Annotated in this window: 48 protein-coding genes (2 of these 48 cut by a window edge); 30 read left to right on the top strand and 18 right to left on the bottom strand. The window is 65.1% G+C overall.

All coding sequences use genetic code 11. The features are described 5' to 3' along the window. The 20 genes from rpoB to CX676_RS08930 form a co-directional block, all read left to right on the top strand. A protein-coding gene (rpoB, locus tag CX676_RS09025) for a DNA-directed RNA polymerase subunit beta (RefSeq protein ID WP_101752321.1) crosses the window boundary here: on the top strand, positions 1 to 4114 show its 3' portion. It extends 38 nt beyond the left edge of the window; 4114 of the gene's 4152 nt are visible here — the last part of the coding sequence; the start codon falls outside the window, past its left edge; its stop codon occupies positions 4112 to 4114. 110 nt (positions 4115 to 4224) lie between these two features. Further along, positions 4225 to 8451 (top strand): DNA-directed RNA polymerase subunit beta', encoded by a 4227-nt coding sequence (rpoC, locus tag CX676_RS09020; RefSeq protein ID WP_101752320.1) that lies wholly within the window; start codon positions 4225 to 4227, stop codon positions 8449 to 8451. A gap of 126 nt (positions 8452 to 8577) precedes the next feature. Continuing rightward, the gene (locus CX676_RS09015; RefSeq protein WP_232816631.1) at positions 8578 to 9345 is read left to right on the top strand and encodes a methyltransferase family protein; all 768 of its coding nucleotides are present in this window, start codon (positions 8578 to 8580) and stop codon (positions 9343 to 9345) included. An 83-nt stretch (positions 9346 to 9428) separates the two neighbouring features. Further along, positions 9429 to 10382, top strand: a complete 954-nt coding sequence (locus CX676_RS09010; protein WP_101752318.1) for a DMT family transporter — start codon at positions 9429 to 9431, stop codon at positions 10380 to 10382. Then, a complete protein-coding gene (locus tag CX676_RS09005) occupies positions 10379 to 11194 on the top strand; it encodes a glycosyltransferase (RefSeq protein WP_101752317.1) in 816 nt (271 codons plus the stop codon). Before CX676_RS09010 ends, CX676_RS09005 begins: the two co-directional genes overlap by 4 nt. A 274-nt stretch (positions 11195 to 11468) precedes the next feature. Next, complete coding sequence (rpsL, locus tag CX676_RS09000) at positions 11469 to 11840, top strand: 30S ribosomal protein S12 (RefSeq protein ID WP_022705687.1); 372 nt, start codon at positions 11469 to 11471, stop codon at positions 11838 to 11840. A 12-nt stretch (positions 11841 to 11852) separates the two neighbouring features. After that, on the top strand, positions 11853 to 12323 hold the full coding sequence (gene rpsG, locus CX676_RS08995; RefSeq protein ID WP_101752316.1) for a 30S ribosomal protein S7: 471 nt from the start codon (positions 11853 to 11855) through the stop codon (positions 12321 to 12323). A gap of 18 nt (positions 12324 to 12341) precedes the next feature. After that, positions 12342 to 14465: an elongation factor G gene (gene fusA / locus CX676_RS08990; RefSeq protein WP_101752315.1), complete on the top strand. Its 2124-nt coding sequence runs from the start codon at positions 12342 to 12344 to the stop codon at positions 14463 to 14465. Between the two features lie 87 nt (positions 14466 to 14552). Continuing rightward, positions 14553 to 15728, top strand: coding sequence for an elongation factor Tu (gene tuf / locus CX676_RS08985; protein ID WP_101752314.1), 1176 nt, complete (start codon positions 14553 to 14555; stop codon positions 15726 to 15728). A 153-nt stretch (positions 15729 to 15881) separates the two neighbouring features. Then, positions 15882 to 16172, top strand: a complete 291-nt coding sequence (locus CX676_RS08980; protein ID WP_101752313.1) for a ribbon-helix-helix domain-containing protein — start codon at positions 15882 to 15884, stop codon at positions 16170 to 16172. Between the two features lie 92 nt (positions 16173 to 16264). Beyond that, positions 16265 to 16660, top strand: a complete 396-nt coding sequence (locus tag CX676_RS08975; RefSeq protein WP_101752312.1) for a VOC family protein — start codon at positions 16265 to 16267, stop codon at positions 16658 to 16660. Between the two features lie 74 nt (positions 16661 to 16734). Continuing rightward, positions 16735 to 17256: a Twin-arginine translocation pathway signal gene (locus CX676_RS08970; RefSeq protein WP_101752311.1), complete on the top strand. Its 522-nt coding sequence runs from the start codon at positions 16735 to 16737 to the stop codon at positions 17254 to 17256. A gap of 12 nt (positions 17257 to 17268) precedes the next feature. Continuing rightward, positions 17269 to 18843 (top strand): GMC family oxidoreductase, encoded by a 1575-nt coding sequence (locus tag CX676_RS08965; protein WP_101752310.1) that lies wholly within the window; start codon positions 17269 to 17271, stop codon positions 18841 to 18843. 100 nt (positions 18844 to 18943) lie between these two features. Continuing rightward, positions 18944 to 19339: a (R)-mandelonitrile lyase gene (locus CX676_RS08960; RefSeq protein WP_101752309.1), complete on the top strand. Its 396-nt coding sequence runs from the start codon at positions 18944 to 18946 to the stop codon at positions 19337 to 19339. Between the two features lie 206 nt (positions 19340 to 19545). Further along, a complete protein-coding gene (locus tag CX676_RS08955; protein WP_101752308.1) occupies positions 19546 to 20811 on the top strand; it encodes a PQQ-dependent sugar dehydrogenase in 1266 nt (421 codons plus the stop codon). After that, positions 20808 to 21404: a c-type cytochrome gene (locus CX676_RS08950; protein WP_101752307.1), complete on the top strand. Its 597-nt coding sequence runs from the start codon at positions 20808 to 20810 to the stop codon at positions 21402 to 21404. Before CX676_RS08955 ends, CX676_RS08950 begins: the two co-directional genes overlap by 4 nt. Before the next feature lie 73 nt (positions 21405 to 21477). After that, the gene (locus CX676_RS08945) at positions 21478 to 21873 is read left to right on the top strand and encodes a VOC family protein (RefSeq protein ID WP_101752306.1); all 396 of its coding nucleotides are present in this window, start codon (positions 21478 to 21480) and stop codon (positions 21871 to 21873) included. Further along, positions 21870 to 22283 carry a GFA family protein gene (locus tag CX676_RS08940; protein WP_101752305.1) on the top strand — a complete coding sequence of 138 codons (414 nt, stop codon included), beginning with the start codon at positions 21870 to 21872 and terminating at the stop codon, positions 22281 to 22283. The genes CX676_RS08945 and CX676_RS08940 overlap by 4 nt, the downstream gene beginning before the upstream one ends. Positions 22284 to 22410: 127 nt before the next feature. Next, positions 22411 to 23067, top strand: a complete 657-nt coding sequence (locus tag CX676_RS08935) for a CatB-related O-acetyltransferase (protein WP_101752304.1) — start codon at positions 22411 to 22413, stop codon at positions 23065 to 23067. 109 nt (positions 23068 to 23176) lie between these two features. Continuing rightward, positions 23177 to 25042, top strand: coding sequence for an ABC transporter ATP-binding protein (locus CX676_RS08930; protein ID WP_101752303.1), 1866 nt, complete (start codon positions 23177 to 23179; stop codon positions 25040 to 25042). A 76-nt stretch (positions 25043 to 25118) separates the two neighbouring features. On the opposite strand, the gene CX676_RS08925 is transcribed toward CX676_RS08930, so the two are convergent. The 6 genes from CX676_RS08925 to CX676_RS08900 are packed head-to-tail and all read right to left on the bottom strand — an operon-like array spanning position 25119 to position 35371. Continuing rightward, the gene (locus tag CX676_RS08925) at positions 25119 to 25922 is read right to left on the bottom strand and encodes a peptidylprolyl isomerase (RefSeq protein ID WP_101752302.1); all 804 of its coding nucleotides are present in this window, start codon (positions 25920 to 25922) and stop codon (positions 25119 to 25121) included. Between the two features lie 6 nt (positions 25923 to 25928). Next, positions 25929 to 26654: a respiratory nitrate reductase subunit gamma gene (gene narI, locus CX676_RS08920; protein WP_101752301.1), complete on the bottom strand. Its 726-nt coding sequence runs from the start codon at positions 26652 to 26654 to the stop codon at positions 25929 to 25931. 13 nt (positions 26655 to 26667) lie between these two features. Continuing rightward, the gene (gene narJ / locus CX676_RS08915; protein ID WP_101752300.1) at positions 26668 to 27354 is read right to left on the bottom strand and encodes a nitrate reductase molybdenum cofactor assembly chaperone; all 687 of its coding nucleotides are present in this window, start codon (positions 27352 to 27354) and stop codon (positions 26668 to 26670) included. Further along, positions 27351 to 28868, bottom strand: coding sequence for a nitrate reductase subunit beta (narH, locus tag CX676_RS08910; RefSeq protein WP_101752299.1), 1518 nt, complete (start codon positions 28866 to 28868; stop codon positions 27351 to 27353). The genes narJ and narH overlap by 4 nt, the downstream gene beginning before the upstream one ends. Continuing rightward, complete coding sequence (locus tag CX676_RS08905) at positions 28865 to 32632, bottom strand: nitrate reductase subunit alpha (protein ID WP_101752298.1); 3768 nt, start codon at positions 32630 to 32632, stop codon at positions 28865 to 28867. The genes narH and CX676_RS08905 overlap by 4 nt, the downstream gene beginning before the upstream one ends. Positions 32633 to 32653: 21 nt before the next feature. Further along, the gene (locus CX676_RS08900; protein WP_101752297.1) at positions 32654 to 35371 is read right to left on the bottom strand and encodes a nitrate/nitrite transporter; all 2718 of its coding nucleotides are present in this window, start codon (positions 35369 to 35371) and stop codon (positions 32654 to 32656) included. A gap of 281 nt (positions 35372 to 35652) precedes the next feature. Here CX676_RS08900 and CX676_RS08895 point away from each other — a divergent pair, with 281 nt between their 5' ends. From CX676_RS08895 to CX676_RS22755, 3 genes are all read left to right on the top strand, one after another. Then, on the top strand, positions 35653 to 36339 hold the full coding sequence (locus CX676_RS08895; RefSeq protein ID WP_101752296.1) for a helix-turn-helix domain-containing protein: 687 nt from the start codon (positions 35653 to 35655) through the stop codon (positions 36337 to 36339). A 111-nt stretch (positions 36340 to 36450) separates the two neighbouring features. After that, complete coding sequence (locus tag CX676_RS08890; protein WP_101752295.1) at positions 36451 to 37734, top strand: sulfite oxidase; 1284 nt, start codon at positions 36451 to 36453, stop codon at positions 37732 to 37734. 10 nt (positions 37735 to 37744) lie between these two features. Further along, positions 37745 to 38158, top strand: a complete 414-nt coding sequence (locus CX676_RS22755) for a cytochrome C-552 (protein WP_198590308.1) — start codon at positions 37745 to 37747, stop codon at positions 38156 to 38158. Positions 38159 to 38163: 5 nt separating this feature from the next. Here CX676_RS22755 and CX676_RS08880 read toward each other — a convergent pair whose 3' ends face one another. From CX676_RS08880 to CX676_RS08835, 10 genes are all read right to left on the bottom strand, one after another. Next, complete coding sequence (locus CX676_RS08880; RefSeq protein ID WP_101752294.1) at positions 38164 to 39294, bottom strand: ABC transporter ATP-binding protein; 1131 nt, start codon at positions 39292 to 39294, stop codon at positions 38164 to 38166. 70 nt (positions 39295 to 39364) lie between these two features. After that, the gene (locus tag CX676_RS08875) at positions 39365 to 40582 is read right to left on the bottom strand and encodes an extracellular solute-binding protein (protein WP_101752293.1); all 1218 of its coding nucleotides are present in this window, start codon (positions 40580 to 40582) and stop codon (positions 39365 to 39367) included. Between the two features lie 27 nt (positions 40583 to 40609). Beyond that, the gene (locus CX676_RS08870) at positions 40610 to 41482 is read right to left on the bottom strand and encodes a carbohydrate ABC transporter permease (protein ID WP_101752292.1); all 873 of its coding nucleotides are present in this window, start codon (positions 41480 to 41482) and stop codon (positions 40610 to 40612) included. 9 nt (positions 41483 to 41491) lie between these two features. Then, positions 41492 to 42376, bottom strand: coding sequence for a carbohydrate ABC transporter permease (locus CX676_RS08865; protein WP_101752291.1), 885 nt, complete (start codon positions 42374 to 42376; stop codon positions 41492 to 41494). 3 nt (positions 42377 to 42379) lie between these two features. Beyond that, positions 42380 to 43537 carry a Gfo/Idh/MocA family protein gene (locus tag CX676_RS08860; protein WP_101752290.1) on the bottom strand — a complete coding sequence of 386 codons (1158 nt, stop codon included), beginning with the start codon at positions 43535 to 43537 and terminating at the stop codon, positions 42380 to 42382. Between the two features lie 98 nt (positions 43538 to 43635). Next, positions 43636 to 44589: an ROK family protein gene (locus tag CX676_RS08855; protein ID WP_101752289.1), complete on the bottom strand. Its 954-nt coding sequence runs from the start codon at positions 44587 to 44589 to the stop codon at positions 43636 to 43638. Continuing rightward, entirely contained in the window at positions 44586 to 45713 is a 1128-nt protein-coding gene (gene nagA, locus CX676_RS08850) for an N-acetylglucosamine-6-phosphate deacetylase (protein WP_101752288.1), read from the bottom strand. The genes CX676_RS08855 and nagA overlap by 4 nt, the downstream gene beginning before the upstream one ends. An 8-nt stretch (positions 45714 to 45721) precedes the next feature. Beyond that, positions 45722 to 46810: a D-TA family PLP-dependent enzyme gene (locus tag CX676_RS08845; protein ID WP_101752287.1), complete on the bottom strand. Its 1089-nt coding sequence runs from the start codon at positions 46808 to 46810 to the stop codon at positions 45722 to 45724. Continuing rightward, positions 46807 to 48312 carry a M81 family metallopeptidase gene (locus CX676_RS08840; RefSeq protein ID WP_101752286.1) on the bottom strand — a complete coding sequence of 502 codons (1506 nt, stop codon included), beginning with the start codon at positions 48310 to 48312 and terminating at the stop codon, positions 46807 to 46809. The genes CX676_RS08845 and CX676_RS08840 overlap by 4 nt, the downstream gene beginning before the upstream one ends. A gap of 2 nt (positions 48313 to 48314) precedes the next feature. Beyond that, positions 48315 to 48821: a hypothetical protein gene (locus CX676_RS08835; protein ID WP_101752285.1), complete on the bottom strand. Its 507-nt coding sequence runs from the start codon at positions 48819 to 48821 to the stop codon at positions 48315 to 48317. A 129-nt stretch (positions 48822 to 48950) separates the two neighbouring features. Here CX676_RS08835 and CX676_RS08830 point away from each other — a divergent pair, with 129 nt between their 5' ends. From CX676_RS08830 to CX676_RS08805, 6 genes are all read left to right on the top strand, one after another. Continuing rightward, complete coding sequence (locus CX676_RS08830) at positions 48951 to 49865, top strand: MurR/RpiR family transcriptional regulator (RefSeq protein ID WP_232816630.1); 915 nt, start codon at positions 48951 to 48953, stop codon at positions 49863 to 49865. A 69-nt stretch (positions 49866 to 49934) separates the two neighbouring features. Then, positions 49935 to 50705 (top strand): SDR family oxidoreductase, encoded by a 771-nt coding sequence (locus CX676_RS08825; RefSeq protein WP_101752284.1) that lies wholly within the window; start codon positions 49935 to 49937, stop codon positions 50703 to 50705. 21 nt (positions 50706 to 50726) lie between these two features. Next, positions 50727 to 52631, top strand: a complete 1905-nt coding sequence (locus CX676_RS08820) for a beta-N-acetylhexosaminidase (protein WP_101752283.1) — start codon at positions 50727 to 50729, stop codon at positions 52629 to 52631. Positions 52632 to 52643: 12 nt separating this feature from the next. Then, positions 52644 to 54077 (top strand): M81 family metallopeptidase, encoded by a 1434-nt coding sequence (locus CX676_RS08815; RefSeq protein WP_232816629.1) that lies wholly within the window; start codon positions 52644 to 52646, stop codon positions 54075 to 54077. 4 nt (positions 54078 to 54081) lie between these two features. Beyond that, complete coding sequence (locus tag CX676_RS08810; protein ID WP_157935889.1) at positions 54082 to 55362, top strand: MFS transporter; 1281 nt, start codon at positions 54082 to 54084, stop codon at positions 55360 to 55362. Next, entirely contained in the window at positions 55359 to 56105 is a 747-nt protein-coding gene (locus tag CX676_RS08805; protein WP_101752281.1) for a copper homeostasis protein CutC, read from the top strand. The genes CX676_RS08810 and CX676_RS08805 overlap by 4 nt, the downstream gene beginning before the upstream one ends. Here the strand turns inward: CX676_RS08805 and nagB are convergent. Next, positions 56075 to 56854 (bottom strand): glucosamine-6-phosphate deaminase, encoded by a 780-nt coding sequence (gene nagB / locus CX676_RS08800; protein ID WP_101752280.1) that lies wholly within the window; start codon positions 56852 to 56854, stop codon positions 56075 to 56077. The two genes, CX676_RS08805 and nagB, sit on opposite strands and share 31 nt — an antisense overlap. After that, positions 56851 to 57243 (bottom strand): RidA family protein, encoded by a 393-nt coding sequence (locus CX676_RS08795; RefSeq protein WP_101752279.1) that lies wholly within the window; start codon positions 57241 to 57243, stop codon positions 56851 to 56853. Before CX676_RS08795 ends, nagB begins: the two co-directional genes overlap by 4 nt. Positions 57244 to 57456: 213 nt before the next feature. On the opposite strand from CX676_RS08795, the gene CX676_RS08790 reads away from it, so the two are divergent. Further along, positions 57457 to 57671, top strand: the start of a protein-coding gene (locus tag CX676_RS08790) for a LemA family protein (RefSeq protein ID WP_101752278.1). 346 nt of this gene lie beyond the right edge of the window; 215 of the gene's 561 nt are visible here — the first part of the coding sequence; its start codon is at positions 57457 to 57459; its stop codon lies off the right edge, out of view.

Raw genomic sequence — 57671 nt, 5'->3', positions numbered from 1 at the left:
CTACTATGGCAATATCCGTGAAGTTCTCGAAATGCCGAACCTCATCGAGGTTCAGAAGTCCAGCTACGACCTGTTCCTGAATTCGGGCGACGGTGCCCAGCACCAGGACGGCGACGGCATCCAGGGCGTTTTCCAATCGGTCTTTCCGATCAAGGACTTCAACGAGACCGCCACGCTGGAATTCGTGAAGTACGAGCTGGAAAAGCCGAAATACGATGTCGAGGAATGCCAGGCCCGCGACATGACCTATGCCGCGCCGCTGAAAGTGACGCTGCGTCTCATCGTGTTCGATGTCGATGAAAACACCGGCGCAAAGTCGGTCAAGGACATCAAGGAACAGGATGTCTACATGGGCGACATGCCCCTGATGACCCAGAACGGGACGTTCATCGTGAACGGCACCGAGCGCGTCGTCGTGTCGCAGATGCACCGCAGCCCCGGCGTGTTCTTCGACCATGACCGCGGCAAGACCCATTCCTCGGGCAAGCTGCTGTTCGCCTGCCGCATCATTCCCTATCGCGGCTCGTGGCTGGACTTCGAGTTCGACGCCAAGGATCTGGTCTTTGCGCGCATCGACCGCCGCCGCAAACTGCCGGTGACGACGCTGCTCTATGCGCTTGGCATGGATCAGGAAGGCATCATGGATGCCTTCTACGACACCGTCGACTACAACCTGCAGCGTGCCGGCAAGGGCAAGGAGGGCGGCTGGGTCACCCGCTTCTTCCCCGAGCGCGTGCGCGGCACCCGTCCGTCCTATGATCTGGTCAATGCCGATACCGGCGAGGTGATCACCAAAGCCGGCGAGAAGGTCACCCCGCGCCTGGTCAAGAAGCTGCTGGAATCGGGCGAACGGGTGAACCTGCTGGTCCCGTTCGAGCGCATCGTCGGCCGTTTCGTCGCCAAGGACATCATCAACGAGGCGAACGGCCTGATCTATGCCGAAGCCGGCGACGAGATCACTGCGGAATACAACAAGGACGGCGAACTGTCGGGCGGCCTTCTGAAGGTGCTGCTGGACAATGATGTCGACTCGATCCCGGTCCTCGACATCGACCACGTCAACGTTGGTCCCTATATCCGCAACACCATGGCGGCCGACAAGAACATGGGCCGCGATGGCGCGCTGATGGATATCTATCGCGTCATGCGCCCGGGCGAACCGCCCACCGTGGAAGCCGCGAGCGCGCTGTTCAACAGCCTGTTCTTCGACAGCGAGCGTTATGACCTCTCGGCCGTTGGCCGGGTGAAGATGAACATGCGCCTCGATCTGGACGCGCCGGACACGCAGCGCACCCTGCGCCACGAGGATATCGTGGCCTGTGTGCGCGGCCTGGTGGAACTGCGCGACGGCAAGGGCGAGATCGACGATATCGACCATCTGGGTAACCGCCGGGTCCGCTCGGTCGGCGAACTGATGGAGAACCAGTATCGCGTCGGCCTGCTGCGCATGGAGCGTGCCATCCGCGAGCGCATGTCGGGCGTCGAGATCGACACCGTCATGCCGCAGGACCTGATCAACGCCAAGCCGGCGGCGGCTGCCGTCCGCGAATTCTTCGGCAGCTCGCAGCTGTCGCAGTTCATGGACCAGACCAACCCACTGTCCGAAGTGACGCACAAGCGTCGTCTCTCGGCCCTCGGGCCGGGCGGCCTGACGCGCGAGCGTGCGGGCTTCGAGGTTCGCGACGTTCACCCGACCCATTACGGCCGGATGTGCCCGATCGAAACGCCGGAAGGCCAGAACATCGGTCTGATCAACTCGCTGGCCACCTTTGCCCGCGTGAACAAGTATGGCTTCATCGAAACCCCGTACCGCAAGGTGATCGAGGGCAAGGTGACCGACGACGTGGTCTACATGTCCGCGACCGAGGAAATGCGTCATACCGTGGCGCAGGCCAACGCGCAGCTGGATGCCGACGGCAAGTTCGTGAACGAGCTGGTCAGCACCCGTCAGGCGGGCGACTTCATGCTGAACCCGGTGGATGCGGTCGATCTGATCGACGTGTCGCCGAAACAGCTGGTCTCGGTCGCCGCCGCGCTGATCCCGTTCCTTGAAAACGACGACGCCAACCGCGCTCTGATGGGCTCGAACATGCAGCGTCAGGCCGTGCCGCTTCTGCGGGCCGAGGCGCCGTTCGTCGGCACCGGCATGGAAGCCATCGTGGCCCGCGATTCGGGTGCTGCCATCATGGCGCGCCGGGGCGGGGTGATCGACCAGGTCGACGCGCAGCGTATCGTTGTGCGCGCGACCGAGGATCTGGGCGCGGGTGATGCCGGCGTGGACATCTATCGTCTGCGCAAGTTCAAGCGTTCGAACCAGTCCTCGACCATCAACCAGCGTCCGCTGATCAAGGTCGGCGAGCGGGTGCAGAAAGGTCAGGTCATCGCTGACGGTCCGTCGACCGATCAGGGCGAACTGGCCATCGGCCGCAACGTGGTCGTCGCCTTCATGCCCTGGAACGGCTACAACTACGAGGACTCGATCCTGATCTCGGAACGGATCCACCGCGACGACGTGTTCACCTCGATCCATATCGACGAATACGAAGTGGCGGCCCGTGACACCAAGCTCGGGCCCGAGGAGATCACCCGCGACATCCCGAACGTCGGTGAAGAGGCGCTGCGCAACCTCGACGAGGCTGGCATCGTCTATATCGGCGCCGAGGTCGGACCGGGCGACATCCTGGTCGGCAAGATCACTCCGAAGGGTGAAAGCCCGATGACGCCGGAAGAAAAGCTTCTGCGCGCCATCTTCGGCGAAAAGGCGTCCGACGTGCGCGACACCTCGCTGCGTCTGCCGCCGGGTGCTTACGGCACCATCGTCGAGGTGCGGGTGTTCAACCGCCACGGCATCGACAAGGACGAGCGCGCGCTGCAGATCGAGCGCGAGGAAGTCGAGCGTCTGGCGCGTGACCGTGACGACGAACAGGCGATCCTGGACCGCAACATCTATGCGCGTCTGAAATCGCTGATCCTCGGCAAGGTCGCGGTGAAGGGCCCGAAAGGCGTGAAGGCCAATTCGGACATCACCGAGGAACTGCTGGACACGCTGAGCCGTGGCCAGTGGTGGCAGCTTGCCGTGAGCGAGGAAGACATCGCCAAGGAAGTCGAGGCGCTGAACCAGCAATACGACAACCAGAAGAAGGCGCTGGAAGCCCGGTTCGAGGACAAGGTCGAAAAGGTCCGTCAGGGCGACGACCTGCCGCCGGGCGTGATGAAGATGGTCAAGGTGTTCGTGGCGGTGAAGCGCAAGCTTCAGGCCGGGGACAAGATGGCCGGTCGTCACGGCAACAAGGGCGTGGTCTCGAAGGTTGTGCCGATGGAAGACATGCCGTTCCTTGCGGACGGCACCCCGGTCGACCTGGTGCTGAACCCTCTGGGCGTGCCCTCGCGGATGAACGTCGGGCAGATCCTCGAAACCCACATGGGTTGGGCCAGCCGCGGTCTTGGCATCAAGATCGACGAGGCGCTGGAAGATTATCGCCGCAATGGCGACATGAACCCGGTTCGCGAGGCGATGAAGATCGGCTATGGCGATCAGCTTTATGCCGAGACCTTCGAAGGCATGGATGACGACACCCTGGTCGAGCACGCCAATACCGTGCGCGCCGGTGTGCCGATCGCCACGCCCGTCTTCGACGGCGCCAAGGAGGCTGACGTGAACGACGCGCTCAAGCGCGCCGGTTTCGACACCTCGGGCCAGTCCATCGTCTTCGACGGCCGCACCGGCGAGCAGTTCGCCCGCCCGGTCACCGTCGGGATGAAGTATGTCCTGAAGCTGCATCACCTTGTCGATGACAAGATGCACGCCCGCTCGACCGGTCCGTACTCGCTTGTGACCCAGCAGCCGCTGGGTGGTAAGGCGCAGTTCGGTGGTCAGCGTCTGGGTGAGATGGAGGTCTGGGCGCTCGAAGCCTATGGCGCCGCCTATACCCTGCAGGAAATGCTGACGGTCAAGTCGGACGACGTTGCCGGCCGGACGAAGGTTTATGAATCCATCGTCAAGGGCGAAGACAACTTCGAGGCCGGCGTGCCCGAAAGCTTCAACGTGCTGGTCAAGGAGGTCCGGGGTCTGGGCCTCAACATGGAACTCCTGGATGCGGAGGAGGAGGAATAGCCGGCTCTGGTTCCGTGGTGGGGTGAAACCCCACCCTACGCCACCCGGTAGGGTGGGGTTCTACCCCACCTTTCCCTCTCTCCTTCCGCGCCGATTCATAGGATTTGATAATGAACCAGGAACTCGCCACCAACCCGCTGAACCCGCTGGCCCCGCCGCGGCAGTTCGACGAAATCAAGATCTCGCTTGCCTCGCCGGAAGAAATTCTGGCCTGGTCCTTTGGCGAGGTGAAAAAGCCTGAAACCATCAACTACCGCACGTTCAAGCCCGAGCGTGACGGTCTCTTCTGCGCGCGCATCTTTGGCCCGATCAAGGATTACGAATGCCTTTGCGGCAAGTACAAGCGCATGAAGTATCGCGGCCTCGTCTGCGAGAAATGCGGCGTTGAAGTCACGCTGCAGAAGGTCCGCCGCGAGCGCATGGGCCATATCGAACTGGCCGCGCCGGTCGCGCATATCTGGTTCCTGAAGTCGCTGCCGTCGCGCATCGGCCTGATGCTGGATATGACCCTGCGCGATCTCGAGCGGATCCTCTATTTCGAGAACTACGTCGTCATCGAGCCGGGTCTGACCGATCTCAGCTATGGTCAACTGCTGACCGAGGAAGAATTCCTCGATGCGCAGGACCAGTTCGGCGCCGACGCCTTCACCGCCGATATCGGCGCCGAGGCGATCCGCACCATGCTGGCCAACATCGATCTGGAATCGACCGCCGACCAGCTGCGCGAGGAGCTGAAGGAAGCCACCGGCGAGCTGAAGCCGAAGAAGATCATCAAGCGGCTGAAGATCGTCGAGTCGTTCCTCGAGTCTGGCAACCGGCCCGAGTGGATGGTGCTGACCGTTATCCCGGTCATCCCGCCGGAACTGCGTCCGCTGGTTCCGCTGGATGGCGGCCGTTTCGCCACCTCGGACCTGAACGACCTCTATCGCCGGGTGATCAACCGCAACAACCGCCTGAAGCGGCTGATCGAACTGCGTGCGCCCGACATCATCGTCCGCAACGAAAAGCGGATGCTGCAGGAATCGGTCGATGCGCTGTTCGACAACGGCCGTCGTGGCCGGGTCATCACCGGCAACAACCGCCGCCCGCTGAAATCGCTCAGCGACATGCTGAAGGGCAAGCAGGGCCGCTTCCGCCAGAACCTTCTGGGCAAGCGGGTCGACTTCTCGGGTCGTTCGGTCATCGTGACCGGCCCGGAACTGAAGCTGCACCAGTGCGGTCTGCCGAAGAAGATGGCGCTCGAGCTGTTCAAGCCCTTCATCTATTCGCGTCTGGAGGCCAAGGGCCTGTCCTCGACCGTGAAGCAGGCGAAGAAGCTGGTCGAGAAAGAGCGCCCCGAGGTTTGGGACATCCTTGACGAGGTGATCCGCGAGCACCCGGTTCTTCTGAACCGCGCGCCGACGCTGCACCGTCTCGGCATCCAGGCCTTCGAGCCGATCCTGATCGAGGGCAAGGCGATCCAGCTGCACCCGCTGGTCTGCTCGGCCTTCAACGCCGACTTCGACGGCGACCAGATGGCCGTGCACGTTCCGCTGTCGCTGGAAGCGCAGCTGGAAGCGCGCGTCCTGATGATGTCGACGAACAACGTCCTGTCGCCCGCCAACGGCGCGCCGATCATCGTTCCCTCGCAGGACATGATCCTTGGTCTCTATTACGTGTCGATGATGCGTGAGGGGATGAAGGGTGAAGGCATGGTCTTCACCTCGCCCGACGAGGTCGATCACGCCCTTGCCGCCGGCGAGGTGCATCTGCACGCCAAGATCACCGCGCGCCTGAAGCAGATCGATCAGGACGGCAACGAGGTCATGCAGCGTTTTGAAACGACGCCCGGCCGCATCCGGCTTGGCACGCTTCTGCCGCTGAACGCCAAGGCGCCGTTCGAGCTGGTCAACCGCCTGCTGCGCAAGAAGGACGTGCAGCACGTCATCGACACGGTGTATCGTTATTGCGGTCAGAAAGAGGCGGTGATCTTCAGCGACAAGATCATGGGTCTCGGCTTCCGCGAAGCTTTCCGTGCCGGCATCAGCTTTGGCAAGGACGACATGGTTGTTCCCGACAACAAGTGGGACATCGTCGGCGAAGTGCAGGAGCAGGTGAAAGAGTTCGAACAGCAGTATCTGGACGGTCTCATCACCCAGGGCGAGAAGTACAACAAGGTTGTCGACGCCTGGTCGAAGTGCAACGACCGCGTGACCGATGCCATGATGTCGACGATCTCGGCCACCAAGAAGGACGCCGAAGGCGCCGAGCTGGAGCCGAACTCGGTCTACATGATGGCGCATTCCGGTGCGCGGGGTTCGGTCAGCCAGATGAAACAGCTGGGCGGGATGCGCGGGTTGATGGCCAAGCCCTCGGGCGAGATCATCGAGACGCCGATCATCTCGAACTTCAAGGAAGGTCTGACCGTTCTTGAATACTTCAACTCGACCCACGGCGCCCGGAAGGGTCTGTCGGATACCGCGCTGAAGACCGCGAACTCGGGTTACCTGACCCGCCGTCTGGTCGACGTGGCCCAGGACTGCATCGTGCGCGAGCATGATTGCGGAACCGACCGTGCCATCACCGCGACCGCAGCCGTCAATGACGGCGAGGTCATCTCGCCCCTGGGCGAGCGGGTGCTGGGCCGGACTGCGGCTGATGACGTGCTGGTGCCGGGCACTGACGAGATCATCGTCCGCGCCGGTGACCTGATCGACGAGCGCAAGGCTGACGAGATCGAGACCTCGGGCGTGCAGTCGGTGCGGATCCGGTCCGCGCTCACCTGCGAGGCCGAGGACGGCGTCTGCGCCATGTGCTATGGTCGCGACCTGGCCCGTGGCACGCTGGTCAATATCGGCGAGGCGGTCGGCATCATCGCCGCCCAGTCCATCGGCGAACCCGGCACGCAGCTGACGATGCGGACCTTCCACATCGGCGGCATCGCGCAGGGTGGGCAGCAGTCCTTCACCGCGGCGAACCAGGAAGGCACGGTCTCGTTCGTGAACGAGAACCTGCTGGAAAACGCCAATGGCGAGTTGATCGTGATGGCGCGCAACATGCAGCTGCACATCAAGAACGCCCAGGGCGAGTCGGTGGTGAACCACAAGCTGTTCTACGGCTCGAAACTGTTCGTGCGCGAAGGCGACAAGGTCGTCCGCGGCCAGAAGATGTTCGAATGGGACCCCTATACCCTGCCGATCATCGCCGAGAAGGCCGGGACCGCGCGCTTCGTCGACTTGCTCTCGGGCCTTTCGGTCCGCGACGAGACCGACGATGCGACGGGTATGACCCAGAAGATCGTGACCGACTGGCGCTCGGCGCCCAAGGGCAGCGATCTGAAGCCGGAAATCATCATCATGGATGAGAACGGCGAGCCGGTGCGCAACGACCAGGGCAACCCGGTGAGCTATCCGATGTCGGTGGACGCGATCCTCTCGATCGAAGACGGTCAGGAGATCAAGGCCGGTGACGTGGTCGCCCGTATCCCGCGCGAAGGCGCCCGGACCAAGGACATCACCGGGGGTCTTCCCCGCGTGGCGGAACTGTTCGAGGCCCGTCGTCCCAAGGATCACGCGATCATCGCGGAAATCGATGGCTATGTGCGGTTCGGCAAGGACTACAAGAACAAGCGCCGCATCACCATCGAGCCGTCGGAAGAGGGCCGCGAGGCCGTCGAGTACATGGTGCCGAAAGGCAAGCACATCCCGGTGCAGGAAGGCGACTTCGTGCAGAAGGGTGACTACATCATGGACGGCAACCCGGCGCCGCATGACATCCTGCGCATCATGGGGATCGAGGCTCTGGCCGACTATCTCATCGACGAGGTGCAGGACGTCTATCGACTGCAGGGGGTGAAGATCAACGACAAGCACATCGAGGTGATCGTTCGCCAGATGCTGCAGAAGATCGAGATCCTCGACAGCGGCGATACCACGCTGCTGAAGGGCGAGCATGTCGACCGCGACGAGTTCGAGGAAGAGAATGCCAAGATCGAGGCCAAGGGCGGCAAACCCGCCTCGGGCGAGCCGGTGCTTCTGGGGATTACCAAGGCATCGCTGCAGACCCGCAGCTTCATCTCGGCGGCATCGTTCCAGGAAACGACCCGCGTGCTGACCGAGGCCGCCGTTCAGGGCAAGCGCGACAAGCTGGTCGGGCTGAAGGAAAACGTCATCGTCGGCCGGCTGATCCCGGCCGGGACCGGTGGCGCCACCGCCCGCGTGCGCCGCATCGCCTCGGAACGCGACCAGGAGGTGATCGAAGCCCGCCGCGCCGAAGCCGAGGCCGCCGCTGCCCTGGCCGCGCCGGCCCCGGAAGAGGTCATCGACGTGGCCTTCGAGGATGTCTCGAACAAGGAGTGATCCTTGATCGGTTGAAATGAGAGCAGGCCCGGCAGTCAGCCGGGCCTGCTTCGTTTTGGGGGCAGGGGAGATTTTCCAATCTGCACTCCGTAGGAAATTCAGGGTCGTACGCTGGGGATTTCAGCCTTGGCCTCCGTCACCGAGGCGCTCCTCACGCTCGCGCCGTTGACTTTCACGCGATCCGCTCTGCGCGGCACGGGAATTTCGTTGACAGAAGACGCGGCGCGGCAGCTAAAACATCAACGACATCGCAATGCCGCGGGACGCGGCGAACCGGGACAAAGCGACATGGCACAGGCCGTCAACCAGCAGAAGCGCATCAATCTCCTTCGGCTTGCCTTCCTGCTCGTGCTGCCAATCCTGCTGTTCGTCCCGCCACACCTGCCGCTCTATAGCGAGGGGCACGAGGTCATCGAGGCGATCGGCACCCTGATCCTGATCGCGGGTGTGCTCGGGCGGTTCTGGTCCATTCTCTATGTCGGCGGTCACAAGAATGCGCAGGTCATGCAGGATGGCCCCTATTCGATGACCCGGAACCCGCTCTACTTCTTCTCGACGGTTGCAGCCTTCGGGATCGGCTTGATGTTGGGCGCGTTCAGCTTTGCCATTCTGCTGGCCTCGGTCGTGGGGACAATCCTCTACATCACGGCGCGGCGCGAGGCAGCCTTCCTGTCCGGCCATTTCGGTGCCGACTACGCTGCCTATGCAGCGCGGGTGCCGTTCTTCATCCCTGATCCGCGCCTCTACCACACGCGCACACAGGTGATGTTCAATGCCCGGTCGCTGCGATCCAACCTGTTCGACGCGCTCGTCTTTCTCTCCTTCATTCCGCTGGTCGAACTCATCGACGGCTTCAAGGCCGCTATCAGCTTTACCGGCTTCAATCTCTGGTAACGGATCCCGCTGCCAGCCACTCTTTCCTTCGCTCCCGTCCCGTCGTAAGCGGGACTTGTATACCAGCGCGAAGGCCGACCCCCATGCGGACGCCGATCCTGTCTCCGAACCGCAAGGTCGCCCCTGCCGCTCTCCGTGCAGAGCCCGCGAGCCATCGCGACAACATGCGTGGCGCGCTGATCATGTGCGTGTCGATGACCTTCTTCACGCTGAACGACACGGTGATGAAATTCGTCGCCAGCGACCTGCCGCTCTACCAGTCGATCACGCTCCGCGGTCTTGTGGTCATGCTGGGCCTGTTGCTGATCGCGCGGCGTGAGGGCGGGTTGCAGCTACGTCTACCGCGCGAGGCGGTGCGGCCGATGATCCTGCGGCTGATCGGCGAGATCGCCTCGACCGTGCTGTTCCTGCAGGCGCTGATGCACATGGCCATTGCCGACTTGTCCGCAATCATGCAGTCGCTGCCGCTGGTGGTGATGCTGGGCGCGGCGGTGATGTTCCATGAAAAGCTGGGCTGGCGGCGGATGGTGGCGGTGCTGGTCGGGCTGGTAGGCGTGCTGATGATCCTGCGGCCCGGCACCTCGGCCTTCACCATCTGGTCGGTGCTGGGGCTCGCCTCGGTGGCGATGGTGGTGCTGCGCGATCTTGTCACGCGGCTGTTCAGCCGCGAGATCCGCTCGACCACCATCGCCTTCTATGCCGCCACATCGGTCACCCTGTCGGGCCTTCTGCTCAGCATCGGCGAGGGCTGGCAGCGACCCACGGTGGAACAGCTGGGCCTGCTGGTCCTTGGCGGCGGCTTCCTGACCGTGGGCTATCTTTCGGCGGTGGCGACCATGCGCATCGGCGAGATTTCCTTCGTCGCGCCCTTCCGCTATGTCTCGCTGGTGGCTGCGATCATCCTGGGACTGGTGGTCTTTGGCGAATGGCCGGATGTCTGGACCTGGGCCGGGTCTGGCCTGATCGTGACCGCGGGGATCTATTCGATCTGGCGCGAGGGCCAGTTGAGGGGCCAGCCGAGGGAGACGGGGCGATGAAGATCCAGATGCTGGGCCTGATGCGCTGGTCTTATGTCGGGCTGCGCGGCTATCAGAAGGAACACGCCACCATCGCCGAGCGGCGGGAGTTTCTCTATGATCCCGCCCGGCTCGAGCGGCGTTGGTTCTGGTTCGAGCATGTTGCCCTGCCGGCCTGGCGGGCGCAGAGCGATCCCGATTTCACGCTGGTCATCATGACCGGCCGCGACCTGCCCGAGCCCTATCTGTCGCGGCTCCGCGCCCTGACCGAAGAGATCCCGCAATTCCGCCTCGAACTGGTGCCGCCAATGGAGCGGCATCTGGAAGCCTGCCTTGCGGCGATCCGGCCCCATATCGATCGCGGCGCCGATGCGGTCGGGCATTTCCGCCATGACGATGACGACGCGGTGGCGATCGATTACATCGAAAGCGCCCGGCGCGATTTCCTGCCGGTGCGCGACCTGTGGCAGGTCGAGCGCAAGCTGTCGCTGGACCATTCGCGCGGGCTGATGGCCAAGGTCACGCGCAAGGGGCTGCAGATCAGCCCGCGCATCTGTCACAACATGGGGGTCGCGCTGACCGTCTTCCTGTCGCCCGATCGCGACGCCACGGCGGTGCATTTCAACCATGCCAAGATCGGCTTGTGGATGCCCGGTGTCAGCGTCCCGCAGCCGCTGATGTTCCTGCGCCTGATGCACGAGGATGGCGATTCCGCCTCGCTTGGCGCGGGCTATCCCTGGGAGACCGACGAGGCCTCGATCTCCGAGCAGATGCAGAGCCGCTTCCGCCTGGATCATGCCGCGCTGAACGCGGCCGCGCGGCGCTTTTCCTGAGGGCAGGGCAGGGCGCAGCGAAAGCCGTGTGTCGGTTGACACCTCACGGGAATCCTCCTATATGCCCCAGACCCGAGGCGGCCGTCTCGGGGAGCCAGAACCTGTGCGGTCACGATCGGGCCGATTTAGCCTTGATCCTCTGGAAGAGAAAGCGTCCTCCCCATCCTAGGGGTCGGATGCGGTTTGGCATTTTGCGGTATGCGCAAAGTGCCGTCGAGAAGTGGCGCGTCCCGGCCGGGATGCGAGTATTGACACGAGCAAGACGGGGAACCGAATGCCGACGATTCAACAGCTGATCCGCAAACCGCGGCAGCCCAAGGTGCAGCGGAGCAAGTCGCAGCACCTGCAAGGATGCCCGCAAAAGCGCGGCGTCTGCACGCGCGTCTATACCACGACGCCGAAGAAACCGAACTCCGCTATGCGGAAAGTGGCCAAGGTCCGTCTGACCAATGGCTTCGAAGTCATCTCCTACATCCCGGGCGAGAAGCACAACCTGCAGGAACACAGCGTCGTGCTGATCCGTGGCGGTCGTGTGAAAGACCTTCCGGGTGTCCGTTACCACATCCTGCGCGGTGTGCTGGATACCCAGGGCGTCAAGGATCGTCGCCAGCGTCGTTCGAAATACGGCGCGAAGCGTCCGAAGTAAGGAGAGACACAGATGTCCCGTCGTCACGCCGCTGAGAAGCGCGAAGTCCTGCCCGACGCCAAGTATGGCGATCGCGTGCTGACCAAATTCATGAACAACCTGATGGTTGATGGCAAGAAATCGGTTGCCGAACGCATCGTCTACAACGCGCTCGAGCGTGTTGAAGGCCGCCTGAAGCGCGCCCCCGTCGAGGTCTTCCACGAAGCCCTGGACAATGTGAAACCCTCGGTCGAGGTCCGCTCGCGCCGTGTGGGTGGTGCCACCTATCAGGTTCCGGTCGAAGTCCGTCCGATCCGCCGCGAGGCTCTGGCCATTCGCTGGCTGATCGACGCCGCCAAGAAGCGCAACGAAAACACCATGGAAGAGCGTCTGGCAGGTGAACTGTCCGATGCGGTCCAGGGCCGCGGTACCGCCGTCAAGAAGCGGGAAGATACCCACAAGATGGCCGACGCCAACAAAGCGTTCAGCCACTACCGCTGGTAAGGCGAAAGGAAGTCACTCATGGCACGCGAATATCCGCTGCAGCGGTATCGTAACTTCGGCATCATGGCCCACATCGATGCCGGCAAGACGACCACCACCGAGCGTATCCTTTACTACACCGGCAAGTCCCACAAGATCGGCGAAGTCCATGACGGCGCCGCCACGATGGACTGGATGGAACAAGAGGCCGAGCGCGGCATCACCATCACCTCGGCGGCGACGACCACCTTCTGGCAGCGCCAGGAAGATCCGAGCACCGAGGGGACTTCGGACACGAAGTACCGCTTCAACATCATCGACACGCCGGGCCACGTCGACTTCACCATCGAAGTCGAGCGTTCGCTGGCGGTTCTGGACGGCGCAATCTGCCTGCTGGACGCCAATGCCGGCGTCGAGCCGCAGACCGAAACCGTCTGGCGTCAGGCTGACCGTTACAAGGTCCCGCGGATCGTGTTCGTCAACAAGATGGACAAGATCGGCGCCGACTTCTTCAACTGCGTCCGCATGATCAAGGACCGCACCGGCGGCACCCCCTGCCCGATCGCTTTCCCGATCGGCGCCGAGGACAAGCTGGAAGGCATCGTCGACCTGATCAAGATGGAAGAATGGGTGTGGAAGGGTGAAGACCTCGGCGCAAGCTGGGTTCGTCAGCCGATCCGTGCCGAGCTTCAGGATCTGGCCGACGAATGGCGCGGCAAGATGATCGAGTTGGCCGTCGAGCAAGACGACGACGCGATGGAAGCCTATCTCGAGGGCAACGAGCCCGACGAGGCGACCCTGCGCGGCCTGATCCGCAAGGGCACGCTGTCGCTGACCTTCTTCCCGGTCACCGCCGGGTCGGCGTTCAAGAACAAGGGTGTTCAGCCCCTCCTGAACTCGGTCATCGACTTCCTGCCCTCGCCGCTGGATGTGCCGGCCTATATGGGCTTCCTGCCCGATGACGAAACGGAAGAGCGCAACATCGCCCGCCATGCGGACGACAGCGAGCCCTTCTCGGGCCTCGCGTTCAAGATCATGAACGACCCCTTCGTCGGTTCGCTGACCTTCACCCGCATCTATTCGGGCGGGATCAAGAAGGGCGACCAGATGCTGAACTCGACCAAGAACCGCCGCGAGCGGGTTGGCCGGATGATGGTCATGCATGCCATCAACCGCGAGGAGATCGAGGAAGCGCATGCCGGCGACATCATCGCGCTGGCCGGTCTGAAGGATACCACCACGGGGGACACGCTGTGTGATCCGTCGAAGCCGGTGGTTCTGGAAACCATGACCTTCCCCGAGCCGGTGATCGAGATCGCCGTCGAGCCGAAGTCGAAAGCGGACCAGGAAAAGATGGGCCTCGCCCTTCAGCGCCTGTCGGCCGAAGACCCGTCCTTCCGCGTCGAAACCGATCTGGAATCGGGTCAGACGATCATGAAGGGCATGGGCGAACTTCACCTCGACATCCTGGTCGACCGGATGAAGCGCGAGTTCAAGGTCGAGGCGAATATCGGTGCGCCGCAGGTGGCTTACCGTGAAACCATCTCGAGCCAGGCCGAAATCGACTATACGCACAAGAAACAGACCGGTGGTACCGGCCAGTTCGCGCGTATCAAGCTGGTCATCACCCCGACCGAGCCGGGCGAAGGTTATTCGTTCGAAAGCAAGATCGTGGGCGGTGCGGTGCCGAAGGAATACATCCCCGGCGTCGAAAAAGGCATCAAGTCGGTGATGGATTCGGGCCCGCTGGCCGGCTTCCCGGTGATCGACTTCAAGGTCGCGCTGATCGACGGTGCGTTCCACGATGTCGACTCCTCGGTCCTCGCCTTCGAGATCGCCTCGCGCGCCGCGATGCGTGAAGGTCTGCGCAAGGCCGGTGCGAAGCTGCTCGAGCCGATCATGAAGGTCGAGGTTGTGACGCCGGAAGAATATACCGGTTCGATCATCGGCGACCTAACCAGCCGTCGTGGCATGGTGCGTGGCCAGGACAGCCGCGGCAACGCCAACGTCATCGACGCGATGGTGCCGCTGGCCAACATGTTCGGCTACATCAACAACCTGCGCTCGATGTCCTCGGGCCGTGCAGTGTTCACGATGCAGTTCGACCATTACGAGGCCGTGCCGCAGAACATCTCGGACGAGATCCAAAAGAAATACGCGTAATCAAGGCGGTGCGGGGGAAACCTCGCACCCTACCAACCCTGTAGGGTGCGTGTGTCACGCACCGTCTCACGACAAAAGGAGCCAATCATGGCAAAGGCAAAGTTTGAACGCAACAAGCCGCACGTCAACATCGGGACCATTGGTCACGTTGACCACGGCAAGACGACGCTGACGGCTGCGATCACGAAGTATTTCGGCGAGTTCCGGGCCTATGACCAGATCGATGGTGCGCCGGAAGAGAAAGCGCGCGGGATCACCATTTCGACCGCTCACGTCGAATACGAGTCGCCCAACCGTCACTACGCCCATGTCGACTGCCCGGGCCACGCCGACTATGTGAAGAACATGATCACCGGTGCGGCGCAGATGGACGGCGCGATCCTGGTGGTGAACGCGGCTGACGGCCCGATGCCGCAGACCCGCGAGCACATCCTGCTCGGCCGCCAGGTCGGCATCCCCTACATGGTCGTCTACCTGAACAAGGTCGACCAGGTGGATGACGAAGAGCTGCTGGAACTGGTCGAGATGGAAGTCCGCGAGCTGCTGAGCTCGTATGACTACCCGGGCGACGATATTCCGATCATCAAGGGCTCGGCCCTGGCGGCGATGGAAGGCCGTGATCCGGAGATCGGCGAGAACTCGATCCGCGCGCTGATCGCCGCGGTCGACGAATACATCCCGACGCCCGAGCGCGCCGTGGACCAGCCGTTCCTGCTGCCGATCGAAGACGTGTTCTCGATCTCGGGCCGCGGCACGGTTGTGACCGGCCGGATCGAGCGTGGCGCGGTGAACGTCGGCGACGAACTGGAAATCGTGGGCATCCGCGACACCAAGAAAACCACCTGCACCGGCGTGGAAATGTTCCGCAAGCTGCTGGACCGCGGGGAGGCTGGCGACAACGTCGGCGTTCTGCTGCGCGGCATCGACCGTGACGGCGTCGAGCGTGGCCAGGTGCTGGTGAAGCCGAAATCGGTGACCCCGCACACCACCTTCGAAGCCGAAGCCTACATCCTGACCAAGGAAGAGGGTGGCCGTCACACGCCGTTCTTCGCCAACTACCGTCCGCAGTTCTACTTCCGCACGACCGACGTGACCGGGACGGTGAAACTGCCGGAAGGCACCGAGATGGTGATGCCGGGCGACAACCTGAAGTTCGAGGTCGAGCTGATCGCCCCGATCGCGATGGAAGAAAAGCTGCGCTTCGCCATCCGCGAAGGCGGCCGCACCGTCGGCGCCGGCGTGGTGTCGAAGATCATCAAGTGATCTGACGCATCCGCGTGAGAGATGAGAAGGCCGCCCCGCGAGGGGCGGCCTTTTTCGTGGGCGTGTCATACTTTCCGCCGATCCTTGGCTGATTGACCCAAACCCGCTTCTGCCGCAAAATTGCTCAGCCGCCCCAACCCAGCGATCAAGCCCATGTGCCAGATCTTCGCCGGTCAGAACCCGGCCCGATATGAAAGCGAAACTCGTCGGCTGCGGCTGAACGGGCAGTCGACCTCGATCCGGCTGGAACGCGCCTTCTGGGGCATCCTTGATGACATCGCCGCGCGCGAGGGGCTGTCGACCCCGGCCTTCATCTCGAAGCTGCACAGCGAGGTCTTGGTGCTGCATGGAGAGGCACGGAATTTCACCTCGCTTTTGCGCTGCGTCTGCACCATCCACCTGGGCGAGGATCACCTGGCCAGCCAGCCCATCGCCGCCGAATAGCCGGAAAATGCAGCTGTAGTAATCCGATACTACCCGCGCGCGCCCGCGACCCCCTAGCCTTGTCCCTGCAAGAGAAGACAGCAGGGGGCTGCATGGCCAAGTATATCCATTCGATGATCCGCGTGCTCGATGAGGCGCGCTCGGTCGATTTCTATGATCGCGCTTTCGGGCTGAAGGTGGCCGACCGGCTGGATTTCCCGACCTTCACGCTGGTCTACCTGTCCAATGGCGAGGCCGAGGCCGAACTGGAACTGACCATCAACAAGGACCGCACCGAACCCTATGACCTGGGCGACGGCTACGGCCATATCGCCGTCTCGGTCGATGACGTGGACGCGCTGCACGCGCGGCTGGAGGCCGAGGGTCTTGCCCCGCGCAAGCTGGTGGATTTCGCCCCGGCGGGCGAGCTGGTGGCGCGGTTCTTCTTCATCGCCGATCCAGATGGCTACCAGATCGAGGTGCTGCAGCGGGGTGGCCGGTTCAAGTAGCCGCGCATCCGATAACGCGGGCCGGCGGCCGGGAGGGGCCGCCGTGACCCGCGCACAACAAGGGAGGAGAGACCATGACAGAGTTGAGGAAACAGGGCCTGACCCGGCGCGCGCTCTTGTCGCGGGCGGTGGCTGCTGGCGCCCTCGCGGTGGCAGGCGCTGGCTTCATCGCCGCGCCCGATGCGGCCTGGGCGGTCGAGGTGACGGCGATCAGCGAGCACGAGATGGCGACGCTGTTGCAGATGGCACGCGACATCTATCCCCATGACAAGGTCGGCGACCGTTTCTATGCCATTGCCGTCAAGGGCTATGACACCGCCGAACAGAAGGCGGTGGTAACCGAGGGCATCGCCGCCCTCGATGCCGCCGCCAAGGCGGCAGGGTTTGGCGACTACCTGTCGGCGGGATGGGAGGCCGACCGCGTGGCCATCCTGCGCGGGCTTCAGGATACGCCCTTCTTCCAGACGGTGCGGGGCGGGCTGGTGACTGGCCTCTATAACCAGAAGGAGGTCTGGCCGATCTTCGGCTACCAGGGCGAGTCCTATTCCGAAGGCGGTTACATCAACCGCGGCTTCGACGACATCGACTGGCTGTGAGGGGGATGGATCATGGCTGAAGCAGCAAAATTCGATCTGACCGACGACAGTGTGGTCGTCATCATCGGCACGGGCGCGGGCGGCGGGGTGCTGGCCAACGAACTGGCGCAGAAGGGCGTCAAGGTTGTCGCGCTCGAGGCGGGCGGGCGCTATCTGCCCGAGGATTACGTCAATGATGAATGGGAAAGCTTCGGGCAACTGGCCTGGACCGATCCGCGCACGACCAGCGGCGACTGGCGCGTGGCCAAGGATTTTTCCGGCCTGCCGGCCTGGATCGTCAAGGCGGTGGGCGGCACCTCGATCCACTGGGCCGGGGCGTCCCTGCGCTTTCAGGATCACGAATGGAAGGCGCTGACGAACTATGGCGCGGTCGAGGGTGCAAGCCTTCTGGACTGGCCCATCGACGCCGCCGAGATGGCGCCCTGGTATGACAAGGCCGAGGCCAAGCTGGGCGTGACCGGGACAGGCGACCGCGCGCGTCTGCCGGGGAACAACAACTTCAAGATCCTCGAGAAGGGCGCCAAGGCCCTTGGCCTGCAGGATGTCCATACCGGCAATATGGCGATCAACAGCGCCGAATATGACGAGCGCATGGCCTGCCAGCAGACCGGCTTCTGCTTCCAGGGCTGCAAATGGGGGGCGAAATGGTCTTCGGCTTATACCGACATCCCGCGCGGCGAGGCGACCGGCAATCTCGAGGTGCGCGACCATGCCCATGTCGCGCGCATCCTGCATGACGATGCCGGCAAGGTCACCGGGGTCGAGTATTTCGACAAGGACGGCGCCTTGCAGATGCAGAAGGCGCGGGTGGTCTGCGTGGCGGGGAACAGCTTCGAAAGCCCGCGGCTGCTTCTGAACTCGGCCAGCAGCATGTTCCCGGACGGGCTCGCGAACAGCTCGGGCCAGGTCGGGCGCAACTACATGCGCCATACCACCGGTTCGGTTTACGGCCTGTTCGAGAAGCCGGTGCGCATGTGGCGCGGCACCACCATGGCCGGTATCGTCCGCGACCATGCGAAGCACGACCCCTCGCGCGGCTTTGTCGGCGGTTACGAGCTGGAAACGCTCAGCCTTGGCCTGCCCTTCATGGCGGCCTTCCTCGATCCGGGCGGCTGGGGGCGTGAATTCACCACGGCGCTGGACAGTTACGAGAACATGGCCGGGATGTGGATCGTGGGCGAGGACATGCCGCAGGCCGAGAACCGCGTGACCCTGTCCGAGACCGTGGACAAGCTCGGGCTGAAGGTGGCGAACGTCAATTTCAGCGACCATCCGAACGACGTGGCCATGCGCAACCATGCCTATGATCTGGGGCAGCGGATCTACAAGGCGGTGGGCGCCACCCGCACCCTGCCGACGCCGCCCTATCCTTCGACCCACAACCTCGGCACCAACCGCATGTCGGAAAAGCCCGAGGATGGCGTGGTCGACAAATGGGGCAGGGCGCATGACGTGCCGAACCTGTTCGTCAGCGATGGCAGCCAGTTCACCACCGGCGCGGCAGAGAACCCGACGCTGACCATCGTGGCGCTGGCGATCCGGCAGGCCGACCATATCGCCAGCGAGCTGGCCGCCGGCAATCTGTAAGGGCAAACTGGCCGCCCCTGTCGCGGGGCGGCCCTTTCGGCTGGCATCCTAGGGGCAGGGGGCGCAGTCTGGTCTGGCAACCGGAAGCAAAGGAATGCCCATGCAGATCACCCGCAACGGAAGCCGCCCCTCGGGCGCAGGTCCCGCCGACTGGTTCACCGGACGGGTGCGGCTGGACCCGCTGATCACCGCCCCGGAACCGGCCCGCGTCGCCGCGGCGCTGGTGACCTTCGAGCCGGGCGCGCGCACCGCTTGGCACACCCATCCCCTCGGCCAGACGATCATCGTCACCTCGGGCCTTGGCCGGGCGCAGCGCGAGGGCGGCCCGGTCGAGGAGATCCGTCCCGGCGACGTGGTCTGGTTCGAGCCGGGCGAACGCCACTGGCACGGCGCCGGCCCCGAGACCGCGATGAGCCATATCGCGATCCAGGAACGGCAGGATGGCAGCGCCGTCACATGGGAGGATCATGTCAGTGACGAGGATTACGCGGGATAGCAGGCAGACCGCCCGTATTGCCAAAGAGGTGAAGTCGGCTAAGCTGTGACTCGCCCTGCGGTTTATCGTCAGCCCCCCTTGCGAGTGCAGTTTTCCGGGTCCGAGCGCGCGTCCGGCGCGCGCCCCGGTATCGTCATTCCGGCCGCGCCACCTGCGCCGCCGGATGGATCGCGGCTTGGGAGGGCCGCCAAAAGGGAGGAAAGACCATGAAAGCCATACCCATCATCCTGGCCGCCGGCTCGCTGAGCCTTGGCCTGTCGGCTGCCGTCGCGCAGAACACCGATGTGCCCGAGAACCTGGAGAAGCTGTCGAATTTCCAGACCACCGGCACCACCGAATTCACCACCATCGAGCAGGGCGGCGACTTCGCTGCCGGCATTGAAAGGACGCTTGAACGCATCACCCTGCCGCCGGGCTTCAAGATCGCGCTCTATGCGATCGTTCCCGATGCACGGCACATGGCCGTGGGTCCGCAGGGCATCGTCACCTTCGTCGGCACCCGCAAGGACAAGGTCTGGGCAGTGACCGACCGCAACAAGGACCGGGTGGCCGACGAGGTCAAGGATTTCGCCCCCTCGCTGACCTTCTCGATCCCGAACGGGCCCTGCTTCTCGAAGGATGGTTTCCTGTACATCGCCGAGCAGAACCGGGTGCTGCTGTTCCCGGCGGCCGAGTTCTTCTATGAAAGCCCCGACGTCGCGGCCTTCAACCTCGTGGCCAAGGGCGACCTGGTCCCGGTCGAGGAGGAAAGCTTCAATCACACGGCGCGGGTCTGCAAGATCGGGCCGGATGGCAAGATCTATATCTCGCTTGGCCAGCCCTTCAACGTCGCGCCCCCCGAGAAGCTGGAGCTTTACAGCCAGCAGGGCATCGGCGGCATCATCCGCCTGAACACCGACGGCACCGGGCGCGAGGTCTTTACCCGTGGCATCCGCAACTCGGTCGGCCATGACTTCCACCCCGAGACCGGCGACCTGTGGTTCACCGACAACCAGGTCGATGGCATGGGCGACGATATCCCGCCGGGCGAGATCAACCACCAGACCGAGGCCGGGCAGCATTTCGGCGCGCCCTGGTATGGTGGCGGCGATATCCGCACTAATGAGTACAAGGACCAGGAGATCCCGGCCGAGATCAGCCCGGTCATGCCCGCCGTCGCGACCGAGGCCCATGCCGCCGACCTGGGGATGAGCTTCTATACCGGCGACCAGTTCCCCGCCGAATACAAGAACGCCATCTTCAGCGCCCAGCACGGGTCGTGGAACCGGACGACGCCGGTGGGCGCGCGGGTCATGGTGACCACGATTGCCGAGGACGGCACCGCGACGACCAAGCCCTTTGCCGAGGGCTGGATCGACGAGAACGGCGAATACCTGGGCCGGCCCGTCGATGTGGTGCAGCTGCGCGACGGCTCGATCCTGGTCTCGGATGATCTGGCCGGTGCGCTCTACCGCATCAGCTATGGCGAATGAGACGCGCGGTCATCGTCGCGGCGCTGACGCTCGGCACCCTCTGGGGTGCCGGGCTGGCCGCGCAGGAACCCGCGCCCGCCGAGGCGCTGCAGGGTGATCCGGCGGCGGGGGAAAAGCTCGCCGGTCAGTGCCGCACCTGCCACGGTATCGACGGGCTGGCCCGCATCCCCATCGCGCCGCATATCGCCGGCGAGCCGGCGGGTTATCTGGCGCGCCAGCTGACCGATTTCCGCGAGGGGCGGCGGCAGCACGAGATGATGAGCGTGGTCGCCGCCAGCCTCACCGACCAGCAGATCGCCGATCTGGCGGCGTGGTATGCGGGCCGGCAGGTGGTGGCGGAACTGACCGCCGATCCCGCCGGTGCGCCCGAGGCCTGCATTGCCTGCCACGGCGCGGATGGCATCGCGGTGATCCCCGAAGCGCCCAACCTGGCGGCCGAGACGAACATCTATCTCGATACCCAGCTGAAGGCCTTTCGCTCGGGCAAACGGGTCAACGAGATCATGCAGCCCATCGCGGAAGGGCTGGATGACGCGACGATCCGCGCGGCGGCCGACTGGTATGGCGCGATCAGGCTGACGGTCGCGCCGTGACCCGGCCGGCCTGCTGACGCGATCTGTCAGCAGGCCGGGGCGATAAGGGCTGCTCATCCAAAGGAGCCCTCTCATGATCGACCATATCGGCTATCCCGTTTCCGACCTTGCCGCCTCGCGCGCCTTTTACGAACAGGCGCTGGCGCCCCTTGGCATCTCTGTCATCATGGAAGTCACCGAAGAGATGACCGGCGGGCACGGCGCCCATCTGGGTCTCGGGCGCGACGGCAATCCCTTCTTCTGGATCGGCAGCGGCAAGCCCGCCGCGACCGGCGTGCACCTGGCCTTCGCCGCCCCGGACCGTGCGGCGGTCGATGCCGTCCACGCGGCGGCGCTGGCGGCGGGCGGGCGCGACAATGGCGCGCCGGGGCTGCGGCCGGATTATCACCCGAACTATTACGGCGCCTTCATCCTTGACCCGGATGGCAACAATATCGAGGCGGTGTTTCACGGCGCCGAAGCGTCATGAAGACCTATCACGGAAGCTGTTTCTGCGGGGCCGTCGCCTTCGAGGCCGATGGCGACCTGTCCGAAGGCACGATGCGCTGCAATTGCCGCTTCTGCCGCAAGATGCGCTACTGGGAGATGCGGTTGCCCGACCCGGACGGATTCCGTCTGGTCCGGGGGCGAGAGGTACTGGCCGAAACGCCCCGCGTAGATGCGGCTGATATCGACATGCATCACTGGTTCTGCAGCCGCTGCGGTACGAGGCTGTGGACGGAGGGCGACATCGCCGAGATGGGCGGGCGTTTCGTGCAGGTCGTGGTGCCAGCGCTGGATGATGCAAGCGAGGCGGAACTGGTCGCCGCACCGATCTTCTGGGCCGATGGCGCGCATGACAACTGGTGGAACCCTGCACCCGAGACGCGCCATCTGTGACGCGCCTCCGGGCATGATTTGAATTCCGGGCGGGATCGTGCTAGGACCCGCCCGAACGCAACAGGAGCCCGTGTCATGGACCAGTCCCGCATCTGAACCTCTTCCCTCAGATTCGAAAGGACTTCCCATGCCCGTCAGCTTCCTTGATGCCACGTCTTCCTATCCGATGCAGTTTCCCGATGGCCGGGTGAATCCCGGTCTGGTGCATCTGAACCGGGTCATCGACCATCCCAATATCGAGATCGGCGATTTCACCTATGCCAGCAGCTTCGACCCGCCCACGGACTGGGCGGTCCGGCTGGCCCCCTATACCTATGCGGGCGCGCCCGAGCGGCTGCGGATCGGGCGGTTTTGCCAGATCGCCGACCGGGTGCGGATCATCACCGCCTCGGCCAATCATCCGATGGCGGGATTTTCCACCTATCCCTTCGCCATCTTCGACCATGACCGGCTGGCGGACTACATGGACCAGATCAGTGACCTGCTCGACACCGTGATCGGTCATGATGTTTGGCTGGGCGATGGCGTGACCGTGTTGCCCGGCGCGCGGATTGGCGCGGGCGTGATCGCGGGGGCAGGGTCGGTACTGCACGGCGAGGTACCGGATTATGCCGTCGTCGCCGGCAATCCGGCGCGGGTGATCCGGATGCGCTTTCCGCCCGACCAGATCGCCCGGCTGCTGGACCTTCGCTGGTGGGATTGGCCGATCGAGGCCATCGCCCGCGCGACCCCCGCGCTCGCCCGCGCCGATCTGGATGCGCTGGAGAGACTGGCACCGGGGTAACACCCCGCCGCCCTTGACCTGCCGCGTACTTGACGCGCGGCGCTGAGAACCTCATCTATCTCGCCCCTCTGCCGCCCTGTCGGCAGGGCTTAGTTCAAAAGGTGTTGCCATGTTCCGCTGGTTCGAGAGCCGGCTCGACCCCTATCCGCAGGAGGCGCCCAAGATGCCGCCGCGCCGGTTCTGGGGGTTTCTGCTGCATTATTCCCGGGGTGCTATCCCGTGGCTGATCGTGCTTGCCATCTGCTCGGGCACGATCGCGCTGATCGAGGTCTCGCTGTTCGGGTATCTGGGCGATCTGGTGAACCGGTTGGCCGAGACCCCGCGCGACCAGTTCTGGCAGGTCGAGGGCGCAAGGCTGGCGGTGATGGGCCTTCTGCTGCTGGTGGCGCTGCCGCTCTTGAACGCGCTGGCCAGCATGATCATGCACCAGACGCTTCTGGGCAACTTCCCGCAGCGCATCCGCTGGCAGGCTCATCGCTATCTGCTGCGCCAGTCGGTCGGCTATTTCCAGGACGAGTTCGCCGGGCGTATCGCGCAACGGCTGATGCAGACCGCGCTCGCGGTGCGCGAAGTGGCGATGAAGATGATGGACGTGGCGTCCTACGTCATCATCTATTTCCTCGGCGCGCTGGCGCTGGCGGCCAGTCAGGACTGGCGGCTGGCACTGCCCTTCATCGCCTGGGGTCTGGCTTACGGCGCGATGCTGTGGGTCATCATCCCGCGTCTGGGGCGCGTGGCCGAGGCGCAGGCCGATGCCCGCAGCGCCATGACAGGGCAGGTGGTGGACAGCTATACCAATATTGCGACCGTGAAACTCTTCTCCCATTCCGACCGGGAAGAGGCGTGGATGAAGCGGGGCATGGATGCCTTCCTGCAGACCGTCTATCGCCAGATGCGGCTGTCGGCGACGCAGGACATGCTGCTGACCGCGATCAACGTGGCGCTGGTGGCCTCGGTCACGGCGCTGGGGCTTGGCCTCTGGACCGCCGGCGCGATCAGCGTTGGCGCGATTGCCGTGGCGGTGCCGCTGGCCTTGCGCCTGAACAACATGGCGCATTGGATCATGTGGGAGTTTGCCGCGCTGTTCGAGAATGTCGGCACGGTGCGCGACGGCATTTCCTCGCTGGCGCTGCCCCGCGCGGTGCGTGACGAGCCAAATGCACGGCCGCTGATACCGGGACCGGGGGCGGTGAGCTTCGACCATGTCACCTTCCGCTATGGTGCCGACGAGGCCGACCGGCCGCTGGCGGTGCTGGACGACCTGTCGCTGGCGATCCGTCCGGGCGAGCGGGTGGGCCTGATCGGGCGGTCCGGCGCGGGCAAGTCGACGCTGGTGAACCTGCTTCTGCGCTTCCACGATGTCGAAAGCGGCGACATCACCATCGACGGTCAGGACGTGTCCAAGGTGACGCAGGACAGCCTGCGCGCCTCGATCGGTGTGGTGACACAGGACAGTTCGCTTCTGCACCGCTCGGTCCGCGAGAACATCGCCTATGGCCGACCCGATGCCGCCGAGGACGAGATCTGGAGCGCGGCCCGCATGGCCGAGGCGCAGGATTTCATCCCCGATCTGGCGGACAGCAAGGGCCGACAGGGGCTGGATGCGCATGTCGGTGAAAGGGGCGTGAAGCTGTCCGGTGGTCAGCGCCAGCGCATCGCCATCGCCCGGGTGGCGCTGAAGGACGCGCCGATTCTCGTGCTGGACGAGGCGACCAGTGCGCTGGACAGCGAGGTCGAGGCGGCGATCCAGTCGCGGCTCGAGGTGCTGATGCAGGGCAAGACCGTCATCGCCATCGCCCACCGCCTGTCCACCATCGCCGCCATGGACCGGCTGGTGGTGATGGAGGGCGGTCGAATCATCGAGATGGGCAGTCATGCCGAGCTGCTGGCGCAAGGCGGGCTTTACGCCCGGCTCTGGTCGCGGCAATCGGGCGGGTTCCTGATCTCGGACGAGGTCGAGGACGCGGCTGAATAAACTAATCCGGCCGCGGCTTTCGTGGCGCGGCCGGATGCCTCCGGCGGGGATATTTGGGCCAGGTGAAGCCGCGGCCTCAGGCCCCCAGCGGGGCCTTGAGATCGATCCCGTCGACCTTGGCCCCGGCCACCAGCCCGGCCACGAAATCGCGGCTGGCGCGGGTCCAAGCCGCCTTTTCCTGAGCTTCGCGCAAGTGCGGCAGCACGCTGTCGAAGGGCAGGATGGCGCCCTCGGCCCGCGCGTCGAGGCGCAGGATATGGACGCCATAGCGGCTTTCCACCAGCGTCATCTCGCCCTCGGCCATGCGGGTCATCGCCGCCTCGAATTCGGGCACCGTGTCGCCCGAGGACAATTGCCCCAGCATCCCGCCCGAGGTTTTTGACGAACAGGCGCTGTGCTCGGCGGCCAGCTCGGCAAAGCGGCGCGGGTTCTTCTGCAGCTCGGCCAGCACCCGGCCGGCCTTCATCCCGGCCTTCTCGCGGACCGCCGCGGATTCGGGCGTGACGGCAAAGAGGATATGCGCCGCCTCGTAGAGCGCGGGGGCGCGGAAGCGGTCGGGCCTTGCGTCATAGATGGCGCGCAGCTGTGCCTCGTCCACCGGCGCGGCGGGCAGCGCCACGGCGAGAAGCTGGCGGATCAGTGCCTCCTCCTCGGTCTCCCATTTGCCGGGCGACAGTTCGATCGGCTCGGCGGTCAGATTGCGGCGGCGGGCCTCTTGCAGCAGTAGTTCACGGATCGCAAGCGCGCGGGCGGCAGCCCGCCACGCGAAACCGGGCTTGCCCTTGGGGGCAGGGTGGTTCTGCGCCTCGGCGGCGATCAGGGCGGGGTCGATGGGGACCCCGTTGACGGTGACAGGGGGCAGAAGGGTCTTCATTTCCATGGTCTCTTACTCCGCCGGGCTGGTGGTTCTGGTGGCGGGTTTAACGGTCGGTTCGGCGGGCTGTCGCGTGCGCACGATCTGATAGCCGGGCCGCCACAGATAGCGGACGGGGGCCGAGATCATGTGGACAAGCCGGGTGAAGGGGAACAGCAGGAAGATCGTTAGCCCCAGCACGATATGCAGCTTGAAGAGGATGTTCACCTCGGCCAGGTACTGCGCCGGATCGGCGCCGAAATAGGCGACGGCCTGTGCCCAGCTCATCAACAGCACCATCTCGTGCCCGTCGAGATGCCGCATCGACACGAGAATGGTCAGAAGGCCCAGCACCAGCTGGATCAGCAGCAGCGCGAGGATGCCGGTATCGGCCAGCGTCGAATGCGCCCGGATGCGCGGGTCATAAAGCCGGCGGTGCAGCAGCATCCCGCCGCCAGCGAGCGCCATCAGCCCGGCAATGCCGCCCGCCGTCATCGCCAGCACCTGCTTGGCGCCATGGCTGATGCCGAGCGCGTCGAACACCGCGACCGGGGTCAGGAGGCCGACGAAATGCCCGACAAGGATCACCAGCACGCCGACATGGAACAGCACCGAGCCGATTAAGAACTGGCGCTTGCGCAAGAGTTGGCTGGATTTCGATTTCCAGGTGAAGGGATCGCGGTCATAGCGGATGATCGAGCCGAGGATCATCACGGTGATGGCGATGTAGGGGTAAATTCCGAAGAGGAAGTGGTTCATGGCAGGGCCTCGTTCAATCAGCGGCCGGCGTCAGCGGGCGCGGGTCCATGCGGGCAAGAAGGTCGCGGCTGACCGGGCAGCCGGCATTCGGATCGGGGCCGAAGGTGACCTGGGCCTCGGCCCAGACCGCATCCAGCGCGGCCAGATCCTCGGGGTCGTCATCGGGGATCTGGGCCAGCTCGGCCGGCGTCTCGCAATCGGTCTCGGAGAGTGTGACCAGCGCCGACAGCACCGCCGCATAGGGCGTTTCGCGCCGTTGCAGTCGTTCCGCCAGTGCGGTCAGGATATGGCCGGCATCGGCCAGCATCGCCTTGGCCTCGGGCAGGGGCCGCGTGGACAGATATTCCAGCAACACCGGAAGATGGTCGGGCAGTTCCGCCCCGGCGAGGTCGAAGCCGCCGGCGCGGTAGGTCTCGAGCAGATCGACCATGGCGCCGCCGCGATCGCGGCTTTCGCCATGGACATGCTCGAAGAGGTTCAGGCTCAACGTGCGCGAGCGGTCGAACAGCAGCACATAGCGTTCCTGCAGATCATAGAGATCCTTGTGGGTCAGCTCGTGCAGCAGCGCCGCCAATTCGTGCTGGCGCGTCGGGCCCAGCAGCCCTTCCTCGTGCAGCACCGTGTTGATGGCCGGAATGGCCGTCACCAGATCCTCGGTCGGATAGCTGAGCAGCGCCGAGAGCGCCTTGAAGGTTTTCATGCGATGAACTCCTGCGGGCTGCGGAACTTCTTGCCGCCAAACAGCGAGCCGCTTTTCCCCGAGGAACAGCCATTGCCATCGGTGAAACCGCAGCCGCCCTTCAGGTCATAGGCGTCCTCGACCAGCTCGCGATGCGTCGTCGGGATGACGAAGCGATCCTCGTAATTGGCGATGGCCAGCAGCTGATACATCTCGTCGATCTGCAGAGGCGTGAGGCCGACGCGCTTGGCGACGCCCAGATTGACCACCCCGTCGATGGTCTTCGACCGCATGTAGCTGCGCATGGCCAGCATCCGTTCCAGCGCCGCAGCCACCGGGGCCTCGTCGCCGGCGGTCAGCATGTTGGCCAGATAGCGCAGCGGGATGCGCAGGCTGCGCACGTCGGGCATGTCGTCCTGCGCGGCGATCCGGCCCGCCTCGGCGGCGTTCTGGATCGGCGACAGCGGCGGCACATACCAGACCATCGGGAGGGTGCGGTATTCGGGATGCAGCGGGAAGGCGATCTTCCACTCCATCGCCATCTTCCAGATGGGAGAATTCTGCGCGCCCCTGATCCAGTCCTCGGGAATACCCTGTTCGCGCGCGGCCTCGATCACCTCGGGGTCGTTCGGGTCAAGGAAGACACCAAGCTGGGCGTCGTAGAGATCCTTTTCCGCCTCGACCGACGCAGCTTCCGAGATCTTGTCGGCGTCATAGAGCATGACCCCCAGGTAGCGGATGCGCCCGACGCAGGTTTCCGAGCAGACCGTGGGCTGGCCGGATTCGAGGCGCGGATAACACAGGATGCACTTCTCGGACTTCCCACTGGACCAGTTGTAATAGATCTTCTTGTAGGGACAGCCCGAGACGCACATCCGCCAGCCCCGGCATTTCTCCTGATCGATCAGGACGACGCCATCATCCTCGCGCTTGTAGATCGCTCCCGAGGGACAGGAGGCGACGCAGGCGGGGTTCAGGCAATGCTCGCAGAGCCGTGGCAGATACATCATGAAGGTGTTTTCGTATTCGCCGTAGATCTCTTTCTGGATCCCGTCGAAATTGTAGTCCTGCGACCGCTTGGCAAATTCGCCGCCAAGGATCTCTTCCCAGTTCGGACCCCATTCGATCTTCTCCATCCGCTCGCCCGAGATCAGCGAACGGGGGCGGGCGGTCGGGAAGGCCTGGCTTTCCGGGGCCGATTTCAGGTGGTCGTAGTCGAAGGTGAAGGGCTCGTAGAAATCGTCGATCTCGGGCAGATCCGGGTTGGCAAAGATATTCGCCAGAATCCGCCACTTGCCGCCCTGCTTGGGTTGCAGATGGCCCGATGTCGTCCGGGTCCAGCCGCCGTTCCAGCGCTTCTGGTTCTCCCAGTCCTTGGGATAGCCGATGCCGGGCTTGGTCTCGACATTGTTGAACCACGCATATTCAACGCCCTCGCGCGAGGTCCAGACGTTCTTGCAGGTGACCGAGCAGGTGTGACAGCCGATGCATTTGTCGAGGTTCAGCACCATGCCGATTTGTGCGCGTATCTTCATTCCGCTGCCTCCGGGGTCTGGGTTGCGGGCCGGTCGTCCAGCGGGCCGTCGAGCCAGTCGACCTTGGTCATCTTGCGGACGATCACGAATTCGTCGCGGTTGGCGCCGACCGTGCCGTAATAGTTGAAGCCATAGCTGAGCTGGGCATAGCCGCCGATCATGTGGGTGGGCTTGGGCACGATGCGGGTGACCGAGTTGTGGATGCCGCCCCGTGCGCCAGTGACCTGACTGCCCGGCGTGTTCACGATCTTCTCCTGCGCGTGATACATGAACATGCTGCCTTCCTTCATGCGCTGGCTGACCACCGCACGGGCGGCGATGGCACCATTGCTGTTGAAGACCTCGACCCAGTCATTGTCGACGATGCCGGCGGTGCGGGCATCGGTCTCGGACATCCAGACCACCGGGCCGCCGCGGTTCAGCGTCAGCATCAAGAGGTTGTCGGTATAGGTCGAGTGGATGCCCCATTTCTGGTGCGGGGTCAGGAAGTTCAGCACCACGTGCTTTTCACCCGAGGCCAGCGAATTCGTCGCCGCCGTGCCCACGGTCTTCAGGTCCACCGGCGGGCGCCAGGTGACGAAACCCTCGCCAAAGGCGCGCATCCATTCGTGGTCCTGATAGAGCTGCTGGCGACCCGACAGGGTGCGCCACGGGATCAGTTCGTGGACATTGGTCCAGCCGGCATTATAGCAGACCTCTTCGCTTTCGATCCCCGACCAAGTCGGGCTCGAGATGATCTTGCGGGGCTGGGCGGCGATGTCGCGGAAGCGGATCTTCTCGTCTTCCTTGACCTCGGCCAGATGCTTGTGATTGCGCCCGGTGGCCTTGGCCAGCGCCGTCCAGGCTTTCACCGCCACCTCGCCATTGGTCTCGGGTGCCAGCATCAGCACCACCTCGGCCGCGTCGATGGCGGTCTCGATCTTCGCCATGCCCCGGGTCGGGCCGTCCTCGGTGACGGTGCCGTTCAGCGCCTGCAGGTGATGCACCTCGGTCTTGGTGTCCCAGGCAATGCCCTTGCCGCCATTGCCGATCTTTTCCATCAGCGGGCCAAGCGCGGTGAAACGCCGATAGAGGTTCGGGTAATCGCGCGTCACCTCGATGTAACTCGGCGCCGTCTGGCCGGGGATGAGGTCGCACTGGCCCTGCTTCCAGTCGCTGACAAGGTTCTGCGCGATTTCGGACGGGCTGTCATGCTGCAGCGGCAGCTGCACCACGTCGGTCTCGACCCCCAGCACCTCGGGCGCGACCTCGGAGAATTTCTTCGCGATGGATTTGAAGATTTCCCAGTCTGACTTGGACTCGTAAGCCGGGTCCACCGCCGCCTGCAGCGGGTGGATGAAGGGGTGCATGTCCGAGGTGTTCATGTCGTCCTTCTCGTACCAACTGGCGGTTGGCAGGACGATGTCGGCATAGACCGCCGTGGTGGACATGCGGAAGTCGATGGTCACCAGCAGGTCCAGTTTCCCCTCGGGCGCCTTGTCATGCCAGATGGCCTCGGCCGGCTTCTGACGGCCTTCCTCGCCCAGATCCTTGCCCTGCACGCCATGCTGTGTGCCCAGCAGGTGCTTGAGGAAATACTCATGCCCCTTGCCCGAGGACCCGAGCAGGTTCGAGCGCCAGACGAAGAGGTTCCTCGGCCAGTTCTCGGGCGCGTCGGGGTCTTCGCAGGACATCTGCAACTCGCCCGATTTCAGCCGCTCGGCGACGTAATCCTTGACCTCGACGCCTGCCGCCTTCGCCGCACGGCCGACGGCCAGCGGGTTGGTCTTCAGCTGCGGGGCCGAGGGCAGCCAGCCCATGCGTTCGGCGCGGATGTTGTAATCGATCAGGCTCAGCTTGGTCCAGTCGCCCTCCGGGGCGGTGGGTGACAGGATCTCCGCCGCGCTGACCGTCTCGTAACGCCACTGGTCGGTATGGGCATACCAGGCCGAGGTCGAGTTCATGTGCCGTGGCGGGCGCGCCCAGTCCAGCGCGAAGGCCAGCGCCGTCCAGCCGGTCTGCGGGCGCAGTTTTTCCTGACCGACATAATGCGCCCAGCCACCGCCCGAATTGCCGACGCAGCCACACATCACCAGCATGTTGATGACGGCGCGATAGTTCATGTCCATGTGGAACCAATGGTTCATCGCCGCGCCGATGATGATCATCGAACGGCCATTGGTCTTTTCGGCATTGCTGGCGAACTCGCGCGCCACCTGAATGATCTTGTCGCGGCGCACGCCGGTAATGCGCTCGGCCCATGCGGGCGTGAAGGGCACATCGGCGTCATAGTCGCGGGCGACGTGATCGCCGCCAAGGCCACGGTCGAGGCTGTAATTGGCGCAGAAAAGGTCGAAGACCGTGGCGACCAGCGCCTCGCTGCCATCGGCCAGGGTGATGCGCTTGACCGGCACATTACGGGTCAGCACCTCGCCGCGCTTGTCGACCGCGAAGCCATTGGTCGCGGCCCCGCCGAAATAGGGGAAATCGACGGCGGCCACATCGTCGCGGTCTTCCTCGAGGATCAGCGACAGGCGCAACCGCGTCTCGGCGTCGCCGGCCTTCTCCTCGAGGTTCCAGCGCCCATGCTCTTCGCCCCAGCGGAAACCGATCGAGCCGTTCGGCACCACCAGTCCGCCGGTCGTCTCGTCGATGGCGACGGTCTTCCAGTCGGGGTTGATGGTCTGACCCAGCCCATCGGCCAGATCGGCGGCGCGCAATTGCCGGCCCGGTACCAGCCGGTCGCCCTGCCGGTCCAGACGCACCAGCATCGGCATGTCGGAATAGCGGCGGCAGTAATCCTCGAAATAGCTGGCCTGGCGGTCCAGGTGGAACTCGCGCAGGATGACATGGCCAAAGGCCATCCCTAATGCCGCATCGGTGCCCTGCTTGGCGTTCAACCAGATGTCCCCGAACTTCGCCGCCTCGGAATAGTCGGGGCAGATGACGGCGGATTTGGTGCCGCGATAGCGCGCCTCGGTATAGAAATGCGCGTCCGGCGTCCGCGTCTGCGGCACGTTCGAGCCCCAGAGCAGCAGGTAGCCGGCATTGTACCAGTCGGCCGATTCCGGCACGTCGGTCTGTTCGCCCCAGGTCTGGGGTGAGGCCGGCGGCAGGTCGCAATACCAGTCATAGAAGGACATGCAGGTGCCGCCCAGCAGCGACAGGTAACGGGTGCCCGCCGCATAGGAGATCATCGACATTGCCGGGATCGGCGAGAACCCGAAGACCCGGTCGGGGCCGTATTTCTTGGCCGTATAGGCATTCGCGGCGGCGACGATCTCGGTCGCTTCTTCCCAGCTGGCGCGGACGAAACCGCCCTTGCCGCGCACCCGCGTATAGCCGTCGCGGGCATCGGGATCGGTCTGGATCGCCTCCCAAGCCGCCACCGGCGTGAGGGTCCTACGCTTCTCGCGCCAGAGCTTCATCAGCCGGCCGCGGATCAGCGGCGTCTTCACCCGGTTGGCACTGTAGAGATACCAGCTGTAGGAGGCGCCGCGCGCACAGCCGCGCGGTTCGTGGTTCGGCAGGTCGGGCCTTGTCCTCGGATAGTCGGTCTGCTGCGTCTCCCAGGTGACGATGCCCGACTTCACGTAGATCTTCCACGAGCAGGAGCCGGTACAGTTCACACCATGGGTCGAGCGGACGATCTTGTCGTGCCGCCAGCGCGAGCGATAGGTCTCTTCCCAATCGCGGCTTTCGGTCGTCGTCTGGCCGTGGCCCTCCGAAAACACGTCCTTGCGGGCGGATTTCAGGAAGTTCAGGCGATCCAGAAGATGGCTCATATTGCTGTCTCCTTGTGAAATTCAGGCAGCTTGCGGCGCAGCGGGGGCCGCGCGGCGATGTTCGATGTCGTGAAGCAGCCCGCCGGGCCGGGTGTAGAAGACCCAGGTCACGATCAGGCAGAGGACGTAGAAGGCGATGAACAGCCAGATGGCGCCCACGGCCGAGCCGGTCATGGCAATCGAGCTGCCATAGGCTTTCGGGATGAAGAACCCGCCATAGGCGCCGATCGCGCTGGTAAAGGCGATGATGGCGGCGGATTCGCGTTCGGCCTGACGGCGGCGGCCATCGGCGTCGAGGCTCGGGGCCAGACGCTCGGTTTCCTTGCGCATGATCACCGGGATCATCTGGAAGGTCGAGGCATTGCCGACGCCGGTAAAGAAGAACAGCGCCATGAAGCCGGCAAAGAAGCCCGCGAAGGATTGCGCCTGCAAGGACAGGATCACCAGCCCGGCCGAGACGATCATGCCGGCAAAGACCCAGAAGGTGACGCGCCCGCCGCCCAAGCGGTCGGCAAGCCAGCCGGTGCCGGCGCGGCTCAGCGCGCCGACCAGCGGGCCAAGGAAGACGAATTGCAGCGCGTTCACATCGGGGAAGACCAGCTTGATCAGCAGCGGGAAGCCCGCCGAGAAGCCGATGAAGCTGCCGAAGGTGCCGACGTAAAGCAGGCACATCAGCCAGTTGTGCTTGCGGGTAAAGATCACCGCCTGCTCTTTGAAGCTGGCCTTGGCATCGCTGATGTCATTCATCCCGAGCCAGGCGAGGAAGGTCGAGACGGCGATGAAGGGCACCCAGACGAAGCCCGCGTTCTGCATCCACAGCTGGCCGCCATCGGCAAGCTCTTGCGGCGCACCGCCAAGCGCGCCAAAGACGCCCATGGTGATGACGATCGGCACCAGGAACTGCATGACCGAGACGCCCAGGTTGCCCAGACCCGCGTTCAGCGCCAGCGCATTGCCCTTTTCCGACTTGGGGAAGAAGAAGCTGATATTGGACATGGACGAGGCAAAGTTGCCGCCGCCCAGCCCGCAGAGCAGGGCGAGGATGACGAAGATCAGGTAAGGCGTGGTCGGGTCCTGCACCGCATAGCCGATGCCCATGGCCGGGATCAGCAGCGAGGCGGTCGAGAGCGTGGTCCAGAGCCGGCCACCGAAGATCGGCACCATGAAGCTGTAGAAGATCCTCAGCGTCGCACCCGACAGGGCCGGCAGGGCGGTCAGCCAGAACAGCTGGTTCTGCGTGAACTGGAACCCGATCGAGGGCAGGCGCGCGACGACGACCGACCAGACCATCCAGACCGAGAAGGCCAGCAGAAGGGCAGGGATCGACAGCCACAGGTTGCGCCGTGCCACCTTGCGGCCCTTCTCGGCCCAGAAGGTCTTGTCCTCGGGGCGCCAGTCTTCCAGCGTGCGGGGCATGACCGTGCGCTCGGGGTCGTGGATCTCCTGCAGTTCGGGGAATTGCGGCAGACGGTCCAGCGCCTCGCCATGGGCCTTGCGCTCCATCGCGCGGATCGACAGGTGCATCCAGGCGGCCGAGACCACGACGATCACCAGCAGCAGCGCGAAGCACGAGGTATAGACCCCGGTTAGGTCCAGAAGCGCGCCGAAGACGATGGGCAGGACGAAGCCGCCAAGGCCGCCGATCATGCCCACGAGGCCGCCGACCGCGCCGACATGGTTCGGGTAATAGACCGGGATATGCTTGAAGACGGCGGCCTTGCCGAGGCTCATGAAGAAACCGAGCGCGAACAGCACGGTGACGAAGGGCCACATGTCCATCTTGGTCGAGAAGGCGATCGGACCGTCCTTGCCGTGCACGATGTAATCGGTCGGCGGATAGGACAGCATGAAGAGGAGCACGGCCGAGAAGCCGAAGGTCCAGTACATCACCTGCCGCGCGCCGAAACGGTCCGACAGCACCCCGCCATAGGCGCGGAAGACGCTGGCGGCGAGGCTGAAGCTGGCGGCGGCGACGCCGGCCAGACGCACATCGGCGCCATAGACATCAGTGAGGTAATGCGGCAGCCACAGTGCCAGCGCGACGAAACCGCCGAAGACGAAGAAGTAATAGAGCGCAAAGCGCCAGACCTGCAGGTTCTTCAGCGGTGCGAACTGCTCGGCCAGCGAGGGCGCGGCAATGCCTTTCGCCTTGCGCTCGACAAAGGCCGGGTCATCGCGGGCGATGAGGAAGAAGATCACGCCCATCAGGCTGATGCCCACGGCCCAGATCTGCGCCACGGCCTCCCATCCCCAGGCGACCAGCACGAAGGGGGCGAGGAATTTCGTCACCGCCGCGCCGACATTGCCCATGCCGAAAATGCCAAGCGCCGTGCCCTGGCGTCCGGCGGGGAACCATTTCGACACATAGGCGACGCCGATGATGAAGGACCCGCCGGCAAGGCCCACGCCAAGCGCGGCCAGAAGGAAGGTCGGATAGCTGTTGGCCCAGGTCAGCGCCCAGGTCGCCGCGCCGGTCAGGATCATCTGCGCCGGAAAGACCAGCCTGCCGCCGTAACGCTCGGTCCAGACGCCGAGGATCAGCCGGGTCAGCGACCCGGTCAGGATCGGCGTCGCGATCAGCAGGCCATATTGGAATTCGGTCAGGCCAAGCTGTTCCTTGATCGACAGGCCGATGATGGAAAAGATGGTCCAGACGGCAAAGCACAGCGTGAAGGCCGTGGTGCTGAGCCAAAGCGCCTTCTGCTGTTCGGTGGCCACCGGGGTCGTGCCCTCGGACATGACATAAGCTCCCTTCAATGCCGCAAGAGGCGGCAGTTCGAGGGGTGGCATCCCATCCCGGCCCGGGGGCAGACTTGATCTCGATCAAAGCAGCCAGCGGATATGGTTAAAACCGACCGCGATTGAGGCCTGTTCAGGGGTGACTTGCGCTCGACCCCGGTGCCGGGGCGATGTGGTCAAACAGTGGGTCCACAAAAGTCATCCCTTGATTTGACCTGCGTCAATTCACCGTTCGCACAGGCGTGAGAGAAATACAGCCACAGGGCGATTCGAGAGATGTGATGCGAAGCGAAGACAGGGCGGAAATCCGCAGCCTCGGGCTGTTTAGGAACATGACCACGGCGAATTTCGACGCCATGATGCACGCGGCCTATGCGCAGGAATTTCCGGCGCAGCTGCAACTGGTCCGTCAGGGCAGCCGCGCGACCTTCCTGCATGTGCTGGTCGAGGGCTCGATCGAGCTTTTCTCGGAATGGCAGGGCCGCGACAGCACGATGGCGATCCTGCGCCCGGTCAGCAGCTTCATCCTGGCGGCCTGCATCCGCGATGCGCCGCACCTGATGTCGGCGCGGACGCTGGAGGCCAGCCGGGTGGTGCTGATCCCCTCGGCCGATCTGCGCGCGGCCTTTCGCCGTGATGCCGATTTCGCTGTCGATGTGGTCGAGGAACTGGCCCGTTGCTACCGCAGCATGGTCCGCCACACCAAGAGCCTGAAGCTGCGCTCGGCGCGCGAGCGGCTGGCTGCCTATCTGCTGAAGCTGTCGGTGCGGAACGGCAACGCGGCCGGTTTCGCGCTGCCCTACGAAAAGCGGCTCATTGCCTCCTATCTCGGCATCACCCCCGAAAGCCTGTCGCGCGCCTTGAAGGCGCTGGCAGCCGAGGGCGTGCATGTGCAGGGCACGCGGGTGACGCTGACCGACCGCGACCGGCTGGCGGCGCTGGCCGGGCTGGACGAGCTGATGGACTGACCCAACACTTGCGGGGCGGCAGCTCGCGAAACTGCTTGACAGCTTGCAGTCCCTGCAGTCTCATTGACGCGACGCCAAGCATTTAATGACGATTATACAGGAGGTTAGGACATGTCCGACCTGCCCGATCATGCTGTCGCCCCGATTGACACCGATCAGCCGCCCGGAAACTCGCGCCGCGCCTTCCTGCGCGGGACCAGCCTCTCGGCCTTCGGTGCCCTGCTGGGCATGACCATCCCCTTCGAGCGCAACCTGCCCGCCGGGATCATCCCCGTGGCGCTGGCGCAGGATACCGGGACCGATCTGATGTCGGGCAAGACTGGCCTGACGATCATGAGTGACCGGCCGCTGAATGCCGAGACCCCGGCGCATCTTCTGGACGATGACATCACCCCCTATGAACGGATGTTCGTGCGGCTGAACGGGCTGGTCCCGCAGACCGCGCTGGACGCCAATGCCGAGGGCTGGACGCTGACCGTCGATGGCGAGGTCGAGACGCCGCTGAGCCTGACGCTCGAGGACCTGAAAGCGCAGTTCGAGACGGTGACCAAGGTGCTCTGGGTCGAATGCGGCGGCAATGGCCGGGCCTTCTTCCAGCCGGGTTCCTCGGGCAATCAATGGACCATGGGTGCGATCGGTTGTCCGGAATGGACCGGGGTCCGGCTGGCCGATGTGCTGAAGGCTGCGGGAGTGAAGCCGGGGGCGGTCTATACCGGCCATTACGGCAATGACGTGCATCTGTCGGGCGACGCCGAGAAGCAGACGATCTCGCGCGGTGCGCCGATCGAGAAGGCGCTGGAGGAGGATGCGATCATCGCCTGGGCGATGAATGGCGAGCCGATCCCGGCGCTGCACGGCTTTCCGCTGCGGCTGGTCGTGCCGGGCTATCCGGGTTCGGTCTCGCAGAAATACCTGACCCGGATCTGGGTCCGCGACCAGGTCCATGACGGCGAGAAGATGACCGGATATTCCTACCGCCTGCCGGCCTATCCGGTGGCGCCGGGGACCGAGGTGCCCGAGGAGGACATGGTCATCATGACGGTGATGCCTGTGAAATCGCTGATTACCTTTCCCGAGACTGGCACCGAGGTTCCCTCGGGTGCTGCGACCGAGGTGCGCGGCCATGCCTGGTGCGGCAAGGGCGATGTGGCGGCCGTCCATGTCTCGACCGATTTCGGCGCGACCTGGCAGGAGGCCGAGCTGCTGGCGCCGCCGAACCGCTTTGCCTGGCAGCGCTGGCGGGCCAATGTGACGCTGCCGCAGGCGGGCTATTACGAGGTCTGGGCGCGGGCGACCGATGCCGACGGGATCAGCCAGCCGCCGGTCTCGCCGGGCTGGAACCCGCGCGGCTATGGCAACAACCTGCAGCACCGCATTGCGCTGGTCGCAACCTGAGGGGGAGGACATGCACCAGATCCAGCTGAAGCTTGCGCTGGGGCTTGCGGCGCTTTTGGGCAGCGCCGCCCTTGCGGTTGCCCAATCCGGTCCCGATCCTATGCGGGCCTTGCGCAACGAGGTCCAGATCTCCGCCGCCGATCCGATGGCCGCCCTGCGCGCGCCCGCCGCGACCGAGACCGAGGGACCGGCGCCGAACCCCGAGTTTGGCAACCTGCCCGACGCCCCGGGTGCGGAAGAAACCTATTACCAATGCACCGCCTGCCATTCGACGGCGATCATCCTGCAGCAGCGCGTGACCGATGCGCGTTGGGATGACCTGTGGCAGTGGATGGTCGAGAAACAGGGCATGTTCGACCCCGAGCCGGCCGAGAAAGAGGTCATCATGACCTATCTCAAGACGCATTTCTCGTCCGAGCGTTAGGGTTCTCAGGCCGAGAGCGGCACCGGTGGTTCGGTCATCGCGGACAGGTCAATGCGGCGCTCGTAGGCTTCGCCCTCGGCGTTGAACAGGTGGCAATCCTCGGTGCGGAAGCTGATCTCCAGCGGCCGTTCCTCGACGATGACCTGGGTGCCGGGCATGACAAAGCAGAAATTGTCCTCCTGGTCGGGCAGGGGGGCATAGCCGATGGTCTGCTGGCCCAGCTGCTCGACGACCGCAGGGGTAACCGTGATGTTCGCCTCGCCCCGGCCGATCTGGATATGCTCGGGGCGGATGCCCAGCATCAACGGCTTGCCTTCCATCCCGGCAAGGCCGTCGACCGGGATCAAGAGGCGCTGGCCGTTCAGATCGACCTCGACCCCGGCGGTCGAGACGGCGGTGCAGGTCACCGGCAGCATGTTCATCCGCGGATTGCCGATGAAGCGCGCGACGAAGGCATTCTGCGGCTTGTGGTAAAGCTCCAGCGGCGCGCCCACCTGGGCGATATAGCCGGCGTTCAGCACCACGATGCGGTCGGCCATGGTCATGGCCTCGACCTGGTCATGGGTGACATAGATCATCGTCGCGCCCAACTGCTTGTGCAGGCGCGTCAGTTCGATCCGCATGTCGGCGCGCAGGGCGGCGTCGAGGTTCGACAGCGGCTCGTCGAACAGGAAGATCTTCGGTTCGCGCACGATGGCGCGGCCGATGGCGACGCGCTGGCGCTGGCCGCCCGACAGCATCCCGGGTTTCTGTTGCAGGCGCTGGTCCAGATGCAGGATGGCGGCGGCGGATTCGACCTTCTCGCGGATCACCTCTTCGGAGGCGCGCTCGACCCGCAGCGGGAAGGCGATGTTTTCATAGACCGACATATGCGGGTAAAGCGCATAGGACTGGAACACCATGGCGATGCCGCGCTTGACCGGCGGCAGGTCGTTCACCCGCTGCCCGTCGATGACGATATCGCCGCCGCTGGTATGTTCGAGGCCTGCGACCATGCGCAGAAGCGTGGACTTGCCGCAGCCCGAGGGGCCGACGAAGACGACGAACTCGCCGTCCTGCACCTCCAGCGATACATGCTTGACCACCTCGATCTGGCCAAAGCTCTTCACCACGTTCTTCAGTGTCAACTGGCCCAAGCGCCCACTCCTTCGCGACGTCCGTCAGAATGGCCCGGCCGCATGACGGCGCGGCCGGGCCGGGTTCAGCTTACTTGTATTCTTCCAGGGCCTCGGCGGCCTTGGTCAGTGCCGCCTGCGGCTCGGCCGCGCCGGTGACGACCGACTGGACCATCTCGATCATGACGTTCTGCAGGCCCTTGTAATCGGTGAACAGGGGCTCGGGTCCGCCATATTCGATGCCGTCGATATAGGGCTTCCAGAAGGGCGTGTTCTTCACCAGTTCCTCGACCTCGGGGCGCGGACGCAGCGGGGTCAGGCCGGCATCCGGCGACATCTCGTACTGGATCTGGATATCGGGCGAGGTGATGTACTTGGCGAATTCGGTCGCCTTTTCCTCGACCCCGGTGCCCGCGAAGACCACGAGGCTGTCGGTGATCAGCAGCGTGCCCGGCCCGGTGGCCGACGGCCCCAGCGGCAGGGTGGTCACGCCCCAGTTGATGTCGGTTTCCGCAAGACGGGTCGCGGTGCCGGCCGACGCCTGCAGCATGCCGACCTTGCCATCGAGGAAGATCGCCCGCATCTCGTTCTGCTCGTAGGCGGTGGCGCCTTCGACCGAGTACGGGGTGATGTCCTTGTAGGCCTGAAGCGCGGCCAGGTTCTCGGGGCTGTCGAGGACGATGTTATCCTCGGCATCGATCACCTTGCCGTTGTTGGTGTAAATCCAGTGCAGGAACTGGTGCATGGTGTTGTCCATGGTTTTGGCCGAGAGGCCATAACCCGGGGTGCCGGTCTTTTCCTTGATGATCTTGGCGAACTCGATCTCTTCGGCCCAGGTCTTCGGCGGCGTCTCGGGGTCAAGCCCGGCGGCCTTGAACAGATCCTTGTTCCAGTAGAGCGCCTTGGTCGAGAAGGCGACGGGCACGCCCCACTGGTTGTCCTGGAAGGTCACGGTGTCGACGATATGGGGGTAATAGGCCGCCTTTTCCTCTTCGGTCATCGGCACCGGCACGATCAGCTCGTTCAGCGCGAATTCCTTCAGCGTGCGCGAGCCGACATAGGCCAGCCCGACCGGGCTGCCGGCGGCGGCCAGCGTGGTCGCCTTGTCCTGGCACTGGGCCCAGCCCACCAGCTCGGGCTTGACCTGGAAGTCCGGGTTGGCGGTGTTCCATTCGGCGATGTATTTTTCATGCACGCCGTCGATGCGGTCGCCGCAATAGATCCAGCTGATGTCTTCGGCGAGGGCGGGCAGGGCGGTGCTGCCGGCAAGGGCCAGCCCGATCAGGCTGCGTTTGAAGAGTGTGGTCACGTGTAAGTCTCCCGGTTGTTTAAGGCGTTATTGTTTCACCGCGCCGGCGGTCAGCCCGCCCACGAGATGGCGTTGCAGGAAGAAGATGATGACCAGTGCGGGCAGGATGCCCACGAAACTGGCGGCCATCAGCTCGTTCCAGATCACCTCCTGCTTGCCGAAGAAGGCGTAGAGCCCGATCGGTAGTGGCATGTATTCGGTCTTGGAGTTGAAGGTCAGCGCGAAGATGAACTGCTGTGAATAGGCGCCGATGAAGGTCACGATGGCGACCACGACGATGCCCGGACGCGCGATCGGCAGGATCACCCGGCGGAAGGTATAGAACTGGCTGGCGCCATCCATGTAGGCGGCCTCGTTCAGCTCGGTCGGGATGCGCATCATGTAGGTCCTGAGCAGCCAGATGGCCGAGGGGATCAGGAAGGCCGCGCCCGGAATGATCATCGCCCAATAGGTGTTCAGAAGCCCCAGCGTCCGCATCAGCCGGAACAGCGGGATCAACAGCACCGCGCCCGAGAACATGCTGACCGCCAGGAAGGCCCCCAGCACCAGCCCCATGCCGGCAAAGCGGAAGCGGGCAAAGGCATAGGCGGCGGGCACCACCAGCAGAAGCACGATGCAGGTCGAGACGATCGAGATGAAGAAGGAGTTGAAGATATAGCGCGCGAAGCCCGGCACCGTCTTCCACATGTCGAAATAGGCGGCGAAAGAGCCGTTCTCCGGCCAGAAGGTATAGGGCGAGGAGAACAGCTGCGACAGCGGCTTCAGGCTGACCAGGAAGCCCTCGATGAAGGGCGACAGCAGGAAGAACAGGAAGGCGAAGATACCGAGGTAGATGCCGACGATTTCCCACCAGCGATAGCGGTCGATCATCGCGGTGTCGTCCTTGCGAAACAGCGCCATGGGACCCTCCTAGGCCTTGCCGGGGTCCGCCAGACGGCGGACGATGCGGAAATAGGCGATGCAGAACATCGACAGGAACAGGCAGATGACCACGGCGCGCGCCGCACCCTCGCCATATTTTTTCGACCCGATCGCGGTGTTGTAGGTGTCGATGATCATCGTCGTGGTCTGGCCGGACGGACCGCCCTGGGTCAGGATCCAGATGATGTCGAAACTGTTGAAGGTGGCGATCAGCGACAGCATCGACATGGTGATGATCGCCGGCGCCATCAGCGGCAGGGTGATGCGGCGAAAGCGCGTCCAACGTCCGGCGCCATCGGTCCAGGCAGCCTCGTAAAGGTCCTTGGGGATGGCCTGCATGGCGGCGAGGAAATAGATCGTCACCATCGGCACGCCGATCCACACATCGGTGACGATCGTGGCCCAGAAGGCGGTGCTGCCATAGGCGAGGAAGGCCACCGGGCCATCGGTCAGGCCGAAGCGCTGCAAGAGGCCCGAGATCATCCCGAACTGGCCGTTATACATCCAGCCCCACATGAAGATGCCGATGGCCATGGGCACGATCCAGGGCGGCATGGTCAGGATGCGGAAGATGTTGCGCCCCGGCACCGAGGCGTTCAGCAGCACCGCCCCGCACATGCCGATGATCATCTTCAAGAGGACCGAGAAGAAGGTCCAGATGAAGGTGCGGGTGATGACCGTCAAGAAGGTCTCGTTGAAGATCTTCTCATAGTTGCGCCAGCCGACATAGTTCACCACCTTGCGCAGCGAGGCATCGGTGAAGGACAGCCGGAAGGTCTCGAACAGGGGCCATGCCACGATGATCAGCACATAGAGGATCGCGGGGGCCAGAAGCGCCCAGGCAAAGATCATGGCGGATCGTGACTTGATCATGGCTCAGGCCGCCTTCCGGACCAGCGCATTGTCATAACGATCCCAAACTGCCGCAAGGTCAAGCACCTTGCCGCTGCGCCGCGCCTCGTCCATCGACAGGGCAAGGATGCCGGCCTCCAGCGCCTGCAGGGTCGAGACCGGCAGCGGGCCGTTCTTCATGACGTGATCGACCACTTCGGCCGCCATCTTCTCGTCGGCGCCGTAATGCTGCGACAGGGCGGTGGCCTTGTATTCGCGCTCGACCACGCGGGATTCGCTGAGCACATCGGTGACGTTCAGGAAGCCGCGGATGAAATCGCCCTCGGCCTGGCCCTTGGTGCCGAAGACGGCAAAGCGGCGGAACTGGTCGGGCGCGTTCAGGTTGGTGTGGAAGTTCATCCCCACGCCGTTCTCGTATTCGACGATGGCCACCTGGTAGTCGATGATGTCGGCATCGGTGTCGAAGACCTTGTCCGAGCCGTTCCAGCCCGAGGGCTTGCGGTGGTAGAGGCTCAGGTCGTTGATGCCCTCGTTGCGCGGATCATTGGCCGGGACGAAGGTCTTGCGCCCGCCAAAGCTGGCGACCCGGCGCGGGCGTGCGCCGATCAACCCGTTGTAGAGGTCGAGATCGTGGCAGCATTTTTCCAGCATGAAACTGCCGGACCATTTCTCGTAACGCCGCCAGTCGCGCATGAAGAAGGCGCCGTGATAGGGGAAGATATGCTCGGCGGCCTCGACCGAGACGATCTTGCCAAGGCGGCCCTCGTCCCGCGCCGCCAGCAGGTCGCGGTAGAGCGGCGCATAGCGCAGCACCAGCCCGACCAGCAGCCGGTCATGGCCATAGCGCCCCATCAGGGCCGCCAGTTCATAGGTCTGTTCGATGCTGGCAACGATGGGCTTCTCGGAAAAGATTTTCACCCCGGCCTCGAGACCAAGCCGGATATGGTCCAGATGCAGATGGTTGGGCGAGCCGATCATCAAAAGATCGAACCCGCCCGCCCGCACCAATGCCTCGGGCGAGGCGTGGCTGATGCCCGCAGAAATGCCATGTTCCGTGAGTGTCGCAAGGCCTGCGGGCGCGGGATCGAAATAGCCGACGATCTCGAAGTCCGGGTCCATCTCCTTGAAGACATGGCCCAGATAGCCGAGCCGATAACCCAGTCCGATGATGGCGACCTTCATTCGACGACCCCTCCCGCGAAGAAATTCATTTTCGTGAATTTGCCGATTTCACCGCGACCAGTCAACAAATTTCACGCTACACTTGCCATTTCGTGTAATCAATTTTCACATACGGCAGAATTTTCACCGCCGAGTCGGCTTTCCCCTGCGGCATTCGCCAGCCCCAGAATGGCCGCGCCGACGAGGCCCGGCTCGATTCGGCATTCGGCGGGTACCAGAAGTGGGCGGTCGATTCGGCGCAGGGTCCGCGCCCGGACCTCGCGGTCCAGCGCCTCGATCAGCGGCAGCGCGTTCGACAGCCCGCCGCCTACCGGCATGACCCCGGCGCCCAGGAGGTTCTGGATCATCGCCAAGGGTCCGGCCAGCAGTTCGATCCACAATTCCATGCTGCGCGCGGATTGCGGTTCGCCCGCCTGCCAACCGGCGATGATCGCATGGCTGTCGGCTACCACGCCCGGATGCAGGTGCTCGTGCAGCATCTCCAGCCCGCGCGCGCCGCAGACCGCATCGAGGCATCCCGACAAGCCGCAGCCGCAGGGAAAGGCGGGCAGGGTGATCTCGGGCCGGCCCAGCACCCGCTGCGCGATCGGGCCATGCCCCCATTCGCCGGCAAAGCCGCCATTGCGGTTGATCAACTGGCCGCGCACCACCACTCCGCCGCCGATGCCGGTGCCAAGGATCACCCCCAACACCACATCATGCCCGCGCCCGGCGCCGACCGTCGCCTCGGCCAGCGCGAAGCAATCGGCGTCATTGGCCAGATCGACCGGCAGGCCAAGCGCCTCGGTCAGGTCCTCGTGCAGTCGCCGCCCGGAGAGGCAGGGGATATTCGCCACGCGGGCAATGCCGGTTTCCGGGTCCAGCACCCCCGCGATTGAGATCGCCACGCGCTCGGGGCCGGGCGCGGCGGCGATGGCGTCGCCGAGGATCGCGGTGAAGGTGTCGAAATCATCCCCCGGCGTCGGCACGCGGCCCAATGGCCGAACATCGTCGGGGGCGTGGGCATGGGCGGTCTTGATGGTGCTGCCGCCGATGTCGAAACACAGGATCATGGCGAAACCCGCGTGCCGCCGATCCAGCTGCCGGATGCGGTGATCTCGGGCGTGATGGCGATGAAATCCGCCCGCGCACCGGGCTGCAGGTGGCCCAGATCCTCGCAGCCCATGGCCTGCGCTGGGTTCAGCGCGGCCAGTTGCAGCGCCTGATCCAGCGGCAGCCCCAGCCCCTGATGCACATGCCGCACGGCATCGATCAGCGCGATATCCGCCCCCGCGAGCGTGCCATCGGCCAGCGTCAGCCGCCCGTCCTTGCGGAAGATCTGCCGACCGTTCAGGGTCAGGCCCGGCAGGTCGGTGCCGATCGTGGACATGGCGTCCGAGACGAGAAACATCCGCCCCGGACCGGCCTTGCCGCGCAGCGCGATGCGCAGGGCGGCGTCGTCGACATGGAAGCCATCGGCGATCAGACCGGCCGAGACCCGGCCATCATCCAGCGCCGCGCCGACAAGGCCCGGCGCGCGATGGGTCAGGGGACTCATGGCGTTGAAAAGATGGGTGACCATGCGCGCGCCGGCATCGATCCCGGCCTGTGCCGCGCTGAAAGCACAATCGCTGTGACCAAGGCTGACCATCGCCCCGGCCTCGGCCAGCGCGCGGATCTGCGCGACCGTCACCGCCTCGGGCGCGACGGTACAGATGAGATGCGGCAGGCTTGCGGCGGCTTCGACCAGCAGCGCCAGATCCCCGGTCTCCATCGGGCGGATCAGCGCAGGGTCATGGGTGCCCTTGCGCGCCGGGTCGAAATGCGGGCCTTCGAGATGCAGGCCCAACAGGCCGGGCTGGCCCCTGGCCGCTTCGGTCGCGGCGATGGCGGCGCGGGTCACCTCGGGCCGGTCGGTGATCAGCGTGACCATGACCGAGGTGGTGCCGAAAGCGGCATGGGCGGCGCAGATGCGGGCGATGCCTTGGGCGGTGGGTTCGTCATTCAGCATGACCCCGCCGCCGCCATTCACCTGCAGATCGATCAGTCCGGGCACGATCCAGCCGGGGATGGTTTCGGCCCCTTCGGCCTCGGCGGCGGGCAGGATGGCGGCGATGCGGTCGCCCTCGACAACCAGCGCCGCATCATCATGCCAGCGATGCCCGTCAAAGATCCACTCGGCGCGATAGGCGGTCATCGCCAGAGTCACCAGACAGTGCCGCGCGCCGCCAGCGGTTCGACCCGCGTGACCACGCCGCCGCGGTGAAACACCATCCGGTCGAACAGGTTCGAGACCACGCAGGTATGGTTCGGGATCACCCGGACCTGCTGTCCGACCGTGGGCAGCGGGCCGGTGCAGCCGGTCAGATCGACCACGGCATGTTCCTCGGACAAGGCCACGATCCGCGCGCCCGGCAGGCCCTCGATCTCGCCGTGATCGGCAAAGCCCAGAAGGTCCGATGTCAGCGCCTTCGATCCCGAATCCAGCACCGCCCGCGTCGGCGTCGGGCGCGACACGACCGTGGCCAGCACATGCATCGCAAGATCCTGCGGCCCGCATTCGCCGGCGCGGACCATCGAGCGGTCGTTATAGACATAGGTTCCGGCCCGGTGCTCGGTCGCCGCCGGGACCAGATGCGCCTTCCACAGGTCAGGGCTGCCGCCGTTCGAGCGGACCGGGCAGTCGATCCCCTTCGCCTCCAGCAGCGCCACCGCCTCGGTCAGGAAAGCCTGCACCGCCTCGGCCCCGCCGACGGCGGGATAGGTCAGGAGGCCGTGGAAGCGCAGCCCCGGCGCGGCGGCGATGCGACCGGCGAGATCGGCGGCGGCCTGGGGTGTCTGGACACCGCAGCGCCCGCCGCCGGTGTCGCATTCGACCATCACCGACAGCGGCTTGCCGGCGGTAAAAGCCCCGGCATAGCCATCGACGGTGGTCTCGCTATCGGCGCAGACGGTCAGCCGCGCCACCCGGTCATTCAGCGCCTTCAGCCCCGCCAGCCGCGCCGGGCCGAGGAGATTATAGGTGATCAGGATGTCCTCGACCCCGGCATCGGCAAAGGCCTCGGCCTCGGTCAGCTTCTGGCAATTGATCCCGACTGCCCCGGCGTCCAGCTGCGCCTGCGCCACCGAGGCCAGCTTGTGGGTCTTGATATGCGGACGGAAGGCCAGCCCGTGCCCGGCCAGGTAATCCTGCGCGCGGGCGATGTTGGCGGCCAGCCGGTCCTCGTCGATCACCGGCATCGGGGTGGGTACATCGGCAAGCGCGGTGCCGGGTTCGGGCCAGGGAAAGCTCATGTCGCGTCTCCGAACGGGTTGTCGCTGCGCGGCCAGATGTCCTGCCGCACCAGCCGGTAGGGGTTGGTCGCCGGGTCATTCGGATAGGGATGACCGGCCGAGCAATAGATGATCTCCGAGGCGATCGGCTGGAAGGCCGCGTAGAAGTGGTTGGTCGACTTGATGACCAATATCTTGCAGGCCAAGGGTTCGATGCCAAGCGCCGTGAAGAGGGACGGGTCATAGCTTTGCGCCCGGACCGTGTTCAGGATGACCTCGATCCCGGTTTCCTCGCCCGTCGCGGTCAGCAGCGCGATGCGCACCGCCGGGCCGAAGGGGACGACGCTTTCGCCGAAACGCATTTCCGCCGTGGGATTCACCCGGATCACCCGGACCAGCGCATCCATCGGCTCGCCGGTCTCCGGCGCGGATTTCCCGCCAAAGCGCAGGGGCATTTCCGCGCCTTCGCCCGCGACCGTGCAAAGCTGCACCGCGATCGGGTCCCAGATGGTGCCGATGGCGACGCCGGTCGCGCCCTGTGCCAGCAATTCGCGCAGGATCACCGTGGCATCGCCCGCCGTGCCGCCGCCCGGATTGTCCCACATGTCGGCAATGACCACCGGCCCACTTGCCGCCGCCATCGCCTGCGCCACCGCCGCCGTCTCGTCGAGCGAGGGCATCATGTGGCGACCGCGATTGGCGTAAAGCTCCTCGCCCAGTTGCCGGGCAAGCGCGGCTCCGAAATCGGCATTGCCATCGGTGATCGCGATGGTCTTGGTGCCCATCTCGGGTACGTCACCGGCCATGAAGCCGTGGATGGCCGAGAGCGAGAGGATGCGCGGATCGTCTTGCTCCATCGCCATCATCCGGTCGACAAAGCCGCGCATCGGCTGGCGCGAAGTCGGGAAGACGTCGATCATCCGGCAATCATGCACCGACATGACCGGGCGCACGCGGCCCTCCAGCGTATCGACGACGATCTGCCACAGATCCTCGGCCCGCTCGACGAAATCGGTATGCGGGAATTCCTTGAAGGCGACGAACACATCCGCCGCCGCCACCCGCTTGGCGGTCAGGTGGCTGTGCGGGTCGAGTTCCGCGGCGAGCAGAACATCCGGTCCGATGATCTCGCGGATGCGGGCCAGCAGATCGCCCTCGGGGTCGAGATAGCCCTGTGCCACCATCGCGCCATGCAGGCCCAGCACCACCGCATCCACGGGCAGGGCGGCGCGGAGCTGGTCAAGGATCTCGTCGCGCAGCGTCTCGTAGGCCCCGCGCGAGACAAGGCCCGCCGGGTCGGCCCAGGCCGCCGTGCCCTCGATCAATGTCCAACCCTGCGCGGCGCAGACCCGGCGGCCCACGGTGATCGGCGCGGTGCACAGCGTCGGCGTCTCGGGGTGCTGGCCGGGCGGGGCATAGAGCGAATCCTCGAAGCCGCGGCGGTCGATGACGATGGGCGAAAAGGTGTTGGTCTCGGTGGCGAGGGCGGCGGTGAAGATGCGCGGGGGTGACGCAAGGGCCATGATCAGTCCTGGATATGGGGCAGGTAGCCCACGAAGCCGGCGATCTTCCAGCGCCCGCCCTCGCGCCGGCAGACATAGAGCGTCTGCCAGTTCATCCGCTCGGAACTGCCATCCGACTTGGCCAGATGGCCGTCGAACTTCTTGCGCACCAGCGCGGCCTCGCCATCGATCTCGATCTCTTCCAGCCGGGTGGCGGCGAAGATGCCGTCGCGCGGATCGCCGGCAAAGGCGCCGGCCGCGCGCGCCGCGCCGAATTCCTGCGCCTGCCGCAGCCATTCGGTGCGATAGGCGTCGAGTGTCGGGAAGGCCAACGTGAACTTTTGCGGATCGGGCTGGAAATGGCCGCTCATTCCGGTGAAGTTGGCGGCGATGAAGTCATCCGCCACCGCCCCCCAGTCGGCGCTGACGAAGGCGTCAATGTCGCGCGGCACCAGCATCTGCCAGATCGCGCGGCGATCGGCATCCTCGGCGGGGAAGGGGTTCACAAACGGATCGCGCTCAGTGGCCATCGGCCGCCCTCATGAAAATTTTTTCAGTGATCTTGCGAAAGTTCTGGAATAATCGCGGCAGATTTGGCTAAATGTCAAGCGATGAAGAAAATAAATTTCGGCACATTGAGGCCAGAGCGGGGAGGCGGCATGGGCGAGGATGCAGCGAAGGACGGCAATGCCGCGGCTGGCATGGGCGCGCCCGACCTGATCGCGGCGCTGACCGACGAATCGGGGCTGGTCTCGCCGCTGGAGCGCAAGCTGGCCGCCTCGATCCTCGCGGACGTGAATTTTGCCACCAATGCCTCGATCACCGAGATCGCGGCCCGCGCGGGCGTGTCGCCGCCCACGGTCACCCGCTTCTGCCGTCGCCTGGGTTGCGCCTCCTTCTCGGATTTCAAGGTGCAGCTGGCGCGCTCGGCCTATGTCGGGCTGCGCTATCTGCGGCCGGAATCGGTGACCTCGACCCCCGCCGAAGTGGCCGAGGATATCGTCACCAAGGCGCAGAACGCGCTGTTCGAAATGCATCGCGGGCTGGACCTCGAGGCGCTGTCGCGGGCGGCGGCGCTGCTGGCCAAGGCGCAGATGATCTATGCCTTCGGGGCCGGCGGCAATTCCTCGATGATCGTGAACGAATTGCAGAACCGGCTGTTCCGGCTTGGCTGCCGCATCTCGGCCTCGAACGATCACGGCATGAACCTGATGCTGTCGGCGGCGGCCGAGCCGGGAACCGTGGTCTTCGGATCGTCCTTCAGCGGGCGCAATCATGAACTGGTGCGCTGCTTTACCCTGCTGCGCGAGCGCGGCATCAGGACCATCGCGCTGACCCAAAGCGGCTCGCCCCTGGCCGAGGCGGCGGATGTGGTGATCACCGTCGATCTGCCCGAGGGGCAGAACATCTTCCGTGCCACCTCGACCCGTTACGCCTTTCTGGCGACGGTCGACATCCTGGCGAACCTTGTGGCCTATGCCGACCGCAGCCGCTCGACCCGGCTGTTGCGCGGGATCAAGGAGCAGTTGATCAAGCATCGCGACGGCGATGACCGGCAATTGCTTGGCGACTGACCTAACCGGCGACGGGGCGGGCGGCAGCCCCCGGTGCCTGTGAACCCTGCCGCCAGAGGATTGGACGAGATGACGAAACGCTTGGCGGTGGTGACCGGCGCGGCAGGGGATATCGGGCAGGCGATCGTGCGGCGCCTGCTGCAGGATCATGACGCGGTGCTGATGGCCGACCGCGATCTGGCCGGTGCCGAGGCAGCGGCGCGCGAGATCGGCCCGGCCTGCACCGGCATCCGCGTCGACGTGACCGACCCGGCCAGTTGCGCGGCCTTGGCCGAGGCGGCAGCGGCGGCGGGCGGCGTGACCACGCTGGTCAACAACGCGGGCGCGGCGCTGGGGGCCAGCCTGCAGGGGACCAGCCCCGAGAACTGGCAGGCCGACCGCGCGCTGAACCTTGACGCCGCCTTCTATGTCTTCGGCGCGCTGGCGGGCCAGCTGGCCGAGAATCGCGGTTCGCTGGTGAACATCGTTTCGGTCAACGGGATGAGCGTCTTTGGCCATCCGGCCTATTCCGCCGCCAAGGCCGGGATGATCCACCTGACCCGGCTGATCGCCGTCGAATATGGCGCCAAGGGCATCCGCGCCAATGCCGTGGCCCCCGGCACCGTCCGCACCCGCGCCTGGCAGGCCCGAGCCGATGCCAACCCGGATGTGTTCCGCGAGGCGGCCGAGCATTACGCCCTTGGTCGCATCGTCGCGCCCGAGGATGTGGCCGAGGCCGTGGGCTTCCTCGCCTCGCCGCTGGCCGCCGCGATCACCGGCGTGGTGCTGCCGGTCGATTGCGGGCTGACCGCCGGCATCCCGGCGCTTGCGCGCACCTTCAGCCAATCGAACGACTACTGAGATCCCTAGAGGGAATATCCCATGACCCTGTTCCTTGAAAACGCATGGGCGCCGAACCCCGGCCCGGACGGCACCTGGACGGTAACCTTGCACAATTTGGGCGAGGCCGATCTGCAGGGCTTCAGCCTGTCGCTGACCACGATCACCCGGATCATGCCCGAACACACGCTCGAGAACGCGCGGCTGAAGCGGCGGGTGGCGAATTTCCACGAATTCCTGCCGCCCGAGGGGCTGAGCCTCGCGCCGGGCCAAAGCTGGCGCTTTCTGGCCTCGGGGCTGAACCGCTCGCCCTTCCACCGCAATGATGCGGCCAAGACCGCCTGGGTCACGCTGGCCTCGGGCGAACATCTGCCGGTGCAGGTCGGTGACCTGGTGCAGGGCCACGCCGCGCCGGCCCTGCCTCCGCCGCGCTTGCCCGAGGGCCGGCTGACGCTGCCCTTCGCCCTGCTGCCCTGGCCCAACGCGGTCGAGGGCGAGGCTGGTGCCGCGCCGGTGCTGATCCATTCGGGCGAGGGAACCTCGCGGCCCGACCAGCGGCTGATGCTCTCCATCGACGCACTGCACGCCCGGCTGTTCCCGGCCGCACGAAAACTGTTCCAGATCAGCGCCGCGCCGGGCAGCCGGGCGCTGGTCTTTGCTGCGGATGACGCGATCCCGACCGAGGGCTATCGGCTCGATTTTGGCGACGCCATCACCCTGACCGCCAGCGGCGAGGCCGGCCACCGCCTTGGCCTCATCACGCTCGCCCAGATGCTGCATGGCGCCTCTGCCGACCCCGACTTCCGCTTTCCTACCAGCGGGCAGATCACCGACGCCCCGCGCTATGGCTGGCGCGCCAGCCATCTGGACTGTTCGCGGCATTTCTGGCGGCTGGATCAGGTCAAGCGGGTGATCGACATCCTCGCCTGGTACAAGATGAACCTGTTCCACTGGCACCTGACCGATGACGAGGGCTGGCGGGCCGAGATCCGCGCCTATCCCGAACTGACCAGCACAGGCGCGACGCGCGGCTATGATCGCCCCGACATGCTGCCGCAGCTGGGCGACGGGCCAGCGGATCAGGGCGGCTTCTACACGCAGGACCAGATGCGCGAGGTGGTCGCCCATGCAACCGCGCTAGGCATCGAGGTCATGCCCGAGATCGAGACCCCGGGCCATGCCGCCTGCGTCATGGCGGCGCTGCCGTTCCTCGTCGACCCGGACGAGACGCCCGCCAGCTATTTCCCGGTGCAGGGCTATCCGAACAATTCGTGGAATCCGGGCGTGCCCGAGACCTTCACCGTGCTGGAAACCATCATCGACGAGTTGTGCGAGATCTTCCCCTCGAAGCATTTCCACATCGGCGGCGACGAGGTGGCGAAGAACGCCTGGTTGGAAAGCCCCAAGGCGCGCATCCTGATGCAGCGCGAGGGGCTGGCCGGCACATTCGAGCTGCAAAGCTGGTTCCTGCGCAAGATCAAGGCGATGCTGACCGTCCGCGGCAAGGTGCTGGTCGGCTGGAACGAGGTCGCCCATGGCGGCGGCGTCGGGCCCGAGGACACGCTGCTGATGGCCTGGGAAAAGCCCGAGGTCGGGATCGAACTGGCGCGCCAGGGCTATGACGTGGTGATGACGCCGGGGCAGGCCTATTACATGGACATGGTGCAGGGGCCGGACTGGCTGGAAAACGGCGCGGGTTGGGCCGGGCCGGTGCCGCCGGAAAAGACCTATGGCTACGAGGCCGAGGGCGACTTCCCCGACGATCTGCGCGACCGGATGCGCGGCATCCAGTCCTGCATCTGGTGCGAGCATTTCACCACCGATGCCTGGTTCAACGACCTGGTCTTCCCGCGCCTGCCCGCCGTGGCCGAGGCCGGTTGGACCCAGAAGGCGGGCAAGGACTGGTTGCGTTTCGCCGCGCAGGTGCGGCTGCATCCGCAGCTTTGAGGGGATCAGGACATGCGCATTGCCGTCGGTGGCATCCATACCGAATGCTCGACCTATTCCCCGGTCCTCATGCAGGTCGAGGATTTCCGCATCCTGCGCAACGGCGATCTGCTGACGCATGAATACTTCGCCTTTCTCGGTGCTTACCCGGCAGAGTTCGCTCCGCTTCTGCACGCTCGCGCGGTGCCGGGCGGGCCGGTTTCGGCCGCGACCTATGCCAGCCTGAAGGAGGAATTCCTGCAGCGGCTGGAAACTTCGCTGCCGGTCGATGGCGTCTATCTCGCCATGCACGGGGCGATGAAGGTCGAAAATCTCTGGGATGCCGAGGGCGACTGGATCGGCGCAGTCCGCCGTCTGGTCGGGCCGGATATCCCAATTGCCGTCAGCTATGACCTGCATGGCAATGTCTCGCAGCCCATCATCGATGCCATCGACATCTTCGCCGCCTATCGCACCGCGCCGCATATCGATGTGGGCGAGACGATGCAGGCGGCGGTGGCGATGCTGGTCCGCGCCTTGCAAACCGGCGCGCGGCCCGGCGTGGTGCGGGTACCGGTGCCGCTGCTCTTGCCCGGCGAGAAATCATCGACCGAGGATGAACCCGCGCGCAGCCTCTATGCCGCGCTGCCCGAACGCGAGGGGCTGGGCGTATGGCGGTCCGACCTGATGATCGGCTATGTCTGGGCCGACGAGCCCCGCGCCACGGCGGCGGCGATCGTCACCGGCACGGATCGCCGTGCGGCAGAGGCAGCGGCGGAACGCATCGCCGCCGATTTCTGGGCGGCGCGGGAAGGCTTTGGCTTCGGCCCGGTCACAGGTTCCCTTGCCGAGATGCTGGATCTGGCCGAGGCCGCGACCACCCGGCCGGTCATCCTCGCCGATAGCGGCGACAACCCGACCGGCGGCGGCGTCGGCGACCGAGCCGATGTGCTGGCGGCGCTGATCGCCCGGGACTGGCAGGACGCAATCATCGCAGGGATCACCGACGCCCCCGCCGTCGCCGCCTGCTTCGCGGCGGGCGAGGGTGCGCGTCTTGGGCTGAGCATCGGCGGCAGTCTCGACCCGGCCAGCCAGCCGGTCGCGGCACTGGCCCGCGTGATGCGACTGGATGCGGGCGCGACCCCGGCCGAGCGTCAGGCGCTGGTCGAGATCGGCGGTTTGCGCGTGGTGCTGGCGGCGCGGCGCCGGCCCTATCACGACCTCGCCGATTTCACCCGGCTGGGGCTTTACCCCGAGAATGCCCGGCTGGTGGTGGTGAAATCGGGCTATCTCTCGCCCGAGTTGGCACCCATCGCCAATCCGAACCTGATGGCGCTGACAGATGGCGTGGTCAATCAGGACATTCCAAAGCTGGCGAACCTGCACCGTCCGGCGGGCACCGTGCCCTTCGAGGCGCGGGCCGACTTCACCCCGAAGGCCGAAGCCTCGGCCCGATTCACCGGCTAGCCGCATGGGACCCTGGCTTGCCATCCTGCGCCGTCACCGGGTCGTGCGCGCCTCGGCGGCGGCGATCTTTCTCTATGGCTTTGCCGGGGCGGCGACCTCGCCCTATCAATCCGTGCTCGGCATCCGCGAACTGGGGTTGAGCGACAGCCAATATGCCGCCATCGCCTTTGCCGCCTCGATCACCAATGTCGCCATGGCCATCGCCATCGGCGCGCTGTCGGACCGCTTTCACAGCTATCGCAAGCCGCTGATCCTGACCTCGGCCTTCGGCATCATCGGCTATGGCATGATCTGGGCGCTGCCCGGGCCTTGGGTCTTTGCGCTGGCGATGATCGGCCCGCTGGCGCTGTTTCATGCCACCAATTCCATGCTTTTCGGCAATGTCCGCGCCCAGTCCGCGCGCTTTGACCCCGAGGAGACCCGCATCGTCAATGCACTGATGCGCATGGCGATCTCGCTGTCCTGGGTGCTGGTGCCGGGGGCGGTGGGGCTGATGCTGGCCGGGCAGCCCAGCATGATCGCCGCCTGGCTGATCGCGGCGGTGCTGGCCGCCGCCTGTCTGGCCACCATCACGCTCTGGCTGGAACCCGACGCGCCGCCGCCCACCGATACGAGGCCCGAGCGGCAACCGCAGGGCGGCACCGGCACCTCGCGCGTGGCCCCCAGCGCCGGGCGCAGCGACCGCCCGGCACAGCCGCGTCTGCCGGTTTCGGTGCTGGGTGATCTGGCGCAGGTGCTGCAGCCGCGGCTGCTTGCCTCGATCCTCGGCGTGGCGCTGATCACGCAGGTCCTGCATGTGAACGGCGCGGTGCTGCCGCTGATCGTCGTGGGGCAGGCCAATGGCACGCCCGAGGATGTGGGCTTTGCCGTCGGCATGGTCGCGGCGCTGGAGGTGGGGTTCATGTTCCTCTGGACCTGGGCGCTGCGCTATCTGCGGCTGACCACGGCGCTGGCGATCTCGACGGTGATCTACATGGGCTATCTCGCGGGCATCGCCGTGGCGCAGACGTCGGGCCATGTCTTTGCGGCGAGCCTTCTGGCCGGGGTGGGGGCGGCGGGGATCATCTCGATCCCGATCTCCTATCTGCTTGACCTGATCGCCGACCGGCCTGGCCTCTCGGCCTCGCTGATCGCGGTGAACGTGTTCATCGCCGGTGCCATCGGTGCGGCGATCTTTGCGCTTGGCACGGCGGTTCAGGGCTATCCCGCCGCCGCGCTGCTCAGCGGGCTGGCCGGTCTGGCCGGGGCCGGGCTGCTTTTCAAACTGGAACGGGGGGCGCGATGAGCCGCATTCGGCTGGAGGTCTGCGTCGATGACGCGGCGGGGATCGCGGCGGCGGCGGAAGGCGGCGCCGACCGGATCGAACTTTGCGCGGCGCTGGGGCTGGGCGGGCTGACCCCCTCGGTAGGGCTGATGGCGCTGGCGGCGCAGGCGGGTCTGCCCGCAATGGCGATGATCCGCCCGCGCGCCGGTGATTTCGTCTGGTCGAAGGGCGAGGTCGAGGCGATGAAGGTCGAAATCGATGCAGTCCGCGCCGCCGGGCTCGCGGGCGTGGTCATTGGCGCATCGCGTCCCGACGGTCGACTGGATGGTGCGCAACTGGCGGAGCTGGTGAAGGCCGCCGAGGGGCTGGACATCACCCTGCACCGCGCCATCGACCTTGCGCCCGATCCGGTCGAGGCGATGGAACTGCTGCGCGATCTAGGTATCCGGCGGGTGCTCTCCTCGGGTGGCGCGCGCAGCGCCGCCGAGGGGATCGAGCGTCTGGCGGCCATGGCCGAGGCCGCGCCAGAGATTGTGGTGATGCCCGGAGGCGGGGTATCCGAGGCGAATGCGGCGCTCTTTGCTAGCCGCCTGCCGCTGGCCGAGATCCATGCCTCCTGCTCGGTCTCCAGCCCTCTGCCGGAGCTGCCGCAAGTTTCAGACTTCGGCTTCCAGCCCGCCGGCGCACGGGCGACCGATGCCGCCCGCGTGCGTGCCTTGCGTGCCGCGCTGGATCAGATCACCGCGTCGCGCCCGGAGGGGTGAACCTCCTGATAATAATCCCGCAGCGCCAGCTTGGCCGCTGCCGCCTGGTCCAGCACCACGGTCGCCTTGCGGTGCATCTGCAGCGCCGAGGCGGGGCAGGCGGCCGACAGCGGGCCTTCGATCATCGCCGCCGCCGCATCGGCCTTGCCCGCGCCGTAAGCCAGCAGCAGCACCTCGTCCGCGCGCAGGATGGTGCCGATGCCCATGGTGATCGCCAGCCGCGGCACCTCGGCCGGATCGTCGAAATAGCGCGCATTGGCCTCGCGCGTGCCCCGCGTCAGGGTCTTGATCCGCGTCAGCGAGGCGAGGCTGGAGGTCGGTTCATTGAAGCCGATATGCCCGTTCGCCCCCAGACCCAGCAATTGCAGCCCGATATCCCCTGCCGCGACGATGGCCTCTTCATAGCTCGCCGCCTCGGTCTCGGGATCGGCCGCATCGCCGCGCGGTAGAGCCGCCGCACCCGGCGCCATGTCCACATGGTCAAAGAGATGCTGGCGCATATAGGCCCAGTAGGACATGGGGTGATCGGGCGGCAGGCCGACATATTCATCCAGGTTGAACGAGCGCGCCTTGGCAAAGCTGACCTCGCCGGCGCGATGCGCGGCGATCAGGCGGGCATAGACGGCCTCCATCGTGCCGCCGGTGGCTAGGCCCAGCACCGCATCGGGCTGGCGCCGCAGCCGCGCGGCGATCAGCTGCGCGGTGTGCTCGATGGCGCTTTCGGCGTCGTCGTGGATGAGGACCTTCACAGCGGTTTCCAGGCGATGGCGTCGATTTCGACCTTGGCATCGACCATCAGCCGCGACTGCACGGTCGAGCGCGCCGGGGGGTTGTCGATGAAATGCTTCTCGAAGACCGCGTTGAAGCTGGAGAAGTCGCGCGGATCATCCAGCCAGCAGGTGACCTTGATGACATCCTCGAGCCCGCAGCCGGCCATCGCCAGCACAGCCTTGATGTTCTCGATCACCTGTTCGGTCTGGGCGACGATGCCCCCGGTGACGACCTCGCCCCCGACGGTCGGCACCTGGCCCGAGACATGGACATAATCCCCGGCGCGCACGGCCTTGGCGAAGGGGCGTTTCTGGCCGCCGGCCTGCAGGTCGGCCGTGTCATAGCGGATCAGGCGGGAATCGGTCATGTTGGGTCATCCTGATGAAATTTGTTTTCATGATTACTCTTGTGATGCCAATTTCGCAATCCTTCATGCGGAATCCGCGTCACGTCATGTAAACAATTTTCTCGCCTGTGAGCGACCACGGTCAGACCTGCCGCGCCGCCCGCCTCGGCTCGTGTTTCCGGCAAAGCTTCTGTAAGACCGGGTCGAGGTAAGTGGTTTCACAGGAGTGGTTGCATGGGATGGTCGTGGTTGGTCGTGGTGCTGGTTCTGATCGCTGGGGCGGGGCTTTACGTTATCCTGGCCTATAACGGTCTGGTCGCCGCCCGGCAGCGGACCGGCGAGGCCTGGAGCGGCATCGATGTGCAGCTGAAGCGGCGCAGCAACCTGGTGCCCAACCTGGTCGAGGTGGTGAAGGGCTATGCCGCGCATGAGACCGAGGTCTTGCAGCA

Origin of the sequence: Paracoccus zhejiangensis (assembly GCF_002847445.1) — a bacterium.
Classification (GTDB): Bacteria; Pseudomonadota; Alphaproteobacteria; order Rhodobacterales; family Rhodobacteraceae; genus Paracoccus; species Paracoccus zhejiangensis.
Note: the sequence above shows the minus strand (reverse complement) of the source record. Positions and strands in the feature narration are given on the sequence as shown.

What these genes read in the sequence shown, in the direction of transcription:
- rpoC (WP_101752320.1), top strand. Translation starts at nt 4,225, where the DNA reads ATGAACCAGGAACTCGCCACCAACCCGCTGAACCCGCTGGCCCCGCCG.
- CX676_RS09010 (WP_101752318.1), top strand. Translation starts at nt 9,429, where the DNA reads ATGCGGACGCCGATCCTGTCTCCGAACCGCAAGGTCGCCCCTGCCGCT.
- CX676_RS09005 (WP_101752317.1), top strand. Translation starts at nt 10,379, where the DNA reads ATGAAGATCCAGATGCTGGGCCTGATGCGCTGGTCTTATGTCGGGCTG.
- rpsL (WP_022705687.1), top strand. Translation starts at nt 11,469, where the DNA reads ATGCCGACGATTCAACAGCTGATCCGCAAACCGCGGCAGCCCAAGGTG.
- rpsG (WP_101752316.1), top strand. Translation starts at nt 11,853, where the DNA reads ATGTCCCGTCGTCACGCCGCTGAGAAGCGCGAAGTCCTGCCCGACGCC.
- fusA (WP_101752315.1), top strand. Translation starts at nt 12,342, where the DNA reads ATGGCACGCGAATATCCGCTGCAGCGGTATCGTAACTTCGGCATCATG.
- tuf (WP_101752314.1), top strand. Translation starts at nt 14,553, where the DNA reads ATGGCAAAGGCAAAGTTTGAACGCAACAAGCCGCACGTCAACATCGGG.
- CX676_RS08980 (WP_101752313.1), top strand. Translation starts at nt 15,882, where the DNA reads ATGTGCCAGATCTTCGCCGGTCAGAACCCGGCCCGATATGAAAGCGAA.
- CX676_RS08975 (WP_101752312.1), top strand. Translation starts at nt 16,265, where the DNA reads ATGGCCAAGTATATCCATTCGATGATCCGCGTGCTCGATGAGGCGCGC.
- CX676_RS08970 (WP_101752311.1), top strand. Translation starts at nt 16,735, where the DNA reads ATGACAGAGTTGAGGAAACAGGGCCTGACCCGGCGCGCGCTCTTGTCG.
- CX676_RS08965 (WP_101752310.1), top strand. Translation starts at nt 17,269, where the DNA reads ATGGCTGAAGCAGCAAAATTCGATCTGACCGACGACAGTGTGGTCGTC.
- CX676_RS08960 (WP_101752309.1), top strand. Translation starts at nt 18,944, where the DNA reads ATGCAGATCACCCGCAACGGAAGCCGCCCCTCGGGCGCAGGTCCCGCC.
- CX676_RS08955 (WP_101752308.1), top strand. Translation starts at nt 19,546, where the DNA reads ATGAAAGCCATACCCATCATCCTGGCCGCCGGCTCGCTGAGCCTTGGC.
- CX676_RS08950 (WP_101752307.1), top strand. Translation starts at nt 20,808, where the DNA reads ATGAGACGCGCGGTCATCGTCGCGGCGCTGACGCTCGGCACCCTCTGG.
- CX676_RS08945 (WP_101752306.1), top strand. Translation starts at nt 21,478, where the DNA reads ATGATCGACCATATCGGCTATCCCGTTTCCGACCTTGCCGCCTCGCGC.
- CX676_RS08940 (WP_101752305.1), top strand. Translation starts at nt 21,870, where the DNA reads ATGAAGACCTATCACGGAAGCTGTTTCTGCGGGGCCGTCGCCTTCGAG.
- CX676_RS08935 (WP_101752304.1), top strand. Translation starts at nt 22,411, where the DNA reads ATGCCCGTCAGCTTCCTTGATGCCACGTCTTCCTATCCGATGCAGTTT.
- CX676_RS08930 (WP_101752303.1), top strand. Translation starts at nt 23,177, where the DNA reads ATGTTCCGCTGGTTCGAGAGCCGGCTCGACCCCTATCCGCAGGAGGCG.
- CX676_RS08925 (WP_101752302.1), bottom strand. Translation starts at nt 25,922, where the DNA reads ATGGAAATGAAGACCCTTCTGCCCCCTGTCACCGTCAACGGGGTCCCC.
- narI (WP_101752301.1), bottom strand. Translation starts at nt 26,654, where the DNA reads ATGAACCACTTCCTCTTCGGAATTTACCCCTACATCGCCATCACCGTG.
- narJ (WP_101752300.1), bottom strand. Translation starts at nt 27,354, where the DNA reads ATGAAAACCTTCAAGGCGCTCTCGGCGCTGCTCAGCTATCCGACCGAG.
- narH (WP_101752299.1), bottom strand. Translation starts at nt 28,868, where the DNA reads ATGAAGATACGCGCACAAATCGGCATGGTGCTGAACCTCGACAAATGC.
- CX676_RS08905 (WP_101752298.1), bottom strand. Translation starts at nt 32,632, where the DNA reads ATGAGCCATCTTCTGGATCGCCTGAACTTCCTGAAATCCGCCCGCAAG.
- CX676_RS08900 (WP_101752297.1), bottom strand. Translation starts at nt 35,371, where the DNA reads ATGTCCGAGGGCACGACCCCGGTGGCCACCGAACAGCAGAAGGCGCTT.
- CX676_RS08895 (WP_101752296.1), top strand. Translation starts at nt 35,653, where the DNA reads ATGCGAAGCGAAGACAGGGCGGAAATCCGCAGCCTCGGGCTGTTTAGG.
- CX676_RS08890 (WP_101752295.1), top strand. Translation starts at nt 36,451, where the DNA reads ATGTCCGACCTGCCCGATCATGCTGTCGCCCCGATTGACACCGATCAG.
- CX676_RS22755 (WP_198590308.1), top strand. Translation starts at nt 37,745, where the DNA reads ATGCACCAGATCCAGCTGAAGCTTGCGCTGGGGCTTGCGGCGCTTTTG.
- CX676_RS08870 (WP_101752292.1), bottom strand. Translation starts at nt 41,482, where the DNA reads ATGGCGCTGTTTCGCAAGGACGACACCGCGATGATCGACCGCTATCGC.
- CX676_RS08865 (WP_101752291.1), bottom strand. Translation starts at nt 42,376, where the DNA reads ATGATCAAGTCACGATCCGCCATGATCTTTGCCTGGGCGCTTCTGGCC.
- CX676_RS08860 (WP_101752290.1), bottom strand. Translation starts at nt 43,537, where the DNA reads ATGAAGGTCGCCATCATCGGACTGGGTTATCGGCTCGGCTATCTGGGC.
- CX676_RS08855 (WP_101752289.1), bottom strand. Translation starts at nt 44,589, where the DNA reads ATGATCCTGTGTTTCGACATCGGCGGCAGCACCATCAAGACCGCCCAT.
- nagA (WP_101752288.1), bottom strand. Translation starts at nt 45,713, where the DNA reads ATGACCGCCTATCGCGCCGAGTGGATCTTTGACGGGCATCGCTGGCAT.
- CX676_RS08845 (WP_101752287.1), bottom strand. Translation starts at nt 46,810, where the DNA reads ATGAGCTTTCCCTGGCCCGAACCCGGCACCGCGCTTGCCGATGTACCC.
- CX676_RS08840 (WP_101752286.1), bottom strand. Translation starts at nt 48,312, where the DNA reads ATGGCCCTTGCGTCACCCCCGCGCATCTTCACCGCCGCCCTCGCCACC.
- CX676_RS08835 (WP_101752285.1), bottom strand. Translation starts at nt 48,821, where the DNA reads ATGGCCACTGAGCGCGATCCGTTTGTGAACCCCTTCCCCGCCGAGGAT.
- CX676_RS08830 (WP_232816630.1), top strand. Translation starts at nt 48,951, where the DNA reads ATGGGCGAGGATGCAGCGAAGGACGGCAATGCCGCGGCTGGCATGGGC.
- CX676_RS08825 (WP_101752284.1), top strand. Translation starts at nt 49,935, where the DNA reads ATGACGAAACGCTTGGCGGTGGTGACCGGCGCGGCAGGGGATATCGGG.
- CX676_RS08820 (WP_101752283.1), top strand. Translation starts at nt 50,727, where the DNA reads ATGACCCTGTTCCTTGAAAACGCATGGGCGCCGAACCCCGGCCCGGAC.
- CX676_RS08815 (WP_232816629.1), top strand. Translation starts at nt 52,644, where the DNA reads ATGCGCATTGCCGTCGGTGGCATCCATACCGAATGCTCGACCTATTCC.
- CX676_RS08810 (WP_157935889.1), top strand. Translation starts at nt 54,082, where the DNA reads ATGGGACCCTGGCTTGCCATCCTGCGCCGTCACCGGGTCGTGCGCGCC.
- CX676_RS08805 (WP_101752281.1), top strand. Translation starts at nt 55,359, where the DNA reads ATGAGCCGCATTCGGCTGGAGGTCTGCGTCGATGACGCGGCGGGGATC.
- CX676_RS08795 (WP_101752279.1), bottom strand. Translation starts at nt 57,243, where the DNA reads ATGACCGATTCCCGCCTGATCCGCTATGACACGGCCGACCTGCAGGCC.